Source organism: Avibacterium endocarditidis (genome assembly GCF_002921145.1).
Classification (GTDB): Bacteria; Pseudomonadota; Gammaproteobacteria; order Enterobacterales; family Pasteurellaceae; genus Avibacterium; species Avibacterium endocarditidis.
Genome location: NZ_PQVI01000001.1, coordinates 11,543 through 54,432, shown reverse-complemented (window position 1 = coordinate 54,432; position 42,890 = coordinate 11,543). Strand labels below are relative to the sequence as shown.

At 42.0% G+C, this 42,890-nt stretch carries 33 protein-coding genes and 9 pseudogenes; 23 read left to right on the top strand and 19 right to left on the bottom strand.

Annotation, left to right across the window (positions count from 1 at the left end):
• A pseudogene (locus tag C3Z13_RS00255) lies at positions 1–140 on the top strand (methionine adenosyltransferase domain-containing protein); the annotation flags it as partial.
• Positions 141–501: 361 nt separating this feature from the next.
• Here C3Z13_RS00255 and C3Z13_RS00250 read toward each other — a convergent pair.
• From C3Z13_RS00250 to lexA, 8 genes and pseudogenes are all read right to left on the bottom strand, one after another.
• Positions 502–1,050, bottom strand: coding sequence for a DUF5358 domain-containing protein (locus C3Z13_RS00250; RefSeq protein WP_103854027.1), 549 nt, complete (start codon positions 1,048–1,050; stop codon positions 502–504).
• A gap of 2 nt (positions 1,051–1,052) precedes the next feature.
• A complete protein-coding gene (gene rlmB, locus C3Z13_RS00245) occupies positions 1,053–1,793 on the bottom strand; it encodes a 23S rRNA (guanosine(2251)-2'-O)-methyltransferase RlmB (RefSeq protein ID WP_103854028.1) in 741 nt (246 codons plus the stop codon).
• An 88-nt stretch (positions 1,794–1,881) separates the two neighbouring features.
• A pseudogene (rnr, locus tag C3Z13_RS00240) lies at positions 1,882–4,287 on the bottom strand (ribonuclease R).
• Positions 4,288–4,479: 192 nt separating this feature from the next.
• Complete coding sequence (gene rplI / locus C3Z13_RS00235; RefSeq protein WP_103854029.1) at positions 4,480–4,929, bottom strand: 50S ribosomal protein L9; 450 nt, start codon at positions 4,927–4,929, stop codon at positions 4,480–4,482.
• Positions 4,930–4,946: 17 nt separating this feature from the next.
• Positions 4,947–5,171 carry a 30S ribosomal protein S18 gene (gene rpsR / locus C3Z13_RS00230; protein WP_035687245.1) on the bottom strand — a complete coding sequence of 75 codons (225 nt, stop codon included), beginning with the start codon at positions 5,169–5,171 and terminating at the stop codon, positions 4,947–4,949.
• A 12-nt stretch (positions 5,172–5,183) separates the two neighbouring features.
• Positions 5,184–5,510, bottom strand: a complete 327-nt coding sequence (gene priB / locus C3Z13_RS00225) for a primosomal replication protein N (RefSeq protein WP_103854030.1) — start codon at positions 5,508–5,510, stop codon at positions 5,184–5,186.
• Positions 5,497–5,874, bottom strand: coding sequence for a 30S ribosomal protein S6 (rpsF, locus tag C3Z13_RS00220; RefSeq protein WP_103854031.1), 378 nt, complete (start codon positions 5,872–5,874; stop codon positions 5,497–5,499). Before rpsF ends, priB begins: the two co-directional genes overlap by 14 nt.
• 402 nt (positions 5,875–6,276) lie before the next feature.
• The gene (lexA, locus tag C3Z13_RS00215) at positions 6,277–6,912 is read right to left on the bottom strand and encodes a transcriptional repressor LexA (RefSeq protein ID WP_103854609.1); all 636 of its coding nucleotides are present in this window, start codon (positions 6,910–6,912) and stop codon (positions 6,277–6,279) included.
• A 226-nt stretch (positions 6,913–7,138) separates the two neighbouring features.
• On the opposite strand from lexA, the gene plsB reads away from it, so the two are divergent.
• Positions 7,139–9,571, top strand: coding sequence for a glycerol-3-phosphate 1-O-acyltransferase PlsB (gene plsB, locus C3Z13_RS00210; protein ID WP_103854608.1), 2,433 nt, complete (start codon positions 7,139–7,141; stop codon positions 9,569–9,571).
• A gap of 307 nt (positions 9,572–9,878) precedes the next feature.
• On the opposite strand, the pseudogene recN reads toward plsB, so the two are convergent.
• Positions 9,879–11,552 (bottom strand): annotated as a pseudogene (gene recN / locus C3Z13_RS00205) (DNA repair protein RecN).
• Positions 11,553–11,629: 77 nt separating this feature from the next.
• Complete coding sequence (locus tag C3Z13_RS00200) at positions 11,630–12,547, bottom strand: NAD(+) kinase (protein WP_103854607.1); 918 nt, start codon at positions 12,545–12,547, stop codon at positions 11,630–11,632.
• Between the two features lie 159 nt (positions 12,548–12,706).
• Between C3Z13_RS00200 and grpE the strand changes: the two genes are divergently transcribed.
• Positions 12,707–13,318, top strand: a complete 612-nt coding sequence (gene grpE / locus C3Z13_RS00195; RefSeq protein ID WP_103854606.1) for a nucleotide exchange factor GrpE — start codon at positions 12,707–12,709, stop codon at positions 13,316–13,318.
• A gap of 68 nt (positions 13,319–13,386) precedes the next feature.
• On the opposite strand, the pseudogene tadA reads toward grpE, so the two are convergent.
• The 5 genes and pseudogenes from tadA to rppH form a co-directional block, all read right to left on the bottom strand.
• A pseudogene (gene tadA, locus C3Z13_RS00190) lies at positions 13,387–13,899 on the bottom strand (tRNA adenosine(34) deaminase TadA); the annotation flags it as partial.
• Positions 13,900–13,997: 98 nt separating this feature from the next.
• A pseudogene (locus C3Z13_RS00185) lies at positions 13,998–14,851 on the bottom strand (thymidylate synthase).
• 12 nt (positions 14,852–14,863) lie between these two features.
• Positions 14,864–15,659 (bottom strand): annotated as a pseudogene (gene lgt / locus C3Z13_RS00180) (prolipoprotein diacylglyceryl transferase).
• 9 nt (positions 15,660–15,668) lie between these two features.
• Positions 15,669–16,460: a sulfite exporter TauE/SafE family protein gene (locus C3Z13_RS00175; RefSeq protein WP_103854039.1), complete on the bottom strand. Its 792-nt coding sequence runs from the start codon at positions 16,458–16,460 to the stop codon at positions 15,669–15,671.
• Positions 16,460–17,077, bottom strand: coding sequence for an RNA pyrophosphohydrolase (gene rppH, locus C3Z13_RS00170; RefSeq protein ID WP_103854040.1), 618 nt, complete (start codon positions 17,075–17,077; stop codon positions 16,460–16,462). The genes C3Z13_RS00175 and rppH overlap by 1 nt, the downstream gene beginning before the upstream one ends.
• Positions 17,078–17,764: 687 nt before the next feature.
• On the opposite strand from rppH, the gene C3Z13_RS00165 reads away from it, so the two are divergent.
• Positions 17,765–18,358 carry a cation diffusion facilitator family transporter gene (locus C3Z13_RS00165; protein WP_245872478.1) on the top strand — a complete coding sequence of 198 codons (594 nt, stop codon included), beginning with the start codon at positions 17,765–17,767 and terminating at the stop codon, positions 18,356–18,358.
• Positions 18,359–18,450: 92 nt separating this feature from the next.
• Here the strand turns inward: C3Z13_RS00165 and ampD are convergent, their stop codons facing one another.
• A complete protein-coding gene (ampD, locus tag C3Z13_RS00160) occupies positions 18,451–19,005 on the bottom strand; it encodes a 1,6-anhydro-N-acetylmuramyl-L-alanine amidase AmpD (RefSeq protein ID WP_103854611.1) in 555 nt (184 codons plus the stop codon).
• A 141-nt stretch (positions 19,006–19,146) separates the two neighbouring features.
• Between ampD and ppdD the strand changes: the two genes are divergently transcribed.
• Both ppdD and C3Z13_RS00150 read left to right on the top strand, forming a co-directional pair.
• Positions 19,147–19,581 (top strand): prepilin peptidase-dependent pilin, encoded by a 435-nt coding sequence (ppdD, locus tag C3Z13_RS00155; protein WP_103854604.1) that lies wholly within the window; start codon positions 19,147–19,149, stop codon positions 19,579–19,581.
• A gap of 12 nt (positions 19,582–19,593) precedes the next feature.
• Positions 19,594–21,027 carry a GspE/PulE family protein gene (locus tag C3Z13_RS00150; protein ID WP_103854603.1) on the top strand — a complete coding sequence of 478 codons (1,434 nt, stop codon included), beginning with the start codon at positions 19,594–19,596 and terminating at the stop codon, positions 21,025–21,027.
• Positions 21,028–21,055: 28 nt separating this feature from the next.
• On the opposite strand, the gene C3Z13_RS00145 is transcribed toward C3Z13_RS00150, so the two are convergent.
• The 3 genes from C3Z13_RS00145 to C3Z13_RS00135 are packed head-to-tail and all read right to left on the bottom strand — an operon-like array spanning position 21,056 to position 26,009.
• The gene (locus tag C3Z13_RS00145; protein WP_103854602.1) at positions 21,056–22,333 is read right to left on the bottom strand and encodes an autotransporter domain-containing protein; all 1,278 of its coding nucleotides are present in this window, start codon (positions 22,331–22,333) and stop codon (positions 21,056–21,058) included.
• On the bottom strand, positions 22,315–24,807 hold the full coding sequence (locus C3Z13_RS00140) for a sialidase family protein (protein WP_181021971.1): 2,493 nt from the start codon (positions 24,805–24,807) through the stop codon (positions 22,315–22,317). The genes C3Z13_RS00145 and C3Z13_RS00140 overlap by 19 nt, the downstream gene beginning before the upstream one ends.
• Positions 24,759–26,009 (bottom strand): sialidase domain-containing protein, encoded by a 1,251-nt coding sequence (locus C3Z13_RS00135; protein ID WP_103854600.1) that lies wholly within the window; start codon positions 26,007–26,009, stop codon positions 24,759–24,761. The genes C3Z13_RS00140 and C3Z13_RS00135 overlap by 49 nt, the downstream gene beginning before the upstream one ends.
• A 282-nt stretch (positions 26,010–26,291) precedes the next feature.
• Here C3Z13_RS00135 and C3Z13_RS00130 point away from each other — a divergent pair.
• The 17 genes and pseudogenes from C3Z13_RS00130 to murC form a co-directional block, all read left to right on the top strand.
• Positions 26,292–27,394: pseudogene (locus C3Z13_RS00130) on the top strand (PhoH family protein).
• Entirely contained in the window at positions 27,391–27,858 is a 468-nt protein-coding gene (gene ybeY / locus C3Z13_RS00125; RefSeq protein WP_103854599.1) for an rRNA maturation RNase YbeY, read from the top strand. The pseudogene C3Z13_RS00130 and the gene ybeY overlap by 4 nt, the downstream one beginning before the upstream one ends.
• 2 nt (positions 27,859–27,860) lie before the next feature.
• On the top strand, positions 27,861–28,043 hold the full coding sequence (locus tag C3Z13_RS11565; protein ID WP_181021970.1) for a hypothetical protein: 183 nt from the start codon (positions 27,861–27,863) through the stop codon (positions 28,041–28,043).
• Positions 27,998–28,892, top strand: a pseudogene (locus C3Z13_RS00120) (tRNA(Met) cytidine acetyltransferase TmcA domain-containing protein). Before C3Z13_RS11565 ends, C3Z13_RS00120 begins: the two are co-directional and overlap by 46 nt.
• 130 nt (positions 28,893–29,022) lie before the next feature.
• Entirely contained in the window at positions 29,023–29,877 is an 855-nt protein-coding gene (locus C3Z13_RS00115; RefSeq protein ID WP_103854597.1) for a GNAT family N-acetyltransferase, read from the top strand.
• A gap of 47 nt (positions 29,878–29,924) precedes the next feature.
• Positions 29,925–30,092, top strand: a complete 168-nt coding sequence (locus tag C3Z13_RS11560; protein WP_172459084.1) for a DUF5363 domain-containing protein — start codon at positions 29,925–29,927, stop codon at positions 30,090–30,092.
• Positions 30,093–30,344: 252 nt separating this feature from the next.
• Positions 30,345–30,803 carry a division/cell wall cluster transcriptional repressor MraZ gene (mraZ, locus tag C3Z13_RS00110; protein WP_103854596.1) on the top strand — a complete coding sequence of 153 codons (459 nt, stop codon included), beginning with the start codon at positions 30,345–30,347 and terminating at the stop codon, positions 30,801–30,803.
• Positions 30,804–30,914: 111 nt separating this feature from the next.
• Positions 30,915–31,880, top strand: coding sequence for a 16S rRNA (cytosine(1402)-N(4))-methyltransferase RsmH (gene rsmH, locus C3Z13_RS00105; RefSeq protein ID WP_103854595.1), 966 nt, complete (start codon positions 30,915–30,917; stop codon positions 31,878–31,880).
• A 2-nt stretch (positions 31,881–31,882) separates the two neighbouring features.
• On the top strand, positions 31,883–32,203 hold the full coding sequence (gene ftsL / locus C3Z13_RS00100; protein WP_103854594.1) for a cell division protein FtsL: 321 nt from the start codon (positions 31,883–31,885) through the stop codon (positions 32,201–32,203).
• Positions 32,204–32,225: 22 nt separating this feature from the next.
• The gene (gene ftsI, locus C3Z13_RS00095) at positions 32,226–34,028 is read left to right on the top strand and encodes a peptidoglycan glycosyltransferase FtsI (RefSeq protein ID WP_103854593.1); all 1,803 of its coding nucleotides are present in this window, start codon (positions 32,226–32,228) and stop codon (positions 34,026–34,028) included.
• 20 nt (positions 34,029–34,048) lie between these two features.
• The gene (murE, locus tag C3Z13_RS00090; RefSeq protein ID WP_103854592.1) at positions 34,049–35,524 is read left to right on the top strand and encodes a UDP-N-acetylmuramoyl-L-alanyl-D-glutamate--2,6-diaminopimelate ligase; all 1,476 of its coding nucleotides are present in this window, start codon (positions 34,049–34,051) and stop codon (positions 35,522–35,524) included.
• The gene (murF, locus tag C3Z13_RS00085; RefSeq protein WP_103854591.1) at positions 35,521–36,903 is read left to right on the top strand and encodes a UDP-N-acetylmuramoyl-tripeptide--D-alanyl-D-alanine ligase; all 1,383 of its coding nucleotides are present in this window, start codon (positions 35,521–35,523) and stop codon (positions 36,901–36,903) included. The genes murE and murF overlap by 4 nt, the downstream gene beginning before the upstream one ends.
• Positions 36,897–37,979 (top strand): phospho-N-acetylmuramoyl-pentapeptide-transferase, encoded by a 1,083-nt coding sequence (gene mraY / locus C3Z13_RS00080; RefSeq protein ID WP_103854590.1) that lies wholly within the window; start codon positions 36,897–36,899, stop codon positions 37,977–37,979. Before murF ends, mraY begins: the two co-directional genes overlap by 7 nt.
• A gap of 18 nt (positions 37,980–37,997) precedes the next feature.
• Complete coding sequence (gene murD, locus C3Z13_RS00075; protein ID WP_103854589.1) at positions 37,998–39,308, top strand: UDP-N-acetylmuramoyl-L-alanine--D-glutamate ligase; 1,311 nt, start codon at positions 37,998–38,000, stop codon at positions 39,306–39,308.
• 10 nt (positions 39,309–39,318) lie between these two features.
• Entirely contained in the window at positions 39,319–40,497 is a 1,179-nt protein-coding gene (gene ftsW, locus C3Z13_RS00070) for a putative lipid II flippase FtsW (RefSeq protein ID WP_103854588.1), read from the top strand.
• A 15-nt stretch (positions 40,498–40,512) separates the two neighbouring features.
• Positions 40,513–41,571 carry an undecaprenyldiphospho-muramoylpentapeptide beta-N-acetylglucosaminyltransferase gene (murG, locus tag C3Z13_RS00065; RefSeq protein WP_103854587.1) on the top strand — a complete coding sequence of 353 codons (1,059 nt, stop codon included), beginning with the start codon at positions 40,513–40,515 and terminating at the stop codon, positions 41,569–41,571.
• 22 nt (positions 41,572–41,593) lie between these two features.
• Positions 41,594–42,890 (top strand): annotated as a pseudogene (gene murC, locus C3Z13_RS00060) (UDP-N-acetylmuramate--L-alanine ligase); the annotation flags it as partial.

Below are 42,890 nucleotides of genomic sequence, written 5' to 3'. Positions count from 1 at the left end.
CCTTACGGCTTGATCAAAATGCTTGATCTTATTCAGCCAATCTACCGCCAAACCGCCGCTTACGGCCACTTTGGACGCGAACAATTCCCTTGGGAAAAAACCGACCGCCAGAATTAAGAGCAGCAGCTGGGGTGAAATAAACTAAGTGAGTTTGAAAAAAGCGCTATTGCAATATGTTGTAATGGCGTTTTTCATTTGCTTAGACAGGTAATAGCATAGTTGAAAAATTGTTGTTAAAAAGTGGCTGAAAGCCTTATAGTACAAGATATTAAGCAAATTGATCAAGTTCAAGCATTTAGATGGTGGTTCAGGATATAAATGCACGTACTACCATTGAAAGTTATTATCCCTATAACATCGTTATGTTTGAGGGCTTATGCAAATCTGAAATGCTATCAAAATTATCTTTTTACTTATGAAAAGCAGGGATTTAGGCTCTGAAAAAACAACTAATCGTTTAAAAAATGACCCTTTTTTCTACTGTGCAAATTTTTGTGATTTTTATAGCAGTAGGGTAGCCCCCCATTTAATAATATCAAAGAAGAATTTATTATCATTAGTGGCAACGCCGTTGCTTGCTTTGCTGTCTTCTTTGCTAACCTCTGCCATACCACTTTTATATTGCCCTTTCACCACGGCTAAATCATCGCGAGCTTTAAGGCGTAGCACATTACATTCAGCCTGAGTTAAAGGTTCAAATTCGGTTTGTTTGAATTTTTTGAATTGGTATTGTGCATATCCCATTGATTTTTCATCATCTTGAATGATTTTGAGGTACTCTTCACCGATAATGTTTTCTAATGGATAGAAGAACACATATTGCGCGTGGATATAAGCATCTTCTTTACTAAAATGCGCTTGCTGAATGCGAGTTAAATTGGGGTAAATACATTGTTCCGCTTGGCGACTTGCTGAAACCCAACGCTGTGCATCTTTATCGGATAACACATAATCTGCCCCAGCAAATTGAGCTGGAATAGGTGTTGTAGCACTATGCCAACTGCACGCCGCAACTAAACTCATAAAAAAAGTGAGAACGAATTTTTTCATTGTTAGCCTGCCAAGCGCTGTCTAGCAATTTCAAATAAACACACGCCCGTCGCAACCGACACATTCAGGGAAGAAACCGATCCCGCCATTGGAATACTCACCAACTGATCGCAAGTTTCGCGGGTTAAGCGGCGCATTCCGTCCCCTTCTGCACCCATTACTAACGCAAGCGCCCCCGTTAATTTGCTTTGGTATAAGGTTTCCGTTGCTTCCCCTGCGGTGCCAACCACCCACATATTATAATGCTGTTGTAACTCTCTTAGGGTGCGGGCTAAATTGGTTACACGAATCAATGGCACCACTTCTGCCGCCCCACAAGCCACTTTGCGTGCGGTGGCATTGAGCTGTGCTGATTTATCTTTTGGCACGATCACTGCACACACGCCTGCTGCATCAGCAGTACGCAAACAGGCTCCCAGATTATGCGGATCGGTTACGCCATCTAGCACCAATACAAGGGGATTTTGCTGATCGCGTAAAATACGATCCAGATCATTTTCATTTAATTCTTTGGCAGGTTGCACGCGGGCGATGATCCCTTGATGTACTTCGCCGTTGGCTTTTTTATCCAGCGTTTCGCGGTTAAGGAATTGCACGGAAATGCCAAGCTGATAAAGCGTATTGAGAACAGGCTGTAAGCGTTTATCCTCACGTCCTTTTAGCACATAAACTTCAATTAATCGTTCAGGTGCATTTGCCAAAAACGCACTAACCGCGTGGATTCCATAAATATTTTCAGACATTGTTATCCTTTAACATTGATACATAAAATTAGGCGGAATTATACGCTTGTTTGCCGTCCTTCCGCCAGTTTTTCGCAAGTGTATTTAATTAAGTGCGGTGCGATTTACGTTTATTTTTCTTAGCAGAAATTTCTGATTTTTTCACCGCACTTTTGTTTTTCGCTTTTTTCGTTGATTTAGTGGCGGGTATTTCCCTTTTTGTTTTTTCGCACTTTCAGCATAGCGGAAGCCTTTTTTCGCTTTATCCTTGGCGGTTTTGCCTTCGCGCCGTGGCTTGCGTTCAGTTCTGATGAGTGAGAAATCCACTTGGCGCTGTTCAAGGCTAACGGCTTCTACGCGCACTTCCACTTTATCGCCTAAACGATAAATCCGTCCGCTGTTTTCACCGATTAATTGCTGGCGGTTTACATCAAATTGGTAATAATCGTTATCCAAAGTTGAAATATGCACAAGCCCATCAATGAACAAATCATCTAAACGGACAAATAAGCCGAATCCTGTTACGGCGGAAATTACGCCCGTAAATTCTTCGCCTACGTGATCTTGCATATATTCACATTTGAGCCAGTCTGCCACTTCGCGAGTCGCGTCATCGGCGCGGCGTTCGGTCATTGAGCAATGTTCGCCTAGGTTATCCATTTCATCAAAGGAATAATGATAGCCGCCTGAATCTGTGGTTTTGCGTTTTGAACCTTGCAATTTAGCCAATAAGTATTTAATTCCACGATGTAATGTTAAATCGGGATAGCGGCGAATTGGTGAAGTGAAATGCGCATATTGCTCTAGTGCTAAGCCAAAATGCCCAATATTATCTGGGGAATAAATCGCTTGGCTGAGAGAGCGTAGCAACATGGTTTGGATAAGCTCGTGATCAGGGCGCTCTTTCACTTGTGCCAGTAATTTGGCGTAATCTTCGGTGGTTGGCTTTGCACCACCGCCTAGACTTAACCCTTGCTCTGCGAGATAAGCACGGAAAGCACTGAGTTTTTCTTCACTTGGCCCTGCGTGAATACGATATAACGCAGGTTCATTGTGGGTTTCCATAAAATTCGCCGCGGCAATGTTGGCTAAAATCATACATTCTTCAATGATTTTATGGGCATCATTGCGCACCACTGGCTCAATGCGTTCAATGCGGCCCATTTCATTAAACACAAATTTGCTTTCGATGGTTTCAAAATCAATCGCGCCACGTTGTTGGCGAGATTTTACCAAGGCTTGATAAAGATGGTGTAATTCTTGCAAATGGGGAACAAGGGATTCATAGCGCTGTTGCAATTCTTCATCACCTTCCAAAATGCGTGCCACTTTGGTGTAGGTTAAACGCGCGTGAGAATTCATCACGGCTTCGTAAAAGCGGTAATCGGTCATTTTGCCTTTTGGTGAAATACTGAGTTCACACACCATACATAAACGATCGACCTGTGGATTGAGCGAACACAAGCCGTTAGATAGCACTTCTGGCAACATTGGCACAACGCGATTTGGGAAATACACCGAGTTCCCGCGATTATAGGCTTCGTTATCTAGTGCCGTGCGCAGGCGAACATAGTAGCTCACATCGGCAATGGCAACCCAAAGTTTCCAGCCGCCTTTTTCTGTGCGCTGACAATACACCGCATCATCAAAATCTCGCGCATCTTCACCATCAATGGTGACTAAAGGAAGTTGGCGTAAATCCACCCGCCCTTTTTTTGCCGCTTCAGGCACTTCTTCGGTGAGTTTTTTGACTTGTTTTTGCACCGCACTTGGGAAAACGTGCGGAATATCGTGATTGCGAATGGCGATTTCGGTTTCCATTCCTTTTGCCATATTTTCGCCTAACACTTCAATAATCATTCCCACTGGGCGGGTAAACATTGCGGTGCGCGGTTTGAGTTCCACCACCACAACTTGCCCCATTCGTGCGCCATGGCGATATTCATTGGGGATCAAAATATCACGATTGATTCGGCTGTCATCAGGCACAACATAGCCAATCCCTTCTTCTAAAAAGAAACGGCCCACAATATGCTTTTTGCGTCCTTCAAGTAAACGCACGATGCGCACTTCTTGACGCCCTTTGCGATCAAAACCGCTTGGCTGCGCAAGAACATAATCGCCGTGCGTAACTTGCTTCATTTGTCCATTGGGAATGAATAAATCTTGCTTTGCACCGTCTACTTGTAAAAAGCCGTAGCCTTCTTTATGCCCAATCACCATTCCTTTGATTAAGTCTAATTTTTCTGGTAAGGCATAGCGTTTACGTTTGGTAAAAACAAGTTGCCCTTCATTTTCCATCGCGCGTAAACGACGGCGCATTGCTTCTTGGCGCTCTTCATCGTGAATTGCCAAAACGGCATATAATTCTTCTTTTGACATTGGCGCATTATGATCACGAATAATATTGAGAATAAACTCACGACTTGGCACAGGGTTGCTATATTTCTTTAATTCCTGCTGATAATTTGGATCGGAAAGTGCGGTGGTTTTTTTTTGTTATTTTTTTAGCCATAATGATTTCCTTATAAGGCATAGATTGCTGTAAGTTTGACATTGCAGGAAGGGGAAAGCAAGGAAAGAATTGGGGATATTTTAGGCAAAGTGCTTTTTATCGTTTTTATTTGTAAATAGTAAGAATATAAAATATCGCCACAAACAAAAACCCAGCGCGCGCTGGGTTTTTTTATCTTATAAAAAGCTGTGATTATTCAGCAACTACGATAAGACGTAAGTTTGCGAATACTTCACCGTGAAGTTGGAAACGAACTTCGTGTTCACCAGTAGTACGGATTAAACCGTTTGGTAAACGAACTTCGCTTTTCGCTACTTCAACACCACGAGCTGTGATTGCATCAGCAATATCACGAGTACCGATAGAACCGAATAAACGGCCTTCATCACCCGCTTTACTTGCGATGGTTACAGACTCAAGGGCTTCAAGACGCTCTGCGCGATCCATTGCTGCCACAAGTGCTTTCGCTGCTTTTTCTTCTAATTCTGCACGACGTGCTTCAAAATATTCAATGTTAGCTTTAGTTGCCATAACTGCTTTCCCTTGTGGGATTAAGAAGTTACGTGCATAACCAGATTTAACATTAACTTGATCACCTACATTACCAAGGTGAACAACTTTATCTAAAAGAATTACTTGCATTACCGTATTCTCCTTAATTACTGATTATCAGTGTATGGAAGTAACGCTAAGAAACGCGCGCGTTTGATTGCACGAGCTAATTGACGTTGATACTTCGCACGAGTACCGGTAATACGGCTTGGAACAATTTTGCCGCTCTCTGAAATATAGTTCTTTAACGTTGCGATATCTTTGTAATCGATTTCTTGAACGTTTTCCGCTGTAAAGCGGCAGAACTTACGACGACGGAAATAACGTGCCATTTGGCTAGTCTCCTAATCTATAAATTCGATTTGCTCGGCGTGTAATACTAATTGACTTAAACCATTTGCAGATTTGTGCGAAGTGATAAACCCCACAATCAATAAATTACTGCCGACCGTAATGCTTTGAGTTTTTGCAATTAACTGATTGCCACTAACTTGAACTGCGATTTTACACCACGCTTGACGGGGTAATCCTGCCTCTTGTTGTTCAGAACGATGCTCTAAATAAAAACGGCAGTGTTCAATTCCGTTAGGGCTTTTGCTTCGTTTGGGAAAGTCGCTGACTTGACCAATTAATGAGAAGCGATTATCAATCTTTGAATTACTCTTCAGCATCCTCAAAATCGTTGTTTTCAACTTCAGCTAAAGGTTTACGCTCTTCGCGTGCTTTAACCATTGGGGACGCTTCTGTTACGGCGTGCTTAGTACGAATAATTGCGTTACGAAGAACTGCGTCGTTGTAACGGAAAGTTGTTTCTAGCTCGTCGATGACTTCTTGAGGCGCTTCTACATTCATTAGCACATAGTGTGCTTTGTGTAATTTGTTGATTGGGTAAGCTAATTGACGGCGACCCCAATCTTCTAAACGATGGATTTGACCGCCCGCTTCTTTAATAGAATTGGTATAGCGCTCAATCATCGCTGGTACTTGTTCGCTTTGGTCCGGATGAACCATAAACACGATTTCGTAGTGACGCATTACTGCTCCTTACGGGTTAATCAGCCTCCGACTGTAAGACCAGCTACCAATCTTGCGGAAGCAAGGAACGAAAATGATGATGTAGCTGTAAGGCGTGCGATTATACAGGATTAACGAAAAAGCACAAGGGGAAATTATGTTATTTTATAAGGAAATTTTGAGTTTCAAATTGCACACTTTTAATATATGTAAAAAGCATCAGTTTACTCAAAATTACTCAAAAAATTTCACAAAAAACAACCGCACTATGGAACTCATTCAGTAAATTCAATGAGCATACAATTCAAAGATAGCTTGTAAAACTCAGGCTCTCGTCACCTCATCGCTAGCTTTGTAACCACTTGTATTTATAACCAAAGTGCGGTGCAATTTTTTGAATTTTTTAAAGAGCAAATAAATGAGTTACATCCACGCATTATTACGAATGATCCCCACCGCAATGCCTTCAATTTCAAATTGTTCTGTTTCAGCAAGATCAACCACAATCGGCTCAAATTCTTCGTTTTCAGCGTGAAGATAAACAATCGAGCCTTTGCGTTCAAGGCGTTTTACTGTAACTTCATCTTCAATTCTGGCGACAATCACTTGTCCATTTCTTACATCTTTAGTGCTATGTACAGCTAAAAGATCGCCATCTAAAATGCCAATGTCTTTCATTGATTGACCATACACTTTAAGTAAAAAATCCGCTTGAGGTTTAAACATATTGGCATCCACTTTATAAGTGCCTTCAATATGTTGTTCCGCTAAAATCGGTTCACCAGCGGCGACACGGCCAATAAGTGGCAAGCCATCAAATTCTTCTTCCTCATTCTCTTCTGCAAGTAATCGGATACCACGCGATGCCCCTGGGATAATTTCAATTACGCCTTTTCGTGCAAGGGCTTTAAGATGTTCTTCTGCCGCATTGGGTGAGCGAAATCCTAGCTCTCGAGAAATCTCCGCCCTTGTTGGTGGCATTCCAGTGCTTTCCAAATGGCGTTTCAATAGTTCATAAACTTCTTGTTGACGGGCGGTGAGGGCTTTCATCATTGTCATTATTATTCCCCTGTTTTTATATACATATTAACTGACATTATATACAGAAATGAAATTGTTGCAATCTTCTTTTTTTTTTATTAACGGGATTTGTTTGATTTTGTTAGATTTACGCGAAATTTTAGCGCTAAATCAACTTATATCCGCGTAAATTGAAAAAAAATGCCAAAGTTTTGTGGTAAAATGCCGCTACTTTTTATCTGAGTAAATAAAGTATGGAATTTATATGATAAGTGTGCTCAATTTATATCGAAAATTATTGGAATTACCACTTTCTATTTTAGTAAAAAATAATCCGATTCCTCATAATCCTATTGAAGAATTATCACTAAATATCCATCAACCAATGGTCTATGTATTGCCTTATACCTCGCAAACGGATCTGGTGATTTTTCGTAAAAACTGTTTAAGTGTTGGCTTGCCCGATCCATTTGAAAAAAATGAAATCAATGGTATTTCATTGCCTCGCTTTGTGTTTTTAGATGAAGGGAGACGATTTTTTAAATCTAAAGGGGCAAAGCAAGAAACTATTACTATTTTTAATAAATATCTCGAATTACACCGCACTTTAGCGGATCTTGATGTCCAGCTTATTCCTGTTTCGGTATTATGGGGACGTTCGCCTGGTCACGAAAATAAAGCAGGCTTGCCAAATTTACGTTTATTAAATGGAATTCAAAAATTTGCCGCAGCTATTTGGTTTGGCCGTGATACCTTTGTGCGTTTTTCGCAAGCAGTTTCTCTGCGTTATATGGTTAATGAACACGGTTCAGATAAAAAAATTGCTGCCAAATTAGCACGTGTTGCCAAAATCCATTTTTCCAGACAACGCATTTCTGCCACCGGCCCTCGCCTGCCTAACCGCCAAGCGATGTTTAACAAATTATTACAATCACCCGCTATTTTAAAAGCCATTGAGGATGACGCAAAAAGCAAGAAAATCCCTCTCGAAAAAGCGCAAAAAGAAGCCTATAAAATCTTAGATGAAATCGCTGCAAATGTGAGCTATGAGGGCTTGCGTGTAGCGGATCGTTTCTTACGTTGGTTATGGAATAAACTTTATCAAGGTATTGATGTGCAACACGCCGACCGAGTGCGCAAACTAGCCCTAGAGGGCCACGAAATTGTTTATGTGCCTTGCCATCGCAGTCATATCGACTACTTATTGCTTTCTTATGTGTTATATCATCAAGGCTTAGTTCCTCCCCATATCGCGGCAGGAATTAATCTGAACTTTTGGCCTGTTGGCGCAATGTTTCGTCGTGGCGGGGCGTTTTTCATCCGTCGTACCTTTAAAGGAAATCGCCTTTATTCCACCATTTTCCGCGAATATTTAGCAGAATTATTCCATCGAGGCTATTCAGTTGAATATTTCATTGAAGGTGGCCGCTCTCGTACCGGGCGTTTACTTGCGCCAAAAACAGGGATGATGTCAATGACCTTACAAGCCTTACAGCAACGCCAAACGCGCCCAATTTCTGTCGTGCCTGTCTATGTGGGCTATGAGCACGTTTTAGAAGTGGACACTTACGCTAAAGAATTGCGTGGAGCGGCAAAAGAGAAAGAAAATGCGGGGCTAGTGTTACGCGTAATTAAAAAATTGCGTAATTTAGGTAAAGGCTATGTGAACTTTGGAGAGCCGATTGTACTAAGCAGTTATTTGAACCAACATTTCCCAGAGTGGAAAGAACCGCATTCAGAAGATGAGCGTTCACAATGGTTTAATAAAGCGGTTGATTCCGTTTCAAACCAAGTTATGGTGAATATTAATAATGCCGCAGCGGTTAATGCGATGAATTTAACGGGGACGGCATTGTTGTCCTCTCGCCAGCGTGCCTTGACGCGTAAACAGTTATTAGAGCAGTTAGCAAGTTATCAGCAATTTTTGCAGAATGTGCCTTATTCTGATGATGTGATTGTGCCAAGCGAAACGCCAGAAGAAATGCTCGATCACGTTTTAAACCTTGATCGTGTGGGCGTTCTGGTTGAAAAAGATAATTTTGGCGAAATTATTCGCTTAGAGCGTAATTCTGCGGTGTTGATGACCTATTACCGCAACAATATTCAGCATTTATTCGCTTTGCCTTCTTTAGTGGCAAGCATTGTGTTGCATTATGGTGCAATCCAAAAAGATCTTGTGTTGGAGGCTGTTGAAAAAATTTATCCATTCTTGCGCGGTGAATTATTCTTACATTTTAGCGATGATGAATTAAAAGAGCGTGTCGAAAATATTATTCAAGAATTGCAACGACAAAATATTATTCAGTGCAATGAGAATTTGCTCGCAATTCATAAACCGCAAGTCAGAATGTTGCAACTTTGGTCATCGGGCGTGAGAGAAATTTTACAGCGTTATTACATCACTGTGAGCATTCTACAAAATGCTCCAACCATTTCCCGTGCGACATTGGAAAAAGAAAGTCAATCGGTGGCGCAACGTTTATCTGTGTTACACGGCATTAATGCGCCAGAGTTTTTTGATAAAGCGGTGTTTTCTGCGTTTGTGGGTAACCTAAAACAATATGGTTATTTTGATGAGAATAACCAAGTGAACGAAGCGTTACTTGACGAACTCAGCGAAATTCTTGCGCAAATGATTTCTACTGAAGTTCGACTCACGATTAAAAGTGCGGTGGAAAAAACAGAAGAAATTGATTAATGTTGTGATTTAATATTTCCAAATAAGTAAAAAACCTTAGCAAATAGCTAAGGTTTTTTTGTATTTTGAAATGTAGTATCTATTTTAGGTGGCAATCAGATTGCTAAGGTGATCAAGAAACGCAGAGAAAAGTTTTCACCGATGATTTATACTGAAATCAGGTTCACTATTAAAAAATTCAGTGGAACAAAGAGAGGTGGAAAAAGTGCGGTGAAAAAATGGAAGAAATTGAGCAATTTGTATCTCAATCATCTTAACAACACACAATAAGAAACCCTAGCTGTTTGCTAGGGCTCTTTCCATAAAGCTATGCAATTAAACTGAGCATTTCTTCCGCATTGGCTAAGGCGCTTTCGGTAACCTTGGTTGAACCAGTAATTTTGCTAAAGCTTTTACACGCTGTTGCTGAGAAAGTGCGGTCATTTTTGTTTCAGTTTTTCCGTCAATGGTTTGTTTTCTACAGAAAATGCTGATGACCACAAGCAGGCCACTTGTGGTAAATGGGTAACGCAGATAACTTGGCATTTTTGCCCTAACTTGCGTAATAATTTCCCTACTACGCTTGCAGTTGCGCCACTGATACCTACATCAATTTCGTCAAAAATAAGCGTTGGAATGGCGGATTTATCAGAGGTTAGCACCTGTAACACTAACGCGATACGAGAAAGCTCACCACCCGATGCTACTTTTGCCAAAGGTTGAGCAGATTGTCCAAGATTCGCTTGCAAAATAAATTGCACTTGATCCATTCCCTGAGCGGTCAGTTTATTTTCCGCTTGTTCCACGCAAATAGAAAATTCAGCATTTTCCATTGCCAGTTGTTTAATCCCTTTGGTAACTTGCGTTGAGAGCTTTTCCGCCCCTTTTTGACGGCTTGCACTCAAAGCTTGCGCATTTTCTAACAGCTGTGCATAAGCTTGTTTTTCCTGTTCAATGAGCGCATCTTCGCTATCCGCAAAATCTACCAGCTGATCGAGTTCCTGTCTTAAGGATCGATGTAACGCAACCAATTCTTCGGCTTTTACATTGTGCTTACGCGCAAGTTGAAGAGCTTGACTCATTCGGCTTTCTACTTCTTGTAAGCGATAAGGATCAGGTTCAATATTGCTAGATAGATGTTGGATCTCAGAGCTGGCTTCTTGCACTTGAATCAGCGCTTCTTGCAACATTGTGAGTGCATCGTTGTAGTGTGGATCAAGTGCGTGTAATTCTTCTAAATTTTGCACCGCACGATAGAGCAGACTATCCACGTTTAGCTCATCATTTTCACTTAATAAATTTAGCACGGATTGAGAAAGGGCGGTAAGCTCTTCACTGTTGGCAAGGCGGTTGTATTCTTCTTCTAATTCTGCAAATTCATTTTCTTGTAAATTAAACTCATCAAGTTCTTCTACCTGATATTGCAAAAGTTGTTTTTCGCTTCATTTTCTGCGCATTTTTGTTGGAAGTTTGCCACTTGTTGTTGTAGATCTCTCCATTGGCGATAGTGCTTTTGCACTTTGGTAAGGAGATCATTATGAGCGCAATAGTGATCCAATAAAGTGAGTTGATAGTCATTTTTTAGTAAACGTTGTGAGGAATGTTGTCCGTTCACTTGGATTAAAAACTGGCCCAGCTCTTTAAGCTGGCTGGCAGAAACAGGAATACTATTAATAAAGCCTTTGGAGCGCCCATCTGCGCTTATCACACGGCGTAAAATACAGTTTTCTGGATTATCTTCATCTTGCAATTCTTGGGCTTTGAGCCATTTATCCGCAGGGCTGTTTGGCACAATGTGGAATGTGGCACAAATATCCGCACGGTTTTGCCCCTCACGCAGCATCGCACTTTCGGTACGTTGCCCTAAACACACGCCAAGAGCGTCAATGGCAATGGATTTTCCCGCACCCGTTTCACCCGTGATGACGGACATTCCCTGTGCTAATTCAATATCAAGATGATGAACAATGGCAAAATTATTAATCGTAAGTTGAGTAAGCATAATACACTCCCGTTTAACTGTATAGATATCAGTTTATAACTGTTTTTATATACAGTAAAGCGTTTTGTGTAAATTTTTTATGCAGAATTTCTCAACCAGCCTAATTTCGTGCTTAACACATTGTAATAATTATAATTTTTCAAGTGCAATAAACGCAGTTTATGTTTGCTTTTATAAATATGTACCACATCATCAGGGGTAAATGGCAGAGCAACTTGGCTGTCGCAACCCACTTCTAATTGCGGCGTGTTGTAATCGGCAAAGCGAATGGAAATCTTACTTTCGCCGTCAATAACCAACGGGCGAGAAGAAAGGGTGTGCGGAAACATTGGCACAAGGGCAATGGCGTTTAATTGTGGGGTAAGAATAGGGCCACCAGCAGAAAGGGAATAAGCCGTTGAACCTGTTGGGGTGGAAATAATCAGGCCGTCAGAGCGCTGTGAAAATGCCAGCTTATCATCAATATAAACGTGGAAATCGATCATATGGGCAATTTTGGCAGGGTGAATCACCGCTTCATTTACCGCATTGCTGGTGGCAATAATTTGCCCTTCGCGTTCAATCGCGGTTTCTAAAAGAAAGCGTTCTTCCACGAAAAATTCGCCACGATCTAAACAGGCTTCCAGCTGTGCATAAGCATTTTTCGGATCAATATCCGTGAGAAAACCTAAATTGCCACGGTTAATACCAATTAATGCAATATCATATTTCGCTAAGATTCTTGCTCGTCCAAGCATATTGCCATCACCACCGATAACAATCGCTAACTGAGCTAAGCGACCAATTTCATCTAACCCTGCAAGATGTTGTGCTGGTAAATCTAAACGCTCACCAACTCCCTTTTCCACTAGCACTTGATAGCCTTTTTCGGACAGCCATTGAAATAAATTTTTGTGCACTTGCAAATTCACATCATTGCGTGGACGCCCTACCAATCCAATGGTATGGAAAGAATTATGCAAGGTTTTGTTGTCGATTAAATGAGTTGTGGACATAATATTTATTTTTATGCGAAAAACAGACCGCACTTGAATTCAAGAAATTAGGGGCTATATTACACATAAACTGTGTCAGTGGCTAGCCAAGTTTAGCAACTGTCAATTTTTATGTTTTTTGTTACAATAACGCAAACTTTTGAACAGATGGAGAAAACAATGTCAGAACAAGAACAACAAGTAGAAAAAAACGAATTAGATCAAGAACAAATGGAAAGAGTGGAACAAGCAGAGAAGGCACAAGAAGCCGCTGAGCAGCAGGAAAACGCTGAAAATCTTGAAGGAGATGCTTTAGAAGAAGCCATTGCCCGCGTGCAAGAGCTTGAAGAACAGCTCGCTGAAACAGCAAAAAAAGAGCAAGACATTTTGTTACGCAGCCGTGCGGAAATGGATAATATCCGCCGCCGTGCTGAGCAAGATGTGGAAAAAGCGCATAAATTTGCCTTAGAAAAATTTGCTAAAGATCTGCTTGAAACCATTGATAACCTAGAGCGTGCGCTAGCAACCCCAGTTAGCACGGAAGACGAGAGCTTAAAAGGCGTGTTAGACGGTGTTGAATTAACCTTAAAAGGTTTATTGGCAACGGTTGCGCGTTTTGGCGTAGAAGCCGTGGGTGAAGTGGGCGAAACTTTCAACCCAGATTTACACCAAGCCATTTCAATGCAGCCGACAGAAGGCTTCGCAAGCAATCAAATCACCACGGTATTACAAAAAGGTTATTTGCTAAACGGCAGAGTGATTCGCCCTGCAATGGTGATGGTGGCGGCGTAATAAAAGGTCATCATAATAAACAAATAAAATAGGCGAGTGTATCGCCTATTTTTTTCGTCTAAATTTTCGTTGATATTTTTCTGCGCGAGTTTTTCTTGCTTTTTCTGTTCACGCCGTTTTTGAAAGAAAGTACTGAGTTTTTGGCTACATTCTTCTTGCAGTACGCCGCCTGTAATTTCAAGGCTGTGGTTCATTTTATAATCATCAAAAAAGTGAAAACGCGAACCCACCGCCCCTGTTTTTAGATCATAAGCCCCGAACACTAACCGTTTGATTCGGCTATGTAAAATCGCCCCTGCGCACATTGTGCAAGGTTCAAGGGTAACGTATAGCGTGGTGTTGAGTAGGCGGTAGTTTTGTTGCGCTTGCCCTGCTTGGCGCAATGCCACAATTTCGGCGTGCGCGGTGGGATCGTGCTGAATAATGGATAAATTCCAACCCTCTGCCACAATCTTTCCTGCATCATCAACTAGCACAGCGCCCACAGGAATTTCCCCTAAGGCTTCGGCTTTATCGGCAAGACTTAGGGCATAGCGCATCATTTTTTCATCAAAATCCGACCGCACTTTTGTTTTCCTTATGCACTGAAAAAGTATGAAAAATCAGCCATATATTGGCTGATTGGGAAAATAAAGTGCGGTGCTTTTTGGCGCAATTTTTTCATTTTGCTATTTTGATCCTACACCGAGAAAGGATATTTAATCGCAGGGTGAGATTCATAGCCAATCACTTTGAAATCGTCCATTGTTACCCAAGTTTCCAGATCTTCAAGGGTTTTGATGTCAGGATTAATTTCTAACTTCGGTAGTGGCAATGGTTCACGCTTGAGTTGAACATTTTGCATAAGCTCAAGCTGATCTTCATAAATATGTGCATTGACGATTTTATGATACGCCATTCCTGCTTTTTTCCCTGTAATCTGCCGCCATTTAATGCTAAGAAAGTAAATACTTGAATTTGATTAAAATTCAACCCAAGTGGCACATCGCAAGAACGCTGATAGCTGGTTAAATAGAGCGTATCACCAAGCAAAGAAAAGGTGTGTGTGTGCATACAAGGACGCAAACAGCCGAGTTCAATTTCGCCCGGATTATAAAACGTGATAATTTCGCCACGATCGTCTAGCCCTTTGGTTAAATCATTCACTACCTTACGCAATTGGTCGAGGGTTTCGCCGTTAGGTTTACGCCAAGCGCGCCCTTGTACGCCGTAAACACGCCCCATATCGTCTGTGCCTTTGCGGTGTGGATTATTCAACCAAGCCTGATTTTCATTGGCGTTGGCGTCCCACGTTTTTGTGCCAAGCTGGCGGAAATCTGCGGCGTTGTCGTAGCCACGAATGTAGCCTAAAAATTCCGCAATGGCCGCTTTCCAATAGCTTTTTCGCGTGGTGATTAGCGGAAATTCATTGTCCGCCACATTGTAGGTAAGATCGGCGTTAATCAGGGTTAAACAGCGTTTTCCTGTTCGCTCATTTTCCACCCAAGTGCCGTTATCAATGATGTTTTGACATAAATCTAAATATTGACGCATTGTAAATTTCCCTTATTTTTTCACCGCACTAGCCATCAGCATAATTAGCGCACCGAGTAAAATCATTGGCAATGAGAGAATTTGCCCCATTGAAATGTGCTGTTGGAAGAATAAGCCGAGTTGCGCATCAGGCTCACGGAAATATTCAATAATAAAGCGGAATGTGCCGTAGACGACTAAAAATAATCCTGCCACAGAACCTGCTGGACGTGGGTTTTTGATTAAACAGATTAAGGATAATAAATAACACCAAGCCCTCTAACACCGCTTCGTAAAGTTGCGAAGGGTGGCGCGGTAAATAACCGCCAGAAGGGAATAATACCGCCCAAGGCACGTCTGTTACACGCCCCCAAAGCTCATCATTAATAAAGTTACCAATACGCCCCATTCCTAAGCCAAAAGGAATAAGTGGCGCAACAAAATCTGCCGTCGCCCAAAAGCCGCGGTGTTGTAATTTTGCGGTGATAAACATTGCCAAAATCACGCCAATTAAGCCGCCGTGGAAAGACATTCCCCCTTCCCACACGCGGAATAAATACATTGGATCTTGCAAGAAATAATCGAACTGGTAGAACATCACATAACCGATGCGTCCACCAAGAAATACACCAAGAAAACCGTTAAATAATAGGCTATCCACTTGTTCCGTTGTCCAGCCGCTATTTGGGCGGTTAGCACGGCGAACCGCAAGCCAGCGCGCAAACACAAAGCCGATTAAATACATTAATCCATACCAACGCAAGGCAACAGGGCCAAGTTGGAAAATCACAGGATCAAATTGGGGAAAAGTTAAAAATTGTGAAGTCATATAGTTCCTTTATTTCATAAGCATATTGATCGCAATGCAGATCAATAGCACGGCAAAATAACGTTTGAGGGTTTTCACCGGCAATTTATCTGTGGTGCTAGCCCCAAGTTTTGAAGTAAAAAATGAGGTTGCCGTAATCCCCACCACAGCAGGTAAATACACATAACCTAATGAATAACTTGGCATATTTGCTTGTCCCCAGCCGCCCACAATAAAGCTCAGCATTCCTGAAAGGCCAAGCAACATTCCACAAAATGCTGATGAGCCGATGGCTTTTTTCATTTCAATACCACGCCCATTCAAAAACGGCACAATAAAACCACCACCGCCAATGCCCGCAATGCTGGAAGCTATCCCAATCAAAATTCCACCAATCACAGAAGAGGTGGTGGTGAGCGCTTTTTTCACTTCTTTTGGTTTAATCGAAAGCAACATTTTCACCGCAAGATACACTACTAAACAGGCAAATAATTTGCTTGATACGCTTTTATCTAAATTGCCGACAAAAAGCCCTGAAATAAAGGTGGTCACCATAATTACAGGGGCAAGCACTTTTACCGCTGGCCAAACAATATTGCCGAGCTTGTGATGACGTTGCGCCGAAGAAAATCCGGTTACCACGATAGTGGCGAAAGAGGTTCCCAATGCCGTGGACATCAAAAGTTCGCTAGGCACATCAACCATTGGCAATAAATAAACCAACACGGGAACGATAATCAGCCCGCCGCCAATGCCAAATAAGCCCGCTAAAAAGCCGACCACACAGCCGACAATTAAACAAATAAGAAAAAAGCTCAGCATTATGCCCCCCTTGTTCGATGAAATGAACGTTTATGGAATTTGCCTGATGAATATTTTTTACCAGAATGCTTGTTCGCCGTATTTGTTGCAGAATGGGCTGGCGAAGACTTCTGTTCTTGAGAATAGGAATTTGGCTGATTTTTCCCATTAAATAATACCGCCGCAAATTCCTTCATTGCCTTGCGGTACACTTCTTTTTTGAAAGGCACAACCTGACGCACAGGATACCAAAAACTCACCCAACGCCAGCCATCAAATTCTGGCGATTTGGTGGTTTGCATATTAATATCTTTTTCGTCCGAAACTAATTGCAATAAGAACCAACGCTGTTTTTGTCCGATACACATTGGTTTGCTGTCGTAGCGTAATAAGCGTTTAGGAAGTTTATAGCGCAGCCATTGTTTTGAAACATAAAGCAATTTAACATCTTTACGGGTTAAACCCACTTCTTCAAAAAGCTCACGATACATCGCCTGCTCAGCCGTTTCATTATCGTTTATGCCGCCTTGCGGAAACTGCCACGAGTTTTGCCCATAGCGCTTCGCCCACAAAACCTGACCTTTACGGTTACAAATGACAATTCCCACATTCGGACGGTAGCCATCGAAATCGATCACTATCGTTCACCTTAGTTTTAAAAATTTTAAATTCTGAATTGGTGAATTGTTTCACAAACTCAAGGTTTTAACAACCCGCAAACACGCTTTTAAGGCGGTTTTCTATCAGAATTTAACTTGATAAAATCTTCCTACCTGTTAATAAATTGAATAAAAATCACAACACTGTGCATAACATTGTGAAAAGTGCGGGAATAAAATTAAATTATTTGTGTATAAGGATAAAAAATCCGTTATTTTAAAATAAGTTAAAATAGATCCTTGCTTATCATTAAGATCTAAAATCAAGATCCAAGATCGCAGTTTTTTACTCCAATTACCGTTTAGAAAAAAATCATACTGTATTTTTATCAGGATTTTCACCGCACTTTTATTGCCAAACTGTGAGTTATTCAGCATTTCTGTGGATAAAATTGTGGTTTTATACAGAATAGGTGGGAATTAAATGCTGAGTTTGCCATAAGCACAATGAGAAAAAAGAATAAAACCATTAAAAATCAAAAAGATAGCGAAATAAAAAAGCATTTTCGCATTGTGAATTAAAGGCTCAAAAAGGACTGGTTATTAATTAATCGAAGATCAAAGTGCGGTGCTTTTTTCTCGCATTTTTTATAAAACTAGCCCCAAAACTTGACCTTTACCACCAGTTAAACCTATACTATGGCAAATTTTTATTTAGGATCATTTATGCACCACGATCACGGCTCACAAAATCAACGCATTTTAGCCTTCAGCTTCGCCATTATCACCGCTTATATGGTGATCGAATTTCTCGGCGGTTATTATTTCAACAGCCTAACCCTAATGGCGGACGCAGGCCATATGGCAAATGATAGCCTCTCTTTATTACTTGCCTTTGTCGCCCTGTTTTTCAGCCATAAAACACAGAAATATTTTGCTCTACTCAATGCGATTTCTTTAATTATTGTGGCGATTTGGATTTTATGGGAAGCCATTGAACGCTGGCAAAATCCTTTACCCATTAATGCCTTACCAATGCTAGCCGTAGCAATAGTAGGGTTGTTGGTCAATATGATTGTGGCGTGGTTAATGCTAAAAAGTGATCACGAAAACCTAAATATTCGCGCCGCCTATTTACACGTTCTAGCTGATTTATTTGGCTCTGTTATTGCGATCATTGCAGGGCTAAGCGCGTGGCTGTGGCAAATTCAGTGGATAGATATTGTCGCCAGCGCCATTTTAAGTGTGTTTATTTTGCGCAGTGGGGTGAGTATAATGAAAGCCACAATAGCGGGGCAGCATTTAGGGCATTCTCATTAAGCTAAATGTCAATAGAATAGAAATTTGATGAAAACAAAGTGCGGTGGAAAAATTCATTCACAAAATTTCCAATTTCCACCGCACACTTGTGTTTATAGGCTGTTTAAATATTTTTCCCAATCGAAATATTGCCCGGGGTCGATTTTTCTGTCGGGGGAAATGTCGCTATGCCCCACAATGCGATCTTTACGAATTTTGGGATAGCGCTGCATTATACTTTGTGTGAGTTTGGTCAGCGCCGTATATTGCTGTTCGGTGAATGGCTGATTGTTGCTGCCTTCTAATTCAATGCCAATCGCGAAGTCATTACATTTTTCACGTCCTTGAAAGCTGGATATGCCCGCGTGCCAAGCACGATCATTGAAGCTGACATATTGCGTAATTTTTCCCTCACGATTAATCAGGCAATGCGCTGATACGCGGAGATCTTTGATTTCTTCAAAATAAGGGTGCTGGCTTGGATCTAAGCATCCTTGGAAAAAGGCATCAATAAAATTTCCGCCAAATTGTTCGGGGGGAAGACTGATGTAATGAATGACGAGCAACGAAATATCTTGCGGATCGGGGCGTAAATCATAGTGGGGCGAGGGGCAATGTTTTTGTTTTGCCAACCAGCCTGATTGCTCAATGGAAAATGTCGATTTCATAGTTTTTTTGCGATCGTGATCGAGAAAAAGTGCGGTGCTTTTTGGCTTTATTTTAATTTGCGCCACACTTATTCGCACGGGTTATTCATTGCCCGTATTCTATCGAAAATTAATGTTAAGAGAAATCAACAAGGACAGCTTATGAACAGATTTTCTACTCGTTTGAAGAATCAAGAGGGTTTTACGTTAATTGAATTAATGATTGTAATCGCCATTGTGGCAATTTTGGCAACAATCGCCGTGCCGGCTTATCAAAACTATACGAAAAAAGCGGCAATTTCAGAGCTTATTCAAGCTGCAAGCCCTTATCGTTCTGAAGTGGAACTTTGTGTGTATAACACAAACTCAACCAACAAATGTAATGCGGGAACAAACGGTATTCAGAAAAAATTAACCAATAAGGGCAAAGTGGGTTCGATTGATGTGCAAAAAGGGAAAATTACCGTTACAGGCAGAGATAACTTGGCGGGGATAAGTTATTCTTTAAGCGCAAGTGGTGATGCTGCTAAAGGGGTTACTTGGACGGTAAAATGCGATAAATCTGCTGAATTATTCCCAGCGGGATTTTGTGGCTGATGGGGATAAACAATGGCGGAATATGCGTTACAGCCGCAAATGACGGTTTGTGCGGTAGATGGAAAATTTTTTGAAATTCCACCGCACTTATGGCAGCAAAACCAACAGCAAAAAGCCCTGCTAATTCGCTATTTTGCTGTGCCATTGCAAGAAAATGCCCAAACGCTTTGGTTAGGCATTGATGATTTGAATAATCTTTCTGCTTGCGAAACCTTTTCTTTTTTAACTGGAAAAGTGGTTGAACCTGTGTTGTTGCAAGGACAAGATTTGAAATTGCTCTTGCAAAGCCTTGCGCCAAATGTTGCAGAAGAACCTGCTGTACCCGATTTTTATCGCCCCGCTGAGCAGATTAAAACGGAAAATGTGCAAGAAAAAGCCGATGAACCCGTTATTCAACTCTTAGATCGGCTTTTTGAAAAGGCGTTGCAACTGAATGCCTCAGATATTCATTTAGAGCCGCAGCGCGAGCAGTTGCAAATCCGCTTTCGTATTGATGGCGTATTGCAGTGCCAGACGCCATTATCCACGCAAATTAGTCAGCGCTTAATTTCTCGCTTAAAATTGCTCGCTCGCCTTGATATAAGCGAAACACGTTTGCCACAAGATGGACGTTTTCATTTTAAAACCACCTTTTCTGATGTGTTAGATTTTCGCCTTTCCACCTTGCCCACCCAGTATGGCGAAAAAGCGGTGTTACGTTTGCAGAAAAACAAGCCTGTCAGCTTAGCGTTTTCACAGTTGGGAATGAACGCAGCGCAGCAAAAGGCTTTGCAGCAAACCCTTTCACAGCCTCAAGGCTTGATTTTAGTTACAGGCCCAACAGGAAGCGGAAAAAGTATTACCCTTTACACCGCACTTGAATGGTTGAATCAGTCGGAAAAGCATATTCTCACCGCCGAAGATCCCATTGAAATAGAACTGCCGGGCATTATCCAAACGCAAATTAATCCACAAATTGGGCTAGATTTTAACCGATTGTTACGCACATTTTTACGCCAAGATCCTGACATCATTATGCTTGGCGAAATTCGAGATGCAGAAAGTGCAGCGATTGCTTTGCGTGCAGCACAAACAGGGCATTTAGTGCTTTCTACGCTGCATACCAATAATGCTCATTCAGCAATTTCTCGCTTATTGCAGCTCGGTATCCAACAGCATGAAATTGAAAGCAGTTTGCTGCTCGTTATCGCCCAGCGTTTAGTGCGCAAAATTTGTACGCATCACACCGAAAATTGTGATTGTTATCAAGGTTATAAAGGGCGTTGCGGAATTTATCAATTTTTACAACCGCACTTTAATAATGGGGAAATTTCCTATCAAACGGATTATGCTTCCTTACGAGAAAGCGGATTGGAAAAGGTAAAGCAAGGAATAACCGATTTCGCTGAAGTAGAAAGAGTGCTAGGGAAATTGATGGAGAGTGAACAAAAAGTGGGAGAAAAATAAATTCTCTCCCACTTCAAAGGTGAGTTGATTAGAAACGGTATTCTAATTTACCCGCAAAGTAAGTTTGTTTTAGTCCATAGTCAGAAAGGGATTTTCTATGGCTAATTTGGACGCTGATGTTTAGGTTTGGCGTAATATCATAACCTGCGCTGGCAGAGAATAATAAGGCGTTGCCTAATTTACCCGTTTTGTATTGCTGAGTTGTTCCATCATTGAGAGTTAAGACAGGGGTATTTCCTGTATTGTGTTCATACATTGTACGGAATTTCAATGATTTCCATGCAATTTCACCCCCAATTTGTTGAGTGAAAATATATTGTCGATCATTATTGATATTCCAACTGAAGGTATGATCCTCAATATTGGCTTTGCTACTTTGATATTGCAACGCAATAATTGGCGTTAAACGGACTTCATTTAGCAAGAAATGATAGCCTGTTTCTGCACCAATACCCCAAGAATGGCCTCTCACTTTGGCTAAATCTTTATGTTGTGAAGTGGAAATTTTACCGCGCACATATTGATAGTTTCCACTGAGATTAACATAGCTTTGTTCGGTCAGTTGATTTTCTAATGTGAATAATACCCCTACAGATTTATATTTTGCCGAGCTGCTGCCTTCAATTTCTGTGGTTTTTGGTTCAACCGAGAATTTGCTGAGAGCAAGCCCTAAGTGAAGACGCTGTTTATCGTTGAGATCAAGGCGACCACCAAATAAGGTACTATTCGTGGTGGATTTGTAGCTATAGCCATAATCACTAAAGCCAAGGTTGCTATCATAAGTGGCTTTACGATGTTGTTGTAAAACATAGAAATTTTTCGTGCCTTGCGTAATGTTTTGGGCAAAGGTTTGAGCCTGCATATAACTATGTTCTAACAAGGCTAAATTCGTCACCAAATAGGCTGGAACTTGGCTATTTAATGCTGGGCGATAGGTTGAAGCACTTGCGGCTGTTGCATTTCCTGCTAATGGCGTAACTGTTGCATTACCTGCTGGAGAAGCAGTTTCCGTGCTGTTATCCACATTCCCTGTATTTGGATTAGCAGGTGCGGCTACCACAACATTATCCACTGGAGACGTGGTTTCTGTGCTGTTATTGGCATTTCCTCCATTTTGATCAGAAGGTGGTGTTACCACAGCATTATCCACTGGAGACGTGGTTTCTGTGCTGTTATTGGCATTTCCTCCATTTTGAGCAGAAGGTGGTGTTACGACTGCATTATCCACAGGGGACGTGGTTTCTGTGCTGTTATTGGCATTTCCTCCATTTTGATCTGAAGGTGGTGCTACCACTGCATTATCCACAGGAGCGGTAGTTTCACCGCTATTGTCAGTATTCCCTTCATCTTGGTTTGCTGGAGGGTTACTGTCGTGTTCGCGGTTGGTGGAATTGGGGCAGCTGTGTCATCAGCTTTAGGGCTTTCCTCTTTTGGTGGTGTTGTTGGAGCTTTAATAATTGGTGATAACGGTTCACCATCTTCATTAATTAGCAAGGTTTGCAAGCGGTAATCGTTGAAATTGCTGTTGTTCTCACCAAAACTATTTTCACTTGCCGTAGTTGCCCCTTTTTCAACGCTAACTAAGGCATAGCGATTAATATGGCTTTCATCATTATGAACCGCTTTCGCCAAATTGAACGCATCTATGCGACTGGTTTCGCCTTTCACTTGAATGAGTGAAATACCCTCATCAGCATCGTAGCGTTCGTTTTTATTAGTATCGGAATTACCGATCTGGCTATTGAGTAAGTTTATATTTACCGGAATAGGTTGGGTGGTGGTTAAATCTCCATTAATCAGCACGCGATCCGCACGCCATTCTGTCATATTTTCGGAAACGTTATCCACATTTAATGTAATATCCGCCCCCTCATTGGTTACATTCCCAAAGGATAGGGTTTTAGGTTGGAAACTGGCATTTCTGGATTTGCTGCCGTTTGCCGTATGATTTAAGTGCGGGGCATTATTTGGTGCAATATGGGCATTGGCTTGCCAATAAGTATGTGAATGAACGATCCCATTTCCCGTTAAACTCGCATTTTCTTTGATATATAACGGCGAATGGTTTAATTCCCCTTCTAAAATGGTTACCCCTTGATTTAACAAGGTTTTTCCTGTGTGATTGAATTGCCCAATTAAATATAGTGTCCCCTCTCCATTTTTGCTTAAACTACCTTGCCCTTGCGTATCAGCAAATAAACGGCTTGTTTGGTTGGCACTAATATCCGCATTAATTTGGCTTGTGTCATCAAGTGCAATGGTATCAAAGCGCGCAATCACGTTATCTTTTATGCTTAATGTGGCATTATTCGCTAAATTTGCATTTTGCGTTAAATGGGAAGTATCTGGTGCGTAAATTATTTCACCTTGGTTGACGGTAAGCTCGTTTAAGGTTGAATTTGTTTCTAAGGTTAAGTGGTTATTATTAAGTGCGGTCGGTTTATAGGCAAAATTTAATTTACCTTGATCATTGCCAAGCATTTCACCCTTAATTTTTCTTACCCCAGATTGCAAATAGTTAAGCGTGCTAGCTTTGGTGGCATTGCTATTAATAATATTTCCGTTAATTGTTTCAGCTTGCAGCCCTTTATCCTCGCCATTTTCAATGGTGAAATTATTGCCATTTAAGTCAAACGTTCCTTTATTCAAGCTGAGATTTTCGGCTTTAATTTGGTTTTCGCCATATAATTTTACTGTGCCCTCAGGGTTTACAATAATGTCGGAATAGGCTTGAACTTGACCATCTTTTTCCTGCTGTTTTAAACCTAATGTGCCTTCATTAACCACCATTTTGGCAGGGTTTACTCCTTCACCGATTTTAATAATTTCCCCATCACCAATTTTATAGAATGTTTCAGCAACGGTGCTATTACGATCATATTCAAATGGCGTGTTTCGTTTATCACGATGTAAGATATTGTCTTGCCATACAAGCTCTTGAATATTTAAGCGAACAAAATCAATTTTTCCTTCCGCCCCTTCATAAAGCAAGCCAATATCGCCATTTGGCAATTCAGTTAAGCTGCTATAGGCGTAATTATTTGGTGTAATCGTAGTGGTATATTTCCATTCGATAGAACCATCTTCTTGCACTTCACCAAGCCACACTTTACCATTGCTGCGTCTATTAGAATGTGGATTAGCAAAGAGGATATGTTCTTTGCCATTAATACGTTTGGAATATTTAATTACTGAAAGTTGGCAATAAGGTTCTAGTAACACGTCATCTAAAATAACGTCTTTTTCCCAAGTGTAACCACCGTCATAACTAGTGGAAATATGAACGCGATTATGATTTGCTATGCGAGAAAAGAGTTTTAATTGTCCGTTGTCTAGTTCAATTACTTGGGATTCAGTAATTTCATAGCCATAAGTGCCGTTAAGCAGACGTGATCCGCCTTGTGCCGCAAATCTGCTATCAATTGGTGATTCACCGCGTTCCCAAGTTTTGCCACCGTCTTTGCTAATGATAACCGCTGCTGCTTGTTTATTATTGTTATTGGTGTAGTAAACCGGCATCACTAAAGAGCCGTCTTTAAGCTGAATCCCTGTTCCGGGGCCTGTTCCCATAAAACGCATCCAATCGGCTTTCACTTGAGAGTTAATGTTGACTGGGTTAGACCAAGTTTCACCGTCATTATCACTATAAGTGAGCCATAAATTGCTGGTGATGGTTGATTTAAGTGGGGCGCTATCATTATTTGGATTTTTCGTTTGTAAATAAATATTTCCTAAACGTGTATCGCCTTGATATAAATCACCGAGATCGTTAAATGCCAATTCAGGATTACCATTAATAACAACCCGATAATCTGTTGGTTTATTTTATCATTATAAACAATGCCGTTTTCACGAATGGTGTAGCGATTATTATATTCGTCAGTTAATAATTGATAATATTTCCCACCGATATTTTTATAACCTGAACCTTCGGCATTTTGATTTTTGATTCCAAAGAAACCTTGCGTTTCAGGGAACATATCCACAATCATAAAGACACGCCCATTGCGTTTGTCTTGCACCATTAGGGGATCGATTAAGAACGCAGAGTTTTGACTGCCATAAGATTGGCTGGCAAGATCAATCACTGTTTGGCTTTTTTGCCAAGTTAAGCCACCATCAAAACTGCGGCGGATCGCGGTATCAATATTTCCCCAGTCAGCAGAATGTTGCCAGCGCTTGTCGATAGCGGCGATAACAACGCCGTTTTGCGTGGTGAGTAAGGAAGGAATACGGTAGTTTTTTGCGCCATCTTGATTTGGTTGAAAGAGCGATTCTTTTTCCGTTAGCATTGCCCCTGAAGCGCGATGTTTATCCGCATTCTCGCTTTCGTTTCGGCGATAGGTTTCCGCTAATTCTTGGTGTAGCGCTTTGATTTTTTCTTCTGACAATACTTGTTCGGTAACTCCCGCCGAATAAATATTTCCACTAAAACGCATTTCATTGCCAGAGCTTCTTGGCGTTTTTCCTAAATAAGCAATATTTAAGTTCTCAATATCTTTGAAGAATTTAGAATTATTATGTGTTTGTTTTAATTCGCCATTCACATAAATTTTAATTTGGTTATTTGTTTTATCAAACGTATAGGTAATGGTTTGATAATCTTTATTTTGATTATCAACATTTGCGGTAAGTGCTGAATTATTAATTAAATAGCTATTCTTATTTCTTAATTCTAAGCCAAAGGTATCCGTGCCTTGCTTCCTTAACATATAGAAATTAATATAGTGGTTGGTGTGTCCACCTAGGGTTGAAGCACCTAAAAGAGAATAAACATTATCACCACCATTGGTTTTAAAGCCAAAAGTTAAAGAACCGTTTTCTAAATTAAAAACATCATTTTTAGTGAAGGTTTCAGTGATATTAAGTGGCTTGAAAAATTCGGTATTTGATTTGAAATCTAAGATTCCTTCGTTACTCGCCATGGCATATTGGCTGATAAGACACGAGGAGATTAAAGCTGCCAATGCTGTTTTTTTCATAGGGCATCCTTTGTTTGATGTGAAATTAGGAGTATCTCAGTGCTGATGATATTTTTGCTCTATAATGGAGTAAATAATGATAATTTCACTTCGTGATGTTCTTCACAGAATCATTCTTATTTTCTATCAAAAATGAGAGATTTCTCGCATTTCTACAAAAAGAGAATTTCTCAAAGAGCATTAGAGCCTGTATTTAAAACGTGGTAATATGCCCATCAACAATCAAATGATTCTGACAGTAGCAGGAAAACAAAATAAAAGGAACACAATTTGTCCAACCCAATGAGCGAACTAAGCGAAACCTTTACTCTTGAACCGCAAGATAATGCCCGTTTGCAGGCATTGTGCGGAGCATTTGATGAAAATATCCAGTTGATTGAAAAAGAATTTTTCTTGGATATTGCACGGCGTAATTTTACCTTTACGCTGAAATCGAAAGATCCCAATCCGAAATCTCATCACGCAAAATTATTAAATAAAGTGGCGGCGTTGATCCAAACATTGTATTTGGAAACCGCACCGGTGCGTGGCGTGGTGAAAGAAATTGATTTGTCTGATGTGCATTTAGCCATTCAGGAAAATCGAATGTTATTACAACAAGATAGCGAACAAGCAGAACAAAATGCGGTGCCAAAAGTCTATCAAACCACAATTAAAACCAAGCGTGGCTTAATTAAACCGCGTGGCGCAAATCAGATTCAATATTTGCATAATATTTTGCGTTATGACATTAGTTTTGGTATTGGGCCAGCAGGCACAGGGAAAACTTTTCTTGCTGTGGCGGCTGCGGTGGAAGCCTTAGAGCGACAAGAAGTGCGCCGCATTTTGCTCACTCGCCCTGCGGTGGAAGCCGGGGAGAAATTGGGCTTTTTGCCGGGAGATTTAGGGCAAAAAATTGAGCCTTATTTACGCCCGCTCTATGATGCCTTATTTGAAATGCTAGGCTTTGAAAAAGTGCAGAAATTAATGGAGCGCAATGTGATTGAAATCGCACCGCTGGCTTATATGCGTGGACGCACGTTGAATGATAGCTTTATTATTTTAGATGAAAGCCAAAACACCACCACCGAACAAATGAAAATGTTTTTAACCCGTATCGGGTTTAATTCTAAAGCGGTGATAACGGGCGACATCACGCAAATTGACTTGCCACGCAGCCAAAAATCAGGTTTACGCCACGCCATTGAAGTGCTAGAAAATGTGCCAGAATTGAGCTTTAATATTTTGACAGTAAAGACATTGTTCGCCACCCAGTGGTTGCCAAAGTGGTGCAAGCCTATGATAAATGGGACGAACAGGAAGAAATTCGCCGTAAAGAACGCGCCTTACAGCGTCAGCAAGAACAGGCGAAACAACAAGCCTTAGAACGAGAAGAAACAGAATGAAAGATGTCATCGTTGATTTACAAATCGCAGTAGAAAATAGCGAAAACTTGCCGACAGAACAACAATTTCAACAATGGGCAACCGCCGCAGTGCAAGCAGAGAACCTGCAACCTGAGATCACCATTCGCGTGGTGGACGAAGCGGAAAGCCAAAGCTTAAACGCCACTTATCGTGGTAAGGATTATCCAACCAACGTGCTTTCCTTTCCTTTTGAATGCCCTGAAGAAGTGGAATTGCCGCTGCTCGGCGATTTAGTGATTTGTCGCCAAGTGGTAGAACGAGAAGCGCAGGAACAAGGCAAACCCTTAATGGCACACTGGGCGCATATGGTCGTACACGGCTGTTTGCATTTGCTGGGCTACGATCATATTGAAGATGATGAAGCAGAAGAAATGGAAAGCCTTGAAACGGAAATAATGCAAGATCTTGGCTTTGCCGATCCTTATTTAGCGGAAAAAGCCTAGCCTTGCAGCCACGTCAGCTTCGTATCTTAGTTGGGGAAAATACGTGCTTACAAACTCAACTTTCCCCTTTATTTTCTGACTTCGCTCGCTTTGAAAAACAAAGTGCGGTGCTTTTTTTTGATGAAAATTGTGATGAAAATTGCACCGCACTACCGCACTTTTTCCCGAGCAAAACATCACTCTAATTCCCTTTAGCAAAGCAAAAAATCAGCTTGGGCGCGAACATTGCCTGATTATTTATGATGCCAGACAAAGCCTAAATCTTGATGCCCTTGCCATTGCCGCAGGTACATTGCAAGCGGGCGGGCAGCTTTATTTATTGTTCAACTATTGGCAACATTTAGCCACGCAAATTGATTTGGATAGCCAGCGTTGGAGCGGTGTGCCGCAAGGCATTTGCACACCGAATTTTGTCCAATTTATGCAGCAAAAAGTGCGTGAATACGGCTTTCCTATTTATCAGCAACAAAATGGTGATAGCTTTTTACCAGCACCGCATAACTCAGCCATCGAGCCGATAAAGTCCTTTCATTCTGCCACGCAGGATCAACAACGTATTTTGCAACAATTATTAAATGCTCCGAAAGAAATCAATGTGCTCACCGCCAAGCGTGGACGGGGAAAATCCGCCTTGGCAGGATTATTTGCCGCGCATTTAGACAAGGTGATTCTCACCGCACCAAATAAAAGTGCGGTGCAAATTTTGCAAGATTTTGCTGAGAAAGAGTTACTTTTTATTGCACCTGATGATCTCGCTCAACAAGTGCAACAAGATCCCGATAAATTTAACGATCATTGGTTGATCATTGATGAAGCTGCAATGATCCCGCTACCTTTATTAATGCAGCTCACAGCGCATTTTCGGGCGATTTTATGTACCACCACGATACAAAGCTATGAAGGCACAGGGCGCGGTTTCTTGCTTAAATTTATGCAAAAAACACCGCACTTTGCAACATTTTGAACTCAGCACCCCGTTGCGTTGGCGAGCAGATGATCTGATTGAACCTTTTATTTCTGAGTTGCTTTATTAGAAGCGGAAAGCCAATTAGCTCAGCCTGAGTTTCAGCCTAATTTGTTCCTAATGCGGATTTGCATTTTCATTGGCATCATAGCCAAAGCCTTTTTCAGAAAGGAGAATATGAAGATTTTTACGGATTGCTGATGCTCGCCCATTATAAGACGTCCCCTGTGGATTTACGCCGTTTGCTCGATGGCAGGCATCAGCAATTTTTACTGGCAAAATCCAATCAGGATTTATTAGGCGCGCTTTGGCTGCTGAATGAAGGGGCAATGCAAGATAGTGCGTTGATTGAAGGCATAATGCAAGGTGTCCGCCGCCCGAAAGGTAATTTGGTGGCGCAAATATTGTGCCAAGCAAGCCTAAATGAAGCAGCGTGCAAGCTGAGTTCAGCACGCATTTCTCGCATTGCTGTGCAACCTAAATGGCAACATCAAGGGATAGGACAGGCGCTAATGGCAGAAGTGAATGAGCCAAGTCTGCAGAGTCAAGATCGCACGCAAGATTTTTTATCGGTGAGCTTTGGCTACACGCCCGAGCTTGCTCAATTCTGGCAAAAGTGCGGGTTTAATTTGGTTTATTTAGGCAGCCATAAAGAAGCCAACAGCGGTTGTTATAGCGCGATTAGCGTAAAAGGCGTAAGCCGCGCAGGGCAAGATTTTTGTACAAAATTGTTAGCACAATTTGAGCGAGATATTCCTTTATCCTTCCACCCTTTAGCCACGCAGCTATGCCCACAAGGGCTGCAAACAAGAGATTTTTCTCTGAATGAACAAGACATCAAAGCGTTACATTATTTTGCTTATTATCAACGAAATTTAGCCAGCACGATCCCGGCTATTCGCCGTTTATTATGGGGCAATCAAGGGGAAACATTGCCTTTATTGTCGGCTTATTGTGAACAAAAAATCTTACCAAGCACGGGCAAAAAGCAATGGTTGCAAGCTTGTCGCGAAGAAGTAAAACGGTGGTTGCAAAAGCAAAAAATTCTTTTATGATAAGGCATACATAAGGCAAAGAATAAATCGCAAAATAGGGGGAAATAATGGCAAATCAACAAAAAGGTGTGCTGCGCAGATTATGGGATAAATACAGCGAATTTTGCAAAGAATTGGGGATCGATCAAGGCGCTTGCCGCAGTTGTGTGCCAGTGGTGAAATTTGATGAAGATCCACCGAAAAAAGCGGAGCAAGAGAAAGCAGCTAAATCTTAGGATCAGATCGCGATCTTTACATTTCTCACTTTTCAATCATTTCTTACAAAGCCATTTGGCGCGTTGCTCAAATGGCTTTCTTTTTGGGCGAAATATACAAATCTTTACATAAGATCCGGATCAAACTGCTTGCAACTTAGTCAAACTAATACTAAACTTACAAATAAGTGGTAAAAAGTGGTGTTTTGTGGTAAAAATTGCGAAATTCTGTAAAAAATAACCGCACTTATTTTTAACAAGAGATCTCAAACAATGTTTCGTGGCGCATCATCGGTAAATTTGGATTCAAAGGGACGGCTTGCCATTCCTACCCGTTACCGTGCCGAGATCCTAGAAAAAAATAATGGGCAAATGGTTTGTACCGTGGATATTCGTCAACCTTGCTTGTTACTTTATCCCTTAGATGAATGGGAAGTTGTTGAGCAAAAATTATTAAGTTTGTCGAATTTTGATCCTGTGCAACGGAGTTTACAACGTGTGATGCTTGGTTATGCCACAGAATGTGAGCTGGATAGCGTAGGGCGAATTTTAATTAGCTCGCCATTACGCCAGCACGCGAAACTAGAAAAAAGCACGATGTTAGTCGGTCAGCTTAACAAATTTGAAATTTGGAGCGAGCTAGAATGGCACGCACAGATTCAACAAGATATGGCACTTGGTGCAAGTGGGCAACTTGCGCAATCTCCTGAATTGATCACGCTGTCATTATAAGAGAAGGGTAACTTCCAAAAAAGAACAGCGGCACTAGCAGAGATAAGCGGTGTCTTCGGACTCCGCTTATCTCATTTTACTATTTAATTTTTTATTATTTATTAAAAAGTTATGAACGCGCAGAACCTTTTTTCTTCACCTGAACATTTCACCGTTTTATTAAATGAAGCGGTGGACGGTTTGGCGTTGAAAGAAAAAGGCATCTATATTGATGGCACTTTTGGGCGCGGCGGTCATTCTCGTCTGATTTTATCTCGCTTATCCAAAGATGGCAGATTAATCGCCATTGATCGCGATCCACGTGCGATTGTGGCGGCAGCGCAAATTCAAGATCCACGTTTTCAGATCGAACACAATAGCTTTTCCGAGATCCCTGAGATCTGCGAAAAATTAGGTTTAGTTGGTAAAATTGACGGTATTTTGCTCGATCTTGGCGTATCTTCCCCTCAATTAGATGAAGCTGAGCGCGGTTTTAGTTTTATGAAAGATGGTCCGCTTGATATGCGAATGGATACCACCCAAGGTTTATCGGCGGCCGAATGGTTGCAACAGGTTTCTGAGCAAGATTTAGCTTGGGTATTGAAAACCTTTGGTGAAGAGCGTTTTGCTAAGCGCATTGCACAAGCCATTGTTAATTATAATAAAAATGCACGTCAAAACGGCACAGAACCACTTAATCGCACCTTGCAATTAGCTGAGCTGATTGCGCAATCGGTTCCTTTTAAAGATAAATATAAACACCCAGCTACGCGTAGTTTTCAGGCAATTCGTATTTTCATTAATTCTGAATTAGAAGAGCTAGAACGTGTCTTGCAAGGGGCTTTACAAGTATTAGCGCCACAAGGACGTTTGTCGATCATCAGCTTCCATTCCCTTGAAGATCGTATGGTGAAACATTTTATGCGTAAGCAAAGCAAGGGCGAAAGTTTGCCGAAAGGCTTGCCGCTGCGTGAAGATCAAATTCAGCGTAGCCAAACCTTAAAAACCATTGGCAAGGCGATTATGCCAAGTGAACAAGAAATTGCCCAAAATGCCCGCTCAAGAAGTGCGGTGCTGCGTATTGCGGAGAGAGTATAAAAATGGTTGAAAATTCAGAACGTTATCCATTGCGTAGCATTATTGCCGAAGATCTCTTTGCCTCAAATAAATTAGTGATGGCGTTAATGGTATTGGTGATTGTGAGTGCATTAAGCACCATTTGGATTACTCACAAAACGCGTGGCTTGATCGCGGAAAAAGGTGAATTAGTGTTGCAACACCAAGCCTTGGAAAATGAATTTTTAAATCTTAAGTTAGAAGAAGCAACCCAAAGCGATAATACCCGTGTTGAGGCGATTGCTACGGGAAAATTACAGATGAAACGTGTTGTGCCAGAACAAGAAGTTTTGTTATTGGAATAATTAATAGACCCTAAGGTGCAAAATGATCAAGAAGAAAAATCACAGAACAAAGCGTAGCACCAGCACAGGCAGTGCAATTAAACGCAACAAACCTAAAATTTCCTACCATAATAGTTTTTTGAAAGGTCGTTTTTATTGGTCGATCGCCGCTGTTGTACTTGGGTTAAGTGCCTTGATTGCACGCGCGGCTTATATACAAGTGGTAAATGCCGATCCACTGGCTGATGAGGCGGATAAACGCTCAGTGCGTACTCAGCAAGTGCTTTCTGTGCGTGGTTCAATCTTAGATCGCAATGGACAACTTCTTTCTGTCAGCGTACCGATGTATTCTGTGGTGGCTGATGCTAAATTCGTGTTTGAAGAAAATTCTTTGCAAGATAAAGAACGTTGGCAAGCACTCGCCAAAGCCCTTGGCGTTTCTTATAGCAATTTAATTAAGCGTGTGGAAAAAGATCCTTCTTCTCGCTTTGTATATTTATCTCGTCAGGTTTCCCCAACCGTTGCTGATTATGTTAAACAACTGAAAATCAAAGGTGTAGTGTTAAAAACAGAAGCACGCCGTTTTTATCCAAGAGTGGAAGAAACCGCCCATTTGATCGGCTACACCAATATTGATGGTGAAGGCATTGAAGGCATTGAGAAAAGTTTTAACTCATTATTGGTGGGTAAATCAGGCTCTCGCACCTATCGCAAGGACAAATTTGGACATGTAGTGGAAGACATCGCCGATGTTAAAAAATATGACGCACACGATGTTACCTTGAGTATTGATGAAAAATTGCAATCAATGGTTTACCGCGAAATCAAAAAAGCGGTGGCAGAAAATAAGGCAGAATCAGGAACCGCGGTGTTAGTGGATATTCGCACAGGTGAAGTGCTCGCAATGGTCAATGCCCCTTCCTACAATCCAAATAATCGTGCTGGTGTAAAAGCTGATTTAATGCGAAACCGTGCCATTACTGATACCTTTGAGCCGGGTTCAACAGTAAAACCTTTTGTGGTTTTGACCGCACTTCAAAATGGCGTAGTAAAACGTAACGAAGTGATTAACACAGGGCCGCTAGTGCTAAATGGACACGAAGTCAAAGACGTTGCACCAAGAGATCGCCAAACCCTTGATGAAATTTTGGAAAACTCCAGTAACCGTGGTGTGAGCCGCTTAGCTTTGCGTATGCCACCAAGCGCGTTAATGGAAACTTACCAAAACGCAGGTTTAGGCAAACCAACAGATTTAGGCTTGATTGGTGAGCAATCAGGGATCTTAAATGCAAATCGTAAACGTTGGGCTGAGATTGAACGTGCCAACGTTGCCTATGGTTATGGTTTGAATGCAACGCCGTTACAAATTGCACGCGCCTATGTTACCTTAGGCAGTTTCGGGATTTATCGCCCACTTTCCATTACCAAGGTTGATCCACCTGTGATCGGGCAGCGCGTTTTCCCTGAAAAAATCACCCGTGAAGTGGTGAATATGATGGAAAAAGTGGCAATCAAAAATAAACGCGCAATGGTGGAAGGCTATCGCGTTGGGATCAAAACAGGGACAGCGAAAAAGCTAGAAAAAGGTCGCTATGTGGATAAATATATTGCTTATACCGCAGGCATTGCGCCAGTCAGTAACCCACGTTATGCCCTGATTGTTTTAATTAATGATCCGAAAGCAGGGCAATATTATGGTGGGGCGGTTTCTGCACCATTGTTCTCAAATATTATGGGCTATGCGTTACGAATGAATAACGTTCCGCCTGATGCGGTGGAGCAACAAAAAGTCGCTAAACGCACCGTTCGTTTAAATACTCAGAAAAAAGATGAAACAACGAACTAATTTTTGATCAAGGAAAAATAATGAAAAAACTCACCGCACTTTTGGGGATCGATCATTTGCCCCAAGAAGTTGAGCTGACCGAAATGACGTTAGACAGCCGCTCTGCAAAGACTGGCTGTCTTTTCGTTGCTATAAAAGGGCATCAAACGGACGGCAGAAACTACATTCCGCAAGCTATTGCTAATGGCGCAAGTGCGGTGCTTTTTGAAGCAGATTTTGCGCAGCAACACTTAACCGTCAAAATGGAACAAGGCATTCCGCTTATTGCCTATTATGAATTACCGCAACATTTATCGCGTCTTGCAGGGCAATTTTATAATGATCCTTCAGCCCATTTAACCCTCGTTGGCGTAACAGGAACGAATGGCAAAACCACGGTGGCTCAGCTTGTGGCACAGTGGGCGAACTTGCTTGGACATAAAAGTGCAGTAATGGGAACCATTGGCAATGGCTTGCTTGGGCAAATTAAGGAAGCGGCAAATACCACGGGTTCAGCCATTGAAATTCAGTCCACCCTTGCGGAATTTGTACAGGCTGGCGCAGATTTTGCCGCCATTGAAGTGTCATCACACGGCTTGGTGCAACATCGTGTTGAAGCACTGCAATTTGCCGTGGCTATTTTTACCAACCTGAGTCGTGATCATCTTGATTATCACCACACAATGGAAAATTATGCTGCTGCGAAATACCGTTTATTCAGCGAGTTAAATAGCGCGCATCAGGTGATTAACGCTGATGATCCTGTGGGCGCACAATGGTTACAGCAATTACCCAATGCAATTGCGGTGAGCTGCAAAGCGGATTATCAACCAAACCATAAACAATGGCTCAAAGCAGAACAAGTTCAATTCCATAATCAAGGTGCGATTATTCATTTCACGTCTAGTTGGGGCGAGGGTGAATTACATAGCCCATTGATTGGCGCATTTAATGTCAGCAATTTATTATTTGCTTTCGCCAGTCTGCTTGCCTTAGGTTATTCTTTAAACGAACTTTGTCAACGTGCGGGGAAATTACAAGGTGTTTGTGGGCGAATGGAACGTTTGAATGCGACAAATCAAGCCACGGCAATCGTGGATTATGCCCACACGCCAGATGCCTTAGAAAAAGCCTTGCAAGCGGCACGTTTGCATTGTGAAGGGGCGCTTTATTGCGTGTTTGGTTGCGGTGGTGATCGGGATATAGGGAAGCGTCCGCAAATGGCACACATTGCAGAGCAGTTTGCTGATTTTGTGATTGTTACAGACGACAATCCACGCACGGAAGATGCAGAAACTATTATGCAAGACATTCAAGCGGGATTTGTGGATTTAAGCAAGGTACAGATTATTCATCAGCGTGATCAAGCGATTCAACAAGCACTTAGAATGGCGCAACCGCAAGATGTGGTGCTGATTGCCGGCAAAGGCCACGAAGATTACCAAATTATTGGCACAACGAAATTGCCGTTTTCCGATCAAGCGACAGTAAAACAATATTTTAGTGAAACAAAATGATTAAATTAACCACCCAACAATTGGCTGATATTCTCAATGGCACGCTTTATGGTGATGAGCGTGTCGCGATTGAAAATATCAGCACGGATACCCGTCAAGCCAATCCGCAAGGGCTATTTTTTGCCTTAAAAGGTGAGCGTTTTGATGGTCATCAATATTTAGCCAATGCCGTGGAACAAGGCGCATTGGCGCTGATCGTAGATCATCAATGTGAAATAGATGTGCCACAAATTGTTGTGGCGGACACTCGCCTTGCCTTAGGGCTGCTAGGTAAATGGCTAAAAGCACAAATTAACCCTTTAACAGTGGCGATCACGGGATCATCAGGCAAAACCACGGTGAAAGAAATGACTGCCGCCATTTTGCAACAAAGTGCGGGGGATTTTTCCCGAGTTTTATTTACCAACGGTAATTTCAATAATGATATTGGCGTGCCACTAACCTTATTACGCCTTACTCCACAGCATAAATTTGCGGTGATTGAATTGGGCGCCAATCATCTAGGTGAAATTGCGTACACCACGGAATTAGTACGTCCTAACGTGGCGATGGTGAATAATGTGGCCGCTGCGCATTTGGAAGGTTTTGGTAGTCTTGCAGGCGTGGCACAAGCCAAAGGCGAAATCTATCAAGGGCTTGCGCAACAAGGCATCGCCTTGATTAATTTAGATTGCAATTATCTGGCGGATTGGCAAAAGAATATTGGCGATCACCAAGTGCGGTCGTTTTCTTTAACAAATTCACAAGCGGATTTTTATGCCACGGATATTCAGCTCAACGGGCAAGGATCGCAATTTACCTTACACAGCCCACAGGGCGAGATTGCTATTCAGTTGCCTTATTTAGGCGAGCATAACATCAGCAATGCATTGGCAGCTGCGGCGTTAGCAATGAATGTGGGCGCAAGCCTTTCTGATGTGCAGCAGGGCTTGGCAAAAGGCACAAAAGTGAAAGGGCGTTTATTCCCGATTCAGCCTTGCGAAAATTTATTGTTACTCGATGACACTTATAACGCCAATGTGGATTCCTTGCAGTCGGCGATTCAAGTGTTACAAAAATATCCCGCTTTTCGCATTTTAATAGTTGGCGATATGGCAGAATTAGGCGAAAATAGTCAGCTTTGCCATCAGCAAGTGGGCGAGGCGGCGAAAGCGGCACAGCTTGATTATGTGGTGAGCTATGGCGAACACAGCGCGGTAATTTCAGCGCAATGTGGCGGAATGCACTTCATCGATCAAGGGCGATTAGTGGATTTTATTCGTCCGATAATTGCAGAAAAACTGTCGCAAAATCAAAACGTAGTGGTGTTAGCCAAAGGCTCTCGCCGAATGCAATTAGAAAATGTAATTGAATTATTAAAGGATAATTTCCAATGTTAGTTTGGCTCGCGGAATATCTCCAGCAATATCAAAGTGGCTTTAATGTCGTTTCTTATATTACCGTGCGTGCGATCTTAGCTTTATTGACTGCACTATTAATTTCTTTATGGATTGGCCTTAAAGTGATTCGTCGCTTACAAATCCTAAAATTTGGCCAAGAAGTGCGTAATGATGGCCCTGAAAGCCATTTAAGCAAAAAAGGCACGCCAACGATGGGCGGTATTATGATTTTATTTGCCATTACCGTTAGTACCTTGCTGTGGGCAAATTTAGCCAATCCTTATGTTTGGTTTAGTTTGTTTGTGTTGCTCGGTTATGGCGCAGTGGGTTTTGTGGACGATTACCGCAAAATCACCCGCAAAAACACGGACGGCTTAATTGCACGCTGGAAATATTTTTGGCTATCAGCCATTGCGCTCGTTGCGGTATTTGGTATGTATGCTGTGGGGAAAGATACCGATGCCACGCGCCTTGTCGTACCATTCTTTAAAGAAGTGATGCCGCAGCTTGGCTTGTTCTATATCGTGTTGGCCTATTTTGTGATTGTAGGGACAAGTAACGCGGTGAATTTAACAGACGGCTTAGACGGCCTTGCCATTATGCCAACTGTCTTTGTGGCAGGGGCATTTGCTTTAATTGCGTGGGCAACAGGTAACGTAGAATGGTCAAATTATTTGTATATTCCGCATATTAAATACACTTCTGAACTGGTGGTGTTCTGTACCGCCATTGTCGGTGCAGGCTTAGGCTTCCTCTGGTTTAATACTTACCCTGCGCAAGTGTTTATGGGCGATGTGGGATCGCTCGCACTAGGGGGGGCATTAGGTGTGGTGGCCGTGCTAGTTCGCCAGGAATTTTTATTAGTGATTATGGGCGGTGTGTTTGTAATGGAAACTCTGTCTGTAATTTTGCAAGTGGGTTCTTACAAACTGCGTAAACAGCGTATTTTCCGTATGGCACCTATTCACCATCATTTTGAATTAAAAGGCTGGCCTGAACCGCGCGTGATTATTCGCTTTTGGATTATTTCCCTAATGCTTGTATTACTTGGCTTGGTTACTTTGAAGTTACGTTAAAAAGGTTAAGAGCAAACAATGAATCAATATCAAGATAAAAATATCTGTGTGGTGGGCTTGGGCAAAACAGGATTGTCTTGCGTGGACTATTTACTTGCGCAACAAGCCAAGGTGCGCGTGATGGATACCCGCCAATCGCCAGCGGGTGTGGAACAATTACCTTCAAATGTGCCAGTGCATACGGGCGGCTTAAACCCACAATGGTTGCTGGAAAGCGATATGATTGTAATCAGCCCGGGGCTTGCAGTAAAAACACCAGAAATTTATACCGCACTTCAAGCAGGCGTTGAAGTGGTGGGCGATATTGAATTGTTCTGCCGTGCTGCCGATAAACCGATTATTGCCATTACAGGTTCAAACGGCAAAAGCACGGTAACCACCTTAGTAGCAGAAATGGCGAAAGCGGCCGGCTTAACGGTGGGAATGGGCGGAAATATTGGCATTCCTGCCCTTTCTTTGCTTGAACAAAATCACGATATTTATGTGCTGGAGCTATCAAGTTTCCAACTGGAAACCACTTACAGCTTAAAAGCCATTGCCGCTACCGTATTAAATGTGAGCGAAGATCATATGAATCGCTATGTGGATTTAGAAGATTATCGCCAAGCCAAATTAAAAATTTATCATCATTGCCAAACCGCGGTGATTAATGCAGAAGATCCGTTAACCCAACAAGACGGCACAGAGCGAGCGAAGCACCAAGTGAGCTTTGGCGAAACGAACGCAGATTATTGGCTAAAAAGCGAAAACGGTAAGCAATATTTAATGGCTTATGAAGAAATGATTTTACCTTGCGATGAAATAAAATTGACGGGGCGCCATAATTATATGAATGCACTGGCCGCGATTGCTCTTGCACAAAGTGCGGGGATAAATTTGCAAGGTATTTGCACCGCACTTCGTGAATTTACAGGGCTAGATCACCGTTTTCAATTAGCGCATTTTGCCCAAAGCGTGCGTTGGATTAACGATTCCAAAGCGACTAATGTGGGTAGCACCGTGGCAGCGCTCACCGGCTTACAAGTGTCGGGTAAACTTTATTTATTACTTGGTGGTGATGGCAAAGGCGCTGATTTTTCTGAACTCGCCGCGTTGATTAATCAACCGCATATTGAATGTTATTGTTTTGGACAAGATGGCGGAAAATTGGCTCAACTTTCGCAGCAAAGCTATTTGTTTGACACAATGGAACAAGCGATAGAAGCCTTTCGTTCGCAACTCAAATCAGGCGATATGGTCTTGCTTTCCCCAGCTTGTGCGAGCCTTGATCAATTCGCCTCATTTGAAAAGCGTGGCGAAGAATTTACCCGCTTAGCCAAATTAAGTTAGAGAATCATCAATGCAGTTTATTGAAAATTTAAAAGCCCATTCAAGAATTACGCCAAATAATTTGCTCTACGACAGAGCATTATTATGGCTCTTTGTGAGTTTGCTCGTGATTGGATTGATCGCAGTATCCTCTGCGTCAATTCCCGTGGGAGCGAGATTATTCAATGACTCTTTCTATTTTGCAAAACGTGATGCCATCTATGTTGTGCTATCAATTTTTGCTTGCTATACCGTATTAAATATTCCAACGACTTTCTGGGAAAAGTATTATGGCTATATTTTTTGGATTGCAATGATTTTGCTCGTTATGGTGCTTATTCCTGGAATTGGCTCAAGAATTAATGGGGCTAGACGTTGGATTCCAATGATCTTCTTTAATTTCCAGCCGGCTGAATTTGCTAAGTTGGCACTCACTTGTTTCCTTGCTAGCTACTTTACCCGCCGTTATGACGAAGTGCGTAGCCGCAAGCTCAGTGCATTCAAGCCCTTAGTCGTAATGGGATTATTGGGCGGTTTATTATTATTGCAACCCGATCTAGGAAGTACCGTTGTTTTATTTGTGATTACCTTTGGTTTACTTTGGATTGTGGGGGCGAATTTCTGGCAGTTCTTTGCCTTGGCTTGTTCTGGTGTCTTGCTTGTATTATGGCTAGCGATTTCATCGGCTTACCGACTGAAACGTTTAACGGGATTTATGGACCCTTTTAAAGACCCTTATGGCACAGGTTTTCAGCTTTCAAACTCATTAATGGCGTTTGGACGAGGGGAGATTACAGGCGAAGGACTGGGAAATTCCATTCAAAAATTAGAATATTTACCAGAAGCGCATACTGATTTTGTGATGGCAGTCATTGGTGAAGAATTTGGCTTAATCGGCATTCTCTTTGTGATCACATTGTTAGCGTTATTAGTGTTTAGAGCAATGAAAATAGGACGAGAATCATTGCAACTAGAACAGCGTTTCAAAGGATTTTTAGCTTTCGGCATTAGTTTTTGGATTTTCTTCCAAGGCTTCGTAAATTTAGGCATGGCATTAGGTTTGTTGCCAACCAAAGGGCTGACTTTCCCATTGGTGAGTTATGGCGGATCAAGTTTGATTATTATGTCTGTCAGTATCGGGATTTTATTACGCATTGATCACGAAAATCGACTAATGCGAAGTGGACACGCACGTTTGCGTGATGATTAAGAAAAAGGACACATTGTGGCACAACAAAAAAAACGTTTATTGGTGATGGCAGGTGGAACTGGCGGACACGTTTTCCCTGCGATTGCCGTTGCACAATATTTACAGCAACAGGGTTGGGAGATCTGTTGGCTTGGCACGCAAGATCGTATGGAAGCACAATTAGTGCCGAAACACGGTATCCCGATTAAATTTATCCAAATTTCGGGCTTGCGTGGCAAAGGCATAAAAGCGTTGCTTGCTGCACCATTTAAAATTGTACGTGCGATTTTCCAAGCGAAAAAAATTATTCAAGAATATCAGCCTAATGCCGTGCTTGGTATGGGTGGTTATGTTTCAGGGCCGGGTGGCGTGGCAGCAAAATTATGCGGTGTACCTATTGTGTTGCACGAACAAAATGCCGTGGCAGGGCTAACAAATTCTTGGTTAGCCAAAATTGCGACTCGGGTGTTGCAAGCCTTTCCTAACACCTTTCCAAATACGGAAGTGGTGGGCAACCCTGTGCGTCAATCCTTGTTTGAAATGCCAAGTCCTGCACAGCGTTTCGCTAAGCGTTTAGGCAAATTAAGAGTGCTTGTGGTGGGTGGCAGCCAAGGGGCGCGCGTGTTAAATCTCACTTTGCCGAAAGTGGTGGAAGCCTTAGAGGATAAATTGACCGCTCGCCATCAAGTGGGGGCAAATATGTCAGAAAAAATCACCGCACTTTATCCTCAAGGCGCTGATGTACAAGTAACGGATTTTATTGATGATATGGCAGAAGCCTATGGCTGGGCGGATATTGTGATTTGTCGTTCAGGCGCATTAACGGTGTGCGAACTTGCCGCCGTAGGGACGCCCGCAATTTTCGTGCCATTCCAACATAAAGACAGACAACAATATTTGAATGCGAAATATTTAGCGGACGTGGGCGCAGCCAAAATTATCGAACAAAAAGATCTCACGCCAGAAGCACTGATCGAGATGTTGAACCAATTTGATCGTAGCCAATTATTAACAATGGCGGAAAAAGCCAAGGCAATGGCAACACCAAAATCTGCTCAGCAAGTAGCAGAAGTGATTATTAATGTGGCGAAATAAAAGAATAACAAGAGGCAGAGCAATGAAAGAATTTCAAAAACGAGTAAGACAAACCGTGCCAGAAATGCGCCGTGTGAAACAAATTCATTTTGTCGGCATTGGTGGTGCGGGAATGGGTGGTATCGCGGAAGTCTTGTTGAATGAAGGTTACCAAGTAACAGGATCGGATATTGCGGAAAATGCGGTAACCCAACGCTTAAGTGCGTTAGGTGCAAAAATATATTTTTCTCACCAAGCAGCCAATGTTGATGGTGCAAGTGTGGTGGTGGTATCCAGCGCCATTAAAGATGATAATGTAGAAGTGGTGGAAGCGCACAATAACCGTATTCCTGTGATTCAACGTGCGCAAATGTTAGCGGAAATTATGCGTTTCCGTCACGGCATTGCCATTGCGGGGACACACGGTAAAACCACAACAACCGCAATGATCTCAATGATTTATGCGCAGGCAGGGCTTGATCCGACTTTCGTAAATGGCGGATTGGTGAAATCAGCTGGCACAAATGCTCATTTAGGCGCAAGCCGTTATTTAATCGCGGAAGCGGATGAAAGCGATGCGTCTTTTTTACACTTACAACCAATGGTTTCGGTGGTGACCAATATTGAGCCTGACCATATGGAAACCTATCACGGTGATTTTGAAGAAATGAAACAAACCTATGTGAATTTCTTGCATAATTTACCCTTTTATGGCTTAGCGGTAATGTGTGCAGATGATCCTGTGCTACTTGAGTTGATTCCAAAAGTTGGACGTCAAGTGATCACTTATGGTTTTAGCGAAAATGCGGATTATCGCATTGAAGATTATCAGCAAACAGGCTTTCAAGGGCATTACACCGTGGTTACGCCTCAAGGTGAACGCGTCAATGTATTGCTTAACGTACCAGGTAAGCATAATGCGTTAAATGCAACCGCAGCCTTTGCCGTGGCAAAAGAAGAGGGTATTAGCAACGAGGCTATTTTAGCTGCCTTAGCGGATTTCCAAGGCGCAGGACGCCGTTTTGATCAGCTTGGTCAGTTTATTCGTCCTAACGGAAAAGTGATGTTAGTGGACGATTATGGGCATCACCCAACAGAAGTGGACGTAACCATTGAAGCAGCGAAAAAAGGTTGGGAAAACAACGAATTGTGATGATTTTCCAACCGCACCGTTATTCGCGTACGCGAGATTTATTTGATGATTTTGTGCAAGTACTATCTCAAGTTGATGTGCTATTAATGCTTGATGTGTATGCTGCAGGTGAAGCACCGATTGCTGGGGCTGATAGCCGTTCGTTATGCCGTTCTATTCGTAATTTAGGTAAAGTTGATCCGATTTT

What these genes read in the sequence shown, in the direction of transcription:
- plsB (WP_103854608.1), top strand. Translation starts at nt 7,139, where the DNA reads ATGATAAGTGTGCTCAATTTATATCGAAAATTATTGGAATTACCACTT.
- ftsI (WP_103854593.1), top strand. Translation starts at nt 32,226, where the DNA reads ATGATCAAGAAGAAAAATCACAGAACAAAGCGTAGCACCAGCACAGGC.
- C3Z13_RS00175 (WP_103854039.1), bottom strand. Translation starts at nt 16,460, where the DNA reads ATGCTGAGCTTTTTTCTTATTTGTTTAATTGTCGGCTGTGTGGTCGGC.
- rplI (WP_103854029.1), bottom strand. Translation starts at nt 4,929, where the DNA reads ATGCAAGTAATTCTTTTAGATAAAGTTGTTCACCTTGGTAATGTAGGT.
- C3Z13_RS00165 (WP_245872478.1), top strand. Translation starts at nt 17,765, where the DNA reads ATGCACCACGATCACGGCTCACAAAATCAACGCATTTTAGCCTTCAGC.
- C3Z13_RS00150 (WP_103854603.1), top strand. Translation starts at nt 19,594, where the DNA reads ATGGCGGAATATGCGTTACAGCCGCAAATGACGGTTTGTGCGGTAGAT.
- ampD (WP_103854611.1), bottom strand. Translation starts at nt 19,005, where the DNA reads ATGAAATCGACATTTTCCATTGAGCAATCAGGCTGGTTGGCAAAACAA.
- C3Z13_RS00250 (WP_103854027.1), bottom strand. Translation starts at nt 1,050, where the DNA reads ATGAAAAAATTCGTTCTCACTTTTTTTATGAGTTTAGTTGCGGCGTGC.
- C3Z13_RS00135 (WP_103854600.1), bottom strand. Translation starts at nt 26,009, where the DNA reads ATGAAAAAAACAGCATTGGCAGCTTTAATCTCCTCGTGTCTTATCAGC.
- mraZ (WP_103854596.1), top strand. Translation starts at nt 30,345, where the DNA reads ATGTTTCGTGGCGCATCATCGGTAAATTTGGATTCAAAGGGACGGCTT.
- rpsR (WP_035687245.1), bottom strand. Translation starts at nt 5,171, where the DNA reads ATGGCACGTTATTTCCGTCGTCGTAAGTTCTGCCGCTTTACAGCGGAA.
- mraY (WP_103854590.1), top strand. Translation starts at nt 36,897, where the DNA reads ATGTTAGTTTGGCTCGCGGAATATCTCCAGCAATATCAAAGTGGCTTT.
- rpsF (WP_103854031.1), bottom strand. Translation starts at nt 5,874, where the DNA reads ATGCGTCACTACGAAATCGTGTTTATGGTTCATCCGGACCAAAGCGAA.
- murD (WP_103854589.1), top strand. Translation starts at nt 37,998, where the DNA reads ATGAATCAATATCAAGATAAAAATATCTGTGTGGTGGGCTTGGGCAAA.
- ybeY (WP_103854599.1), top strand. Translation starts at nt 27,391, where the DNA reads ATGAAAGATGTCATCGTTGATTTACAAATCGCAGTAGAAAATAGCGAA.
- ftsL (WP_103854594.1), top strand. Translation starts at nt 31,883, where the DNA reads ATGGTTGAAAATTCAGAACGTTATCCATTGCGTAGCATTATTGCCGAA.
- murE (WP_103854592.1), top strand. Translation starts at nt 34,049, where the DNA reads ATGAAAAAACTCACCGCACTTTTGGGGATCGATCATTTGCCCCAAGAA.
- murF (WP_103854591.1), top strand. Translation starts at nt 35,521, where the DNA reads ATGATTAAATTAACCACCCAACAATTGGCTGATATTCTCAATGGCACG.
- lexA (WP_103854609.1), bottom strand. Translation starts at nt 6,912, where the DNA reads ATGACAATGATGAAAGCCCTCACCGCCCGTCAACAAGAAGTTTATGAA.
- C3Z13_RS00115 (WP_103854597.1), top strand. Translation starts at nt 29,023, where the DNA reads ATGCTCGCCCATTATAAGACGTCCCCTGTGGATTTACGCCGTTTGCTC.
- grpE (WP_103854606.1), top strand. Translation starts at nt 12,707, where the DNA reads ATGTCAGAACAAGAACAACAAGTAGAAAAAAACGAATTAGATCAAGAA.
- rlmB (WP_103854028.1), bottom strand. Translation starts at nt 1,793, where the DNA reads ATGTCTGAAAATATTTATGGAATCCACGCGGTTAGTGCGTTTTTGGCA.
- rsmH (WP_103854595.1), top strand. Translation starts at nt 30,915, where the DNA reads ATGAACGCGCAGAACCTTTTTTCTTCACCTGAACATTTCACCGTTTTA.
- priB (WP_103854030.1), bottom strand. Translation starts at nt 5,510, where the DNA reads ATGCTGAAGAGTAATTCAAAGATTGATAATCGCTTCTCATTAATTGGT.
- C3Z13_RS11560 (WP_172459084.1), top strand. Translation starts at nt 29,925, where the DNA reads ATGGCAAATCAACAAAAAGGTGTGCTGCGCAGATTATGGGATAAATAC.
- C3Z13_RS00200 (WP_103854607.1), bottom strand. Translation starts at nt 12,547, where the DNA reads ATGTCCACAACTCATTTAATCGACAACAAAACCTTGCATAATTCTTTC.
- ppdD (WP_103854604.1), top strand. Translation starts at nt 19,147, where the DNA reads ATGAACAGATTTTCTACTCGTTTGAAGAATCAAGAGGGTTTTACGTTA.
- ftsW (WP_103854588.1), top strand. Translation starts at nt 39,319, where the DNA reads ATGCAGTTTATTGAAAATTTAAAAGCCCATTCAAGAATTACGCCAAAT.